53 protein-coding genes and 4 pseudogenes (1 of these 57 cut by a window edge) are annotated in these 57,671 nt (G+C 60.4%); 16 read left to right on the plus strand and 41 right to left on the minus strand.

Going from position 1 to position 57,671, the window contains the following annotated elements:
- The 3 genes in view from G9X64_RS03250 to G9X64_RS03260 are tightly spaced (at most 23 nt apart) and all read right to left on the minus strand, a layout consistent with a single transcriptional unit that may run on beyond the window.
- On the minus strand, positions 1-188 hold the 5' end (the start) of the coding sequence (locus G9X64_RS03250; protein WP_168308389.1) for a cupin domain-containing protein. 226 nt of this gene lie to the left of the window's left edge; 188 of the gene's 414 nt are visible here — the first part of the coding sequence; its start codon is at positions 186-188; its stop codon lies beyond the left edge, outside the window.
- Positions 189-211: 23 nt separating this feature from the next.
- Positions 212-1,054 (minus strand): phosphoenolpyruvate hydrolase family protein, encoded by an 843-nt coding sequence (locus G9X64_RS03255; RefSeq protein WP_168315940.1) that lies wholly within the window; start codon positions 1,052-1,054, stop codon positions 212-214.
- Positions 1,055-1,065: 11 nt separating this feature from the next.
- Positions 1,066-2,262, minus strand: coding sequence for a Tm-1-like ATP-binding domain-containing protein (locus tag G9X64_RS03260; RefSeq protein ID WP_168315939.1), 1,197 nt, complete (start codon positions 2,260-2,262; stop codon positions 1,066-1,068).
- A 99-nt stretch (positions 2,263-2,361) separates the two neighbouring features.
- On the opposite strand from G9X64_RS03260, the gene G9X64_RS03265 reads away from it, so the two are divergent.
- The 7 genes from G9X64_RS03265 to G9X64_RS03295 all read left to right on the plus strand — a co-directional run bounded on the left by G9X64_RS03265 (position 2,362) and on the right by G9X64_RS03295 (position 9,073).
- Positions 2,362-3,000, plus strand: a complete 639-nt coding sequence (locus G9X64_RS03265; protein ID WP_020047296.1) for a TetR/AcrR family transcriptional regulator — start codon at positions 2,362-2,364, stop codon at positions 2,998-3,000.
- 354 nt (positions 3,001-3,354) lie between these two features.
- The gene (locus G9X64_RS03270) at positions 3,355-4,665 is read left to right on the plus strand and encodes an ABC transporter substrate-binding protein (protein ID WP_168308392.1); all 1,311 of its coding nucleotides are present in this window, start codon (positions 3,355-3,357) and stop codon (positions 4,663-4,665) included.
- 156 nt (positions 4,666-4,821) lie between these two features.
- Positions 4,822-5,727: a carbohydrate ABC transporter permease gene (locus G9X64_RS03275; RefSeq protein ID WP_017956807.1), complete on the plus strand. Its 906-nt coding sequence runs from the start codon at positions 4,822-4,824 to the stop codon at positions 5,725-5,727.
- Between the two features lies 1 nt (position 5,728).
- Complete coding sequence (locus G9X64_RS03280) at positions 5,729-6,688, plus strand: carbohydrate ABC transporter permease (RefSeq protein WP_003549729.1); 960 nt, start codon at positions 5,729-5,731, stop codon at positions 6,686-6,688.
- The gene (locus G9X64_RS03285; RefSeq protein WP_168308393.1) at positions 6,685-6,888 is read left to right on the plus strand and encodes a hypothetical protein; all 204 of its coding nucleotides are present in this window, start codon (positions 6,685-6,687) and stop codon (positions 6,886-6,888) included. Before G9X64_RS03280 ends, G9X64_RS03285 begins: the two co-directional genes overlap by 4 nt.
- Entirely contained in the window at positions 6,885-7,994 is a 1,110-nt protein-coding gene (locus G9X64_RS03290; protein WP_168308394.1) for an ABC transporter ATP-binding protein, read from the plus strand. Before G9X64_RS03285 ends, G9X64_RS03290 begins: the two co-directional genes overlap by 4 nt.
- A complete protein-coding gene (locus G9X64_RS03295) occupies positions 7,994-9,073 on the plus strand; it encodes an ABC transporter ATP-binding protein (protein ID WP_168315938.1) in 1,080 nt (359 codons plus the stop codon). The genes G9X64_RS03290 and G9X64_RS03295 overlap by 1 nt, the downstream gene beginning before the upstream one ends.
- Positions 9,074-9,147: 74 nt before the next feature.
- On the opposite strand, the gene G9X64_RS03300 is transcribed toward G9X64_RS03295, so the two are convergent.
- Genes G9X64_RS03300 through G9X64_RS03315 form a run of 4 tightly spaced genes read right to left on the minus strand, consistent with a single transcriptional unit; the run spans position 9,148 to position 12,955 of the window.
- Positions 9,148-10,122, minus strand: a complete 975-nt coding sequence (locus tag G9X64_RS03300) for a hydroxyacid dehydrogenase (protein ID WP_168308396.1) — start codon at positions 10,120-10,122, stop codon at positions 9,148-9,150.
- A 21-nt stretch (positions 10,123-10,143) separates the two neighbouring features.
- On the minus strand, positions 10,144-10,836 hold the full coding sequence (locus tag G9X64_RS03305) for a FadR/GntR family transcriptional regulator (RefSeq protein WP_131627597.1): 693 nt from the start codon (positions 10,834-10,836) through the stop codon (positions 10,144-10,146).
- A 2-nt stretch (positions 10,837-10,838) separates the two neighbouring features.
- On the minus strand, positions 10,839-12,008 hold the full coding sequence (locus G9X64_RS03310; RefSeq protein ID WP_168308398.1) for a mandelate racemase/muconate lactonizing enzyme family protein: 1,170 nt from the start codon (positions 12,006-12,008) through the stop codon (positions 10,839-10,841).
- Positions 12,009-12,067: 59 nt separating this feature from the next.
- Entirely contained in the window at positions 12,068-12,955 is an 888-nt protein-coding gene (locus G9X64_RS03315; RefSeq protein WP_168315936.1) for a sugar phosphate isomerase/epimerase family protein, read from the minus strand.
- 344 nt (positions 12,956-13,299) lie between these two features.
- On the opposite strand from G9X64_RS03315, the gene G9X64_RS03320 reads away from it, so the two are divergent.
- Entirely contained in the window at positions 13,300-14,151 is an 852-nt protein-coding gene (locus tag G9X64_RS03320) for a sugar phosphate isomerase/epimerase family protein (RefSeq protein WP_168315935.1), read from the plus strand.
- Positions 14,152-14,322: 171 nt separating this feature from the next.
- Here G9X64_RS03320 and G9X64_RS03325 read toward each other — a convergent pair.
- Positions 14,323-15,951: pseudogene (locus tag G9X64_RS03325) on the minus strand (methyl-accepting chemotaxis protein); the annotation flags it as partial.
- 99 nt (positions 15,952-16,050) lie between these two features.
- Positions 16,051-19,326 carry a Ti-type conjugative transfer relaxase TraA gene (traA, locus tag G9X64_RS03330; protein WP_171375900.1) on the minus strand — a complete coding sequence of 1,092 codons (3,276 nt, stop codon included), beginning with the start codon at positions 19,324-19,326 and terminating at the stop codon, positions 16,051-16,053.
- Positions 19,327-19,603: 277 nt separating this feature from the next.
- Between traA and G9X64_RS03335 the strand changes: the two genes are divergently transcribed.
- The 3 genes and pseudogenes from G9X64_RS03335 (at position 19,604) to G9X64_RS03345 (ending at position 21,220) form a co-directional block, all read left to right on the plus strand.
- Entirely contained in the window at positions 19,604-19,930 is a 327-nt protein-coding gene (locus tag G9X64_RS03335) for a mobilization protein (protein WP_171375901.1), read from the plus strand.
- Positions 19,927-20,883: pseudogene (locus tag G9X64_RS03340) on the plus strand (type IV secretory system conjugative DNA transfer family protein). Before G9X64_RS03335 ends, G9X64_RS03340 begins: the two are co-directional and overlap by 4 nt.
- A gap of 91 nt (positions 20,884-20,974) precedes the next feature.
- A complete protein-coding gene (locus G9X64_RS03345; protein WP_171375902.1) occupies positions 20,975-21,220 on the plus strand; it encodes a WGR domain-containing protein in 246 nt (81 codons plus the stop codon).
- A 14-nt stretch (positions 21,221-21,234) separates the two neighbouring features.
- On the opposite strand, the pseudogene G9X64_RS03350 reads toward G9X64_RS03345, so the two are convergent.
- Positions 21,235-21,969: pseudogene (locus G9X64_RS03350) on the minus strand (ArdC family protein); the annotation flags it as partial.
- Between the two features lie 2 nt (positions 21,970-21,971).
- Here G9X64_RS03350 and G9X64_RS37065 point away from each other — a divergent pair.
- Positions 21,972-22,109: pseudogene (locus G9X64_RS37065) on the plus strand (SOS response-associated peptidase); the annotation flags it as partial.
- 204 nt (positions 22,110-22,313) lie between these two features.
- Here G9X64_RS37065 and G9X64_RS03355 read toward each other — a convergent pair.
- The 18 genes from G9X64_RS03355 to G9X64_RS03440 form a co-directional block, all read right to left on the minus strand.
- Entirely contained in the window at positions 22,314-22,619 is a 306-nt protein-coding gene (locus tag G9X64_RS03355; RefSeq protein ID WP_171375903.1) for a YciI family protein, read from the minus strand.
- A gap of 17 nt (positions 22,620-22,636) precedes the next feature.
- On the minus strand, positions 22,637-23,578 hold the full coding sequence (locus G9X64_RS03360; RefSeq protein ID WP_171375904.1) for an ABC transporter permease: 942 nt from the start codon (positions 23,576-23,578) through the stop codon (positions 22,637-22,639).
- 29 nt (positions 23,579-23,607) lie between these two features.
- Complete coding sequence (locus tag G9X64_RS03365; RefSeq protein ID WP_171375905.1) at positions 23,608-25,119, minus strand: sugar ABC transporter ATP-binding protein; 1,512 nt, start codon at positions 25,117-25,119, stop codon at positions 23,608-23,610.
- Between the two features lie 55 nt (positions 25,120-25,174).
- Entirely contained in the window at positions 25,175-26,347 is a 1,173-nt protein-coding gene (locus G9X64_RS03370; protein WP_171375906.1) for a sugar ABC transporter substrate-binding protein, read from the minus strand.
- A gap of 382 nt (positions 26,348-26,729) precedes the next feature.
- Positions 26,730-27,794 carry a maleylacetate reductase gene (locus G9X64_RS03375; RefSeq protein WP_171375907.1) on the minus strand — a complete coding sequence of 355 codons (1,065 nt, stop codon included), beginning with the start codon at positions 27,792-27,794 and terminating at the stop codon, positions 26,730-26,732.
- Between the two features lie 9 nt (positions 27,795-27,803).
- Positions 27,804-28,685, minus strand: a complete 882-nt coding sequence (locus G9X64_RS03380) for an intradiol ring-cleavage dioxygenase (RefSeq protein WP_246270874.1) — start codon at positions 28,683-28,685, stop codon at positions 27,804-27,806.
- A 17-nt stretch (positions 28,686-28,702) separates the two neighbouring features.
- Positions 28,703-29,761, minus strand: a complete 1,059-nt coding sequence (locus G9X64_RS03385; protein ID WP_171375908.1) for an SDR family oxidoreductase — start codon at positions 29,759-29,761, stop codon at positions 28,703-28,705.
- A gap of 4 nt (positions 29,762-29,765) precedes the next feature.
- Entirely contained in the window at positions 29,766-30,752 is a 987-nt protein-coding gene (locus G9X64_RS03390) for a zinc-dependent alcohol dehydrogenase (RefSeq protein ID WP_246270875.1), read from the minus strand.
- A gap of 7 nt (positions 30,753-30,759) precedes the next feature.
- Entirely contained in the window at positions 30,760-31,773 is a 1,014-nt protein-coding gene (locus G9X64_RS03395) for a Gfo/Idh/MocA family protein (RefSeq protein WP_171375910.1), read from the minus strand.
- On the minus strand, positions 31,770-32,054 hold the full coding sequence (locus tag G9X64_RS03400; RefSeq protein WP_171375911.1) for a YciI family protein: 285 nt from the start codon (positions 32,052-32,054) through the stop codon (positions 31,770-31,772). Before G9X64_RS03400 ends, G9X64_RS03395 begins: the two co-directional genes overlap by 4 nt.
- A 20-nt stretch (positions 32,055-32,074) precedes the next feature.
- On the minus strand, positions 32,075-32,842 hold the full coding sequence (locus tag G9X64_RS03405; RefSeq protein WP_171375912.1) for an SDR family NAD(P)-dependent oxidoreductase: 768 nt from the start codon (positions 32,840-32,842) through the stop codon (positions 32,075-32,077).
- A gap of 3 nt (positions 32,843-32,845) precedes the next feature.
- The gene (locus G9X64_RS03410) at positions 32,846-33,919 is read right to left on the minus strand and encodes a 2,3-butanediol dehydrogenase (RefSeq protein ID WP_138331062.1); all 1,074 of its coding nucleotides are present in this window, start codon (positions 33,917-33,919) and stop codon (positions 32,846-32,848) included.
- 16 nt (positions 33,920-33,935) lie between these two features.
- Positions 33,936-34,703: an SDR family NAD(P)-dependent oxidoreductase gene (locus G9X64_RS03415; protein WP_171375913.1), complete on the minus strand. Its 768-nt coding sequence runs from the start codon at positions 34,701-34,703 to the stop codon at positions 33,936-33,938.
- 15 nt (positions 34,704-34,718) lie between these two features.
- Positions 34,719-35,507 carry a glucose 1-dehydrogenase gene (locus G9X64_RS03420; protein WP_171375914.1) on the minus strand — a complete coding sequence of 263 codons (789 nt, stop codon included), beginning with the start codon at positions 35,505-35,507 and terminating at the stop codon, positions 34,719-34,721.
- A gap of 18 nt (positions 35,508-35,525) precedes the next feature.
- Positions 35,526-36,506 (minus strand): ABC transporter permease, encoded by a 981-nt coding sequence (locus tag G9X64_RS03425; RefSeq protein WP_240603892.1) that lies wholly within the window; start codon positions 36,504-36,506, stop codon positions 35,526-35,528.
- Entirely contained in the window at positions 36,506-37,471 is a 966-nt protein-coding gene (locus tag G9X64_RS03430; protein ID WP_171375915.1) for an ABC transporter permease, read from the minus strand. Before G9X64_RS03430 ends, G9X64_RS03425 begins: the two co-directional genes overlap by 1 nt.
- Before the next feature lie 10 nt (positions 37,472-37,481).
- On the minus strand, positions 37,482-38,969 hold the full coding sequence (locus G9X64_RS03435; protein ID WP_171375916.1) for a sugar ABC transporter ATP-binding protein: 1,488 nt from the start codon (positions 38,967-38,969) through the stop codon (positions 37,482-37,484).
- A 65-nt stretch (positions 38,970-39,034) separates the two neighbouring features.
- Positions 39,035-40,168, minus strand: coding sequence for an ABC transporter substrate-binding protein (locus G9X64_RS03440; RefSeq protein WP_171375917.1), 1,134 nt, complete (start codon positions 40,166-40,168; stop codon positions 39,035-39,037).
- A gap of 244 nt (positions 40,169-40,412) precedes the next feature.
- Between G9X64_RS03440 and G9X64_RS03445 the strand changes: the two genes are divergently transcribed.
- Both G9X64_RS03445 and G9X64_RS36335 read left to right on the plus strand, forming a co-directional pair.
- Positions 40,413-41,450 (plus strand): NAD(P)-dependent oxidoreductase, encoded by a 1,038-nt coding sequence (locus G9X64_RS03445; protein ID WP_171375918.1) that lies wholly within the window; start codon positions 40,413-40,415, stop codon positions 41,448-41,450.
- A 72-nt stretch (positions 41,451-41,522) separates the two neighbouring features.
- Positions 41,523-43,244, plus strand: a complete 1,722-nt coding sequence (locus G9X64_RS36335) for an extracellular solute-binding protein (RefSeq protein ID WP_171375919.1) — start codon at positions 41,523-41,525, stop codon at positions 43,242-43,244.
- A 188-nt stretch (positions 43,245-43,432) separates the two neighbouring features.
- Here the strand turns inward: G9X64_RS36335 and G9X64_RS03455 are convergent, their stop codons facing one another.
- From G9X64_RS03455 to G9X64_RS03485, 7 genes are all read right to left on the minus strand, one after another.
- Positions 43,433-44,206, minus strand: coding sequence for an SDR family NAD(P)-dependent oxidoreductase (locus G9X64_RS03455; protein WP_171375920.1), 774 nt, complete (start codon positions 44,204-44,206; stop codon positions 43,433-43,435).
- A 106-nt stretch (positions 44,207-44,312) separates the two neighbouring features.
- Positions 44,313-45,293: an ABC transporter permease gene (locus G9X64_RS03460; protein WP_171375921.1), complete on the minus strand. Its 981-nt coding sequence runs from the start codon at positions 45,291-45,293 to the stop codon at positions 44,313-44,315.
- A 62-nt stretch (positions 45,294-45,355) separates the two neighbouring features.
- Positions 45,356-46,867: a sugar ABC transporter ATP-binding protein gene (locus G9X64_RS03465; RefSeq protein WP_171375922.1), complete on the minus strand. Its 1,512-nt coding sequence runs from the start codon at positions 46,865-46,867 to the stop codon at positions 45,356-45,358.
- On the minus strand, positions 46,864-47,871 hold the full coding sequence (locus G9X64_RS03470) for an ABC transporter permease (RefSeq protein ID WP_171375923.1): 1,008 nt from the start codon (positions 47,869-47,871) through the stop codon (positions 46,864-46,866). Before G9X64_RS03470 ends, G9X64_RS03465 begins: the two co-directional genes overlap by 4 nt.
- 33 nt (positions 47,872-47,904) lie before the next feature.
- The gene (locus G9X64_RS03475; RefSeq protein WP_240603640.1) at positions 47,905-49,011 is read right to left on the minus strand and encodes a sugar ABC transporter substrate-binding protein; all 1,107 of its coding nucleotides are present in this window, start codon (positions 49,009-49,011) and stop codon (positions 47,905-47,907) included.
- A 52-nt stretch (positions 49,012-49,063) separates the two neighbouring features.
- A complete protein-coding gene (locus tag G9X64_RS03480; RefSeq protein ID WP_171375924.1) occupies positions 49,064-50,125 on the minus strand; it encodes a ketopantoate reductase family protein in 1,062 nt (353 codons plus the stop codon).
- A 117-nt stretch (positions 50,126-50,242) separates the two neighbouring features.
- Complete coding sequence (locus G9X64_RS03485; protein WP_171375925.1) at positions 50,243-51,277, minus strand: ketopantoate reductase family protein; 1,035 nt, start codon at positions 51,275-51,277, stop codon at positions 50,243-50,245.
- A 518-nt stretch (positions 51,278-51,795) separates the two neighbouring features.
- Here G9X64_RS03485 and G9X64_RS03490 point away from each other — a divergent pair.
- On the plus strand, positions 51,796-52,890 hold the full coding sequence (locus G9X64_RS03490) for a LacI family DNA-binding transcriptional regulator (RefSeq protein ID WP_246270876.1): 1,095 nt from the start codon (positions 51,796-51,798) through the stop codon (positions 52,888-52,890).
- A gap of 72 nt (positions 52,891-52,962) precedes the next feature.
- On the opposite strand, the gene G9X64_RS03495 is transcribed toward G9X64_RS03490, so the two are convergent.
- The 5 genes from G9X64_RS03495 to G9X64_RS03510 form a co-directional block, all read right to left on the minus strand.
- A complete protein-coding gene (locus G9X64_RS03495; RefSeq protein WP_171375926.1) occupies positions 52,963-53,268 on the minus strand; it encodes a putative quinol monooxygenase in 306 nt (101 codons plus the stop codon).
- A 533-nt stretch (positions 53,269-53,801) separates the two neighbouring features.
- A complete protein-coding gene (locus G9X64_RS03500) occupies positions 53,802-54,206 on the minus strand; it encodes a type II toxin-antitoxin system VapC family toxin (protein WP_171375927.1) in 405 nt (134 codons plus the stop codon).
- Complete coding sequence (locus G9X64_RS36340) at positions 54,203-54,379, minus strand: AbrB family transcriptional regulator (RefSeq protein ID WP_246270877.1); 177 nt, start codon at positions 54,377-54,379, stop codon at positions 54,203-54,205. The genes G9X64_RS03500 and G9X64_RS36340 overlap by 4 nt, the downstream gene beginning before the upstream one ends.
- A 387-nt stretch (positions 54,380-54,766) precedes the next feature.
- The gene (locus G9X64_RS03505; RefSeq protein WP_246270884.1) at positions 54,767-55,294 is read right to left on the minus strand and encodes a TetR/AcrR family transcriptional regulator; all 528 of its coding nucleotides are present in this window, start codon (positions 55,292-55,294) and stop codon (positions 54,767-54,769) included.
- A 143-nt stretch (positions 55,295-55,437) separates the two neighbouring features.
- Positions 55,438-55,989, minus strand: coding sequence for a TetR/AcrR family transcriptional regulator (locus tag G9X64_RS03510; protein WP_246270878.1), 552 nt, complete (start codon positions 55,987-55,989; stop codon positions 55,438-55,440).
- A gap of 217 nt (positions 55,990-56,206) precedes the next feature.
- Between G9X64_RS03510 and G9X64_RS03515 the strand changes: the two genes are divergently transcribed.
- Positions 56,207-56,869: an antibiotic biosynthesis monooxygenase family protein gene (locus tag G9X64_RS03515; protein ID WP_171375928.1), complete on the plus strand. Its 663-nt coding sequence runs from the start codon at positions 56,207-56,209 to the stop codon at positions 56,867-56,869.
- Positions 56,870-56,929: 60 nt separating this feature from the next.
- On the opposite strand, the gene G9X64_RS03520 is transcribed toward G9X64_RS03515, so the two are convergent.
- Positions 56,930-57,523, minus strand: coding sequence for a DUF7002 family protein (locus G9X64_RS03520; RefSeq protein ID WP_171375929.1), 594 nt, complete (start codon positions 57,521-57,523; stop codon positions 56,930-56,932).
- Positions 57,524-57,671: the final 148 nt, after the last annotated feature.

Here is a 57,671-nt window from a genome sequence, read left to right on the forward strand (position 1 = left end):
AAAATGATTTCCTCCGCGCCAGGGTGATTGTGGCGGGAATGGCCCTCGCCGCTTGGCAGCTCGACGACGCCGCCGGAAAAGCGGCTGGCGCCGTTGACCTCGGGCGCCACAGTCAGCGACAGCTTGCCCCAGTCGAAGCCGAAGGCGCTCACCTCCTCAGGATAGATGAAGTACTTGTCCTTTACCATGAAACCCTCCTCCACACCCTTCCTCAGACGACCGCGCCGATGGCGAGCGCCTTGAAATCTTCCGTCTGCTTTCGGATTGCCGCCTCTGCCGGCAGGCGCTCCATCGAGCTTGCGCCATAAAAGCCGTGGCAGCCAGGGCAACGCTCGAGAATGTAACGCGCATCCTCCGGCAGGGAGATCGGGCCGCCGTGGCAGAGCACGATGACGTCGTCGCGCACGGAACGTGCCGCCTTGGCGATCGCGGCGATCTCGTCGACGCAGGCATCGAGGGACTTGCCGGATGTGGCGCCGATCGTGCCGCCTGTCGTCACCCCCATATGCGCCACGACGATGTCGGCGCCAGCGGTCGTCATGGCGATAGCCTCGCTCTCGTTGAAGACATAGGGCGTCGTCAGCAGGTCGAGCCCGTGGGCGGTGGCGATCATCTCGACCTCCAGATTGTAGCTCATGCCCGTTTCCTCGAAACTCTGCCGCATCCGGCCGTCGAAGAGGCCTATTGTGGGGAAGTTCTGTACGCCTGAAAAGCCCATTGCCTTGAGGTCGGCGAGGAAGCGCGGCATCAGCACGAAAGGGTCCGTGCCGTTGACGCCGGCAAGCACCGGCGTCTTTTTCACGACCGGCAACACTTCAAGCGCCATGTCCTTGACGATTTCGTTGGCATTGCCATAGGCGAGCAGTCCGGCCGCCGAACCGCGGCCCGCCATGCGGTATCGCCCGGAATTGTAGATAATGATGAGGTCGATACCGCCTGCCTCCTCGGCCTTGGCGGAGATGCCTGTGCCGGCACCGCCGCCGACGATCGGCACGCCGGCTGCGATCATGCCGTGAAATTTTTCGAGGATGGTGCTGCGCGGTATGACTGGCATCGATTTGTCTCTCAGGGGTTGGCGATATCACGATAGGCCGCGACGGCGGCCTCGGCGAAATCTGGATCGTTGATATGGAGCGGCAGGCGAATAATACGTCGCGACGCCGTCGGCTTCACCGTCGTCTCCAGCGCGGCGAAAAGCGCGGCGTCGGCTTGCGGGTCGAAGAACGGACCGCCTTCGATGTCGAGGGCCGAAACGCCCTTTTCGGGAATGAGGAAGCGTACGGGGCCGTGGCACAGATTGAGCTTGTCGCCGATCCAGCGGCCGATCTGCGCGCATTCGGCCGAGGTCGTGCGCATCAGGGTGACGTTCGGGTTGTGCCGGTAAAACAGCCGGCCGGCATAACGCTCCGGAACGGTCTCCGGCGCCCAGAAGTTCACCATGTCGAGCGCACCGACCGAGCCGACATAGGGCAGGCCTTTGCGAGCAATGGCGCCGAAACGGTCCGAGGTGGCGGGCAAGACGCCGCCGAACAGCAGGTCGCAGACCTCGGTCGTCGTGATGTCGAGCACGCCTGAGACCAGCTCGCTGTCGACAAGCTTCTCCATCGCCCGCCCGCCCGTGCCTGTCGCGTGGAAGACCAGGCAGTCATAGTCCGATCGGAGGCGCTCGACCATGGCGGATACGGCAGGTGTCGTAACGCCGAACATGGTAAGCCCGAGGGCCGGTTTGGATGCAGTCACCTCAGCGGGCCGGCGGGCCATGGCGGTGATCGCCTGGGCGGCGTTGTGAAGAATGACACGACTCAGCCGGTTCAGGCCCGCCATGTCCGTGACCGAGGGCATCATCACGATGTCTGAAACATCGACAAAGGGAGCCACATCGCCGGATGCGAGCGTCGAGACCATGATCTTTGGCAGACCGAGCGGCAATTGGCGCATGCCTGCGGTAATGATCGAAGTGCCCCCGCCTCCACCGATACCGATGACGCCGGCGATGTCTTGGCGCTCCACCAGGAAGCGCGCGAAGGCAATGCCCATCGCCTCGACCGCCGTTCCGCGGTCGCCGCTGGCAAGAACGACCCCAGCCCCGTCCGGATGGCACGCCGCCACCGCGTCTGCCCTCACATCGACGGAGGTTTGAGGCTCGCGGATGCCGACGTCGACGCGGATAACAGCCCCACCCGCCGCTTCGATGCAAGCGGCCAGATAAGCAAGCTCCTCGCCCTTCGTGTCGGCCGTGCCGACCACGTAGATCTGCTTCATTTCCCCTCCGAGACCGGTTGGGTTTCCTCCCAGCATATCCCACGTCCGGGCAAAGCGATGGGCCCTTGCAAATTTGTGAGACGCGCGTATCATAAAGATATGGATGTCTCACGTCAACAGAACGAAACAGCCAGGACCGAGCGAGGCCCGCGTGCCCGAACGCGAAAACTGATGCTTGAAACGGCAACGCGGCTCATGCAGTCCGGCATCACTCCCTCGGTAAGTGAAGTCGCCGAGGCTGCCGAAGTCTCGCGCGCGACGGCCTACCGCTACTTTCCGAGCCAGGCCGCGCTCGTGCATGCCGTGGTGGATGAGGCTCTGGGGCCGATACTCAGTTGGTCGTCGGACAGTCCGGATGCACGCACCCGCGTTGCCGACCTCTTGGCGACCGCAATGCCGCGCATCGACGAGTTCGAAGCCACCTTCAAGGCGGCGCTGAAACTTTCGCTGGACCAGTGGGCGCAGCGTCAGGCCGGCACGCTCGGCAACGAGCCGCTATTCACGCGCGGCCACCGGGTCGACTTGCTCAAGTGCGTGACGGCTCCCCTGCAGGGCACCGTGCCGCCCGAATCCCGGGAACGCCTTGCGCAGGCGCTTTCGCTTGTCTTCGGCGTCGAGGTGCTGATCGTATTGAAGGATATCTGGGGCCTGACCTCCGAAAGCGCGCAGTCTGTTGCCGAGTGGGCCGCCAAGGCGCTTGTTGACACGGCGTTACGGCAGGCGGAGAGCAAAGCATGACGTGGGGAACCTTCAAATTAATCCAACAATTGGTTGGACCAGATGAAGCAAATGTGGTCGGGATTGGCGAGCAAGACGTGACTTCGCCTGACAAGACTGCGTGAGCGGAGTCGCAATTGCGGGAAGAGATCTAGAAATCTGGAAGACGAACCTTTGCTAAATGCTCTCCGAGGCTCACTCTTGACGATAATGGGGTTTGGTACTACCAGATTAGGGAATAACATTCAGGCTTGAGATCTGAAACGCGCCAGGGTCGGGGAGGACCCCAGCACGAAAATCACCCAGGAGGATCGGGAAGCCGGATCGGGAGGCCCGCGATGACGCGGGAAGCGTGCATAAATGGGAGGAAACGTTATGCGCAAAACTATGACCGGTCTGTTGGCCGGTGTCGGATTGATGTGGGCCTGCGGAACGTCCGCGCAGGCCCAGGAACTGACGATCTTCTGGGCCGAGTGGGACCCGGCAAACTACCTTCAGGAACTCGCCAACGAATACGAGGCTGAAACCGGCGTCAAAGTCACGGTCGAGACCACACCATGGGCCGACTTCCAGACCAAGGCCTTCACCGAGTTCAACGCCAAGGGGTCAGCCTATGACATGGTCGTCGGCGACAGCCAGTGGATCGGGGCAGCGTCAGAAGCCGGACATTACGTGGATCTGACCGAATTCTTCACCAAGCACAATCTGACCCAGGTGATGGCCCCGGCAACAGTGAAATACTACGCCGAGTATCCGGCGAACTCGAAAAAGTACTGGTCAGTTCCGGCCGAAGGCGACGCCGTCGGCTGGTCCTACCGCAAGGACTGGTTCGAAGATCCCAAGGAGATGGAGGCGTTCAAGGCCAAATACGGTTACGACCTTGCCCCGCCCAAGACATGGGCCGAGATGCGCGACATCGCCGAATTCTTCCACCGTCCGGACCAGAAGCGATACGGAATCGCCATCTACACCGACAACTCTTATGACGGTCTCGTCATGGGTGTCGAGAACGCGATCTTCTCCTTTGGCGGTGAACTCGGCGACTACCAGAGTTACAAGGTCGACGGCATCATCAATTCTGAGAAGAACGTCAAGGCGCTCGAATTGTATCGCGAGCTCTACGGCTTTACGCCTCCGGGCTGGGCCAAGTCCTTCTTCGTCGAGAACAACCAGGCGATCACCGAGAACCTGGCGGCGATGAGCATGAACTACTTCGCCTTCTTCCCGGCCCTGGTGAACGAGGCGTCCAACCCGAACGCCAAGGTTACCGGCTTCTTTGCCAATCCGGCGGGGCCGAACGGCGAGCAATTCGCAGCGCTCGGCGGCCAAGGCATATCGGTCATCTCCTACTCAAAAAACCAGGAAGAGGCGATGAAATTCCTCGAATGGTTCATCAAGGATGAGACCCAGAAGCGCTGGGCCGAACTCGGCGGCTACACGGCAAGCGCCAAGGTGCTTGAATCGCCGGAATTTCAGAACGCGACACCCTATAACAAGGCCTTCTACGAGACGATGTTCAAGGTGAAGGACTTCTGGGCAACGCCTGAATATGCCGAACTGCTGATCCAGATGAACCAGCGCATCTACCCCTTCGTCACCGCCGGGCAAGGCACGGCGAAGGAAGCGCTCGACTCTCTGGCAGCGGACTGGAACGCGACGTTCAAGAAATACGGACGCAATAAATAGCAAACGTGATCAGCGGAGGGGCTCCGTCGCCCCTCCCTTGCATTCTGCATCTCGCGCCCAAAGGCGCGGTTCGAGAGGGCGCGGCGCCCGGAATTCACTTCGCGCATCGTGATGCCTTTTCCGGCATCCGGCGCCGACTCTCGGAGGAGGAGAGGATTGGCAACCGCAGTCATGACATCGCTGGACACGAAATCACGTGCCGCATCCCGCGGCATGAGTGACATCCGCATTCGCAATCTCTTCATTATCCCGACGATCCTGTTTCTGATCATCTTCAACATCTTTCCGCTGATCTATTCGCTCGGCTATTCCTTCACGGATTTTCGCGCCTCGACGAACGCGCCGGCGAACTTTGTCGGCCTGCAGAACTACCGCGAATTGCTGAACGATCCTTTCATCTGGTCGAATTTCGCCATCACCGCGAAATATGTGATCGTCTCCGTGACGGGTCAGGTGATCGTCGGCTTCGGCACCGCGATGCTGCTCAACCGCGATATCCCGCTGAAGGGTCTTCTGACGACGCTGCTGCTGCTGCCGATGATGCTGTCGATGGCCGTGGTCGGCCTCTTCTGGAAGCTGCTCTACGACCCGTCCTTCGGCATCATCAACTACGCGCTCGGCCTCGGCTCCTTCGAGTGGCTGTCGAATCCGGACATGGCGCTCTATGCGGTCGCAATCACGGACATCTGGATGTGGTCGCCCTTCGTGATGCTGCTGTCGCTTGCCGGCCTTTCGGCCGTGCCAAAACATCTCTACGAGGCAGCGGCGATCGACCGCGCGGGACCGTTCTATACCTTCTTCCGCATCACGCTGCCGCTGGTGGCGCCGATCCTGATGATCGCAATCATCTTCCGTACGATGGAAGCCTTCAAGACCTTCGACCTCGCCTACATCCTGACCAGCCAACCGACGACCGAGGTGATCTCCATCCGGCTCTACAAGATGGCCTTCCAGGAATGGCAGACAGGACGCTCCTGCGCACTCGCCTACATCGTGCTCATCATGGTTCTTGCGATCACCAACATCTACGTCAAGTACCTCAACAAAGTGAAGGAGCGCTGAGATGGCTGCCGTCCAAACCCGCTCCGAACGCGCGCTGAACCGGGTGGCGATTGCCGCCGTATTGGTCATCACGCTGATCTTCCTGGCGCCGATCTACTGGATCACCTCGACGGCCTTCAAGCCGCGCAACCTCGCTACCACCATTCCGCCGACGGTGCTCTTCGAGCCGGAACTCTCGCCCTTCGTGAAGCTCTTCACCAAGCGCTCGCAATTGCGCGGGGCACCTACCCCTGAAGAATATGCCGCCGCCCCCTGGTGGGAGCGGATGGTGTTCGACGGCGGCGAGAAGATCGTTCGCTCCGGCCGCGGCGAGGTGCAGCCCTCCGGCTATCCGAACCGCTTCATGAACTCGCTGATCGTCGCCATCACGTCCACGGTGCTGGCCGTGGGCATGGGGACATTCACGGCCTACGGCTTCTCGCGCTTTAAAGTGAAGGGGGAGGCAGACCTTCTCTTCTTCATCCTGTCGACGCGCATGCTGCCGCCCGTCGTCGTGGCGATCCCCATGTTCCTCATGTACCGCGTCGTCGGCCTCAACGACACGCATTGGGGCCTCATCATCCTCTACACTGCCTTCAACCTTTCCTTCTCCGTTTGGCTGATGAAGGGCTTCATCGACGAGATCCCGAAGGAATACGAGGAGGCCGCACTCGTCGACGGCTACACCCGGATGGAGGCCTTTTTCAAGATCGTCATCCCGGAAGCGGCCACCGGCATTGCCGCAACCGCAGTCTTCTGCTTCATCACGGCCTGGAACGAATACGCATTTGCGCTGATCATGACGAACCGGCGCGCGCAAACGGCTCCACCCTTCATTCCGAGCCAGGTCGGCTCAGGCCTGCCGGATTGGACGGTGATTGCTGCCGGCACATTCCTGTTCCTGCTACCGGTCGCCATCTTCACCTTCCTGCTCAGGAACCATCTCCTGCGCGGCATGAGCTTCGGAGCGATCCGCAAATGACCTTTCGCGCCTTCAACCAGAAATATCTCGAACCCGGTTCGCAGTATCTCATGATCTTGGGCATCGTCGCGCTCTGCCAGCCGTGGAACCTCTTTCTGCACCGCTACGGCATGACGATGACGCTCGTCGGACTGATCGCCTTCATGGTGGCGACCAAAATCCCGCGGGACGCGCAACCAGACGAAAGCAGCCCTTCATGACGCAAATCGAACTTCGCGGGATTCAGAAATATTTCGGTGCCGTCCAGGTCATCAAAGACCTTAATCTCGCCATCGCCGACAATGAATTCATCGTGCTGCTTGGACAATCGGGCTGCGGAAAGACGACGACATTGCGCGCCATCGCGGGGCTGGAGACGATCGATGAAGGCGACATTCTGATCGACGGGCAGCCGGTGCAGCATATCAAGGCATCCGACAGGGATATCGCCATGGTATTCCAATCCTTCTCGCTCTATCCGCACATGACGGTCTACGAGAACATCGCCTTCCCGCTCCGCGCGACCCGGATGAGCCGTGCCGATGTCGATGCGTCGGTCCGCGAGATCGCCGGTGTGCTGCGTATCACTGGTCTGCTGACCCGCAAGCCTTCGGCGCTGTCAGGCGGCGACATGCAGCGGGTCGCGATCGGCCGCGCGCTGGTGCGACGGCCAAAGGCCATGCTGATGGACGAGCCGATCGGTGCGCTCGACGCGAAGCTGCGCGAAGAGATGCGGGCGGAAATCAAGCGTTTGCATATCAAGCAGGGTTCAACCACCATCTACGTGACGCACGACCAGGTGGAGGCCATGTCGCTCGCCGACCGCATCGTTATCATGCACGAGGGTATCCTCCAGCAGGTCGGCACGCCGGAAGAGGTTTACGCGCAACCCGCCAACACGTTCGTCGCCCAGTTCGTCGGAAGCCCGGTCATGAACATGGCGCCGGCGATCATCAGCGCGACGGGCAGCCATACCAGCGTGCAGGTCGGCGACGAGACGACGGGCTTCGAGTTCCCCGCCGTGCTGGCCGACCGCCTCTCCGACGCAAGGGCCGAGAACGGCAAGCTGACACTCGGGGTCCGGCCTGAGGGCGTTCTTGTTTCACGGGAGGCCCGCGAGGGCTTCATGCCGGTCGAGGCACATATCATCGAGCCTCTCGGCTCGCACGACATCGTGGACCTGAAGGTCGGTCACCAGATGATCAGGGCACGCACCAAGAGCGGTTTCGTGCCTGGTCCCGGCGAAGCCGTCTGGGCACGTATCGACCCCGCCCAGGCACATTTCTTCAACACCGCGACCGGCTCGTCGCTGGGGATCAGACTCTGATGGCGCATATCGAACTCAAGGGCATCACCAAGACCTTCGGCAACCACACGGCGCTGAAAAACTTAAACATCGACATTGCTGACGGCGAGTTCTTCGTGCTGCTCGGGCAGACCGGCGCCGGCAAGACGACGACGTTGCGCCTGATCGCCGGTCTCGAGAAGCCGACCGCAGGCCAAATCTTCATCGACGGGCAGGACGTCGCCGACTGGGGTGCCGCCGAGCGCGACGTGGCCCTGGTGCTCCAGCAATATTCGCTCTACCCGCGCTATACGGTGCGGGAGAACCTGGAATTTCCATTGAAGTCCCGTATCCGTCGCGTTGAACCTGGGGAAATCAAGGAGCGCGTCGACCGCGTTGCGAAGACACTGCGCATCGAGCATCTGCTCGACCGCAAGACGGACCGGCTGTCGGGAGGCGAGATGCAGCGCGTATCGATCGGCCGGGCCATCGTGCGCAAACCGCGGGTCTTCTTGATGGACGAACCGCTTTCGGCGCTCGACGCGAAGCTTCGCGAAGCACTTCGCACCGAGCTGAAAAACCTGCAGATGAACCTCGGCGCGACCTTCCTCTTCGTCACTCACGACCAGATAGAGGCCATGTCGATGGGCGACAAGATCGGCGTCCTGAACAATGGTCAACTGGTGCAGACGGGTACGCCGCAGGAGATCTACCAAAACCCGGTCAACACCTTCGTCGCGCGCGCGGTCGGTTCGCCGCCGATGAACCTGATTGCCGGCACGCTCGCCGGCGGTGAGGCAGTGGCCAGCGAGGGCTACCGGCTCCCCCTCGGCAACGGACACGGCATCGCGACAGACGGTCGCCCGCTCACCTTCGGCATCCGTCCCGAGGACATTTTTCTCGACAGCGGCGCCCCCGGCGAAGCACGGGTCCACGACGTGGAAAACCATGGTGTCGAAAAGATCGTGACGCTACGCACCGGCGAGAAGTTCATCCACGCGACCGTGCCGACACAGACGGCGCTTCGGATCGAGGATGAGGTTCGCTTTTCGTGGAATCCGGAAAAGGTCGTGCTGTTTGACGCCGGAAGCGGTGTAAGCCTGCGGCACGCGGGTTCCTGATTGGTCCAAACAATGGAACCGGTCTCGGCGGCACGGCAGGGGCGGCCAGCGTTTCGAGTTGTCGCGACGGGGCGTTATGCGGGAAAGCGCCGGCGGTAGTGCTCTACCACTTCGGGATTGCGCAAGTTGACGGGCAATTCGCCCTTGATGACGCGCAGGACTTCGCTCGCCGCGCCTGTTCCCATGCGCATCATGCTCTCTTCCGTCAGACCAGCCAGATGCGGCGTGACGATGACGTTGTCAAAGCCGAAATAGGGATGGTCGAGCGGCAGCGGCTGCGTTGCGAAGACGTCGAGCGCGGCTCCGCCGATGCTGCCATCGCGCAGCGCCTCGATCAATGCCGCGTCATCGATCACCGGGCCGCGCGAGACGTTGACCAAAATGGCCGCGGGCTTCATGCGCCCGATGCGACCGGCATTGAGCAAGCCGGTCGTCTCCGGAGTCAGCGGGCAGCAGAGCACCACGATGTCGGCCGTCGCAACAAGCTCATCGATCGCCATGAAACGCACGCCGTCCGGCACGCTTTCCGGCGACCGGCTCGTGGCCACCACCTCCAGGCCGAAACCGAACTTCGCGATCTTGAAGATCGCCTTGCCGACATTACCCATACCGACGATCCCTATGGTGCGGCCGGCGAGGTCGACGGCCGTATCCGACTGGGCGCGGCCCGCCACCCAGCCGCTCTGACGCAGTTCGCGGTCCATAAGGCGGAAGCGCCGAAGCAGGGCCAGTGTCACGAGGAAGACGTGCTCGGCGACAGTCGACGCATTGGCGCCCGGGACGTTGGCGACAAGCACGCCGGCGCGGGTCGCCGCATCCATCGGCACCATGTCGAGCCCTGCGCCATGGCGGATCGCCGCGCGAAGCGCCGGCGCATCCTCGAAGAAGGCCGGAGGGATCGGCGCGCGTATGACGACGATGCCCGCGCCACGGCCTTCTCGCAGCAACGTTTCAGGATCGGGCGCGGAAGCGACACGCAGATCACCCGCAGCCTCAAGCATGGCCTTGGCCGCGGGATGCAAGGGATGTGTGGAAAAGATGAAGCTCATCGGCCCTCCCGCCGGTTGCGCCTATCCGGCTGCCGTCGCTGGACCGCCGATGAGACCCTTCCAATAGCTTTCCGCACCTTGAAGATGCGCGCTCATCAGCGCCTGGGCGAGATTGCCGTCTCGGGCAAGCAGCGCCTCGTAGATGCGGATATGTTCCTCATGCGAGCGCCGGCTGCGGGCGGCGTCTGCAAAATAGATCGGCAGACGGTGCTCGCCCATGACGTAGTAGACGCTGCACACGCGATGGAAGACGCTATTCTTGGTGGCGCGGACGATCTCCAAATGAAAATCCCGGTCCTCGCGCGCCAGCCCCTCGCCGGCGGCAAGCTTCGCCTCGGACGCGGCGAGAATATCGCGCAAATGCTGGTAATTCTCCTCCGTCGCCCGATCGCAGGCGAGCTCCGCGGCCTTGATCTCATGAATCTTGCGAAGCTCCACGGTCTCGTAGATCAGGATGGGATCAAGCGGCACGCCGGCGCGGGCAAAAAGCGCCATTGCCTCCACGCTCGCCTCCGTGGTCGTCAGATAGATGCCCGACTTGGCCCGGCGCTCGACGATGCGCATTGCCTCCAGAATGGCCAGTGCCTCGCGAACCTGGCCCCGGCTGACACCAAAATGCTCCGCAAGCTCTCGCTCCGAAGGCGTACGGCCGTTGCCGCTCGAGTTCGAGAAAAGATGGGCCGCGAGATCGGAGAGGAGCGAATTTTCTTTCATTGTCACTGTCTTTGCGCGTGAGTCTCCAGGACCCGCTGATTGATCGTGAAGCCCAGGCCAGGCCTGTCCGGGATCTCTATCATACCGTCTTTGACCGACACAGTGTCCTCAACAAGATCATGGATCATCGGATTGGCGCCGAGCGAATATTCGATGATGAAGCTTGCCGGGGAAGCCGCGCACAAGTGCAGGCCGGAAAAGAAGCAGGGCGCACCGGCCCAGAGATGCGGCGCGAAACGGAGATTGAAGGCGCTGGCGAGCGAACTGATGCGCATCGCCTCCGTAATGCCGCCGCAGAAGGCAGGGTCCGGTTGGAATATGTCGGCGGCCCGAAGCATGGCAAGATCTCGGAAGGCAAAACGCGTCGCCTCGCTCTCGCCGGCAGCGATCGGCACGTTCCCGGCCGCGCGCACCTCCGCCATGCCCGGCTTGTCATCGGCAATCACCGGCTCCTCGAACCAGGCGAGGTCGCAATCGGCAACCATCTGGATGAAGCGCTTCGCATCGGCAACAGTATACGTCCCGTGCGCATCGACCATCAGGTCGACGTTGGGCCCGACCGCTTTGCGCGCCGCCCGCACGCGCGATGCCGAGACATGCGGCGCACGATCCATCGCGCCGACGCGCATCTTGACTGACTTGAAACCGCCGGCCGCGATATAGGACCGGAGTTGATCACCGATCCGCTCCGCACTCTCCCAACCGCCCGAGGCATAGGCGGGCAACCTGTCGGCCTTGCGGCCACCCAGCAGCTTCCAGACGGGAACGCCGAGCGACTTGCCGAGAATGTCCCAGAGCGCTATGTCGACCGCGCTGATCGCCGCGACGGAAAGGCCGCGCCGCGCGATCTCGGGCATGGCGTGACCCGAACGCGCCGCCGTCTCGTGGCGTACGCCGTTGTAAAGCATCTCCCATATGGCGGAGATATCGGCAGGATCGCGGCCGATGAGCTTCGGCCCCACCTCGTGGTTGATCATGTGGACCAGCGTGCCGTAGGTGCCTGCACTCCCCGCGGCATTCTTGCCCTCTCCCCAGCCCACGATGCCGTCGTCCGTTTCGATCCGCAGGATCGCGCTATCGAAGGTCGTCAGTCGGCCGAAGTCGCTGCGGTGCTGACGGCTGGCCTCGATGGGAATTTTAATCCACCAGGCGTCTACGGTCTTGATGCGCATGTCTCGGATCCCTTGCCCCTCACAGCCCGCGAGCCGCAGGGCATATGTCTTTCCGTTCGTTACTTGATCAGCGGCAGGATCGTCTCGGCAGTGATCCGCATCTGATCGTCGTAGAACTTCTCAGTGAGAAGGCTCGAGCCGTGGTCCTGGATGAATTTCAGCTGCTCCGGGGGTATGTCGACAGGGCTTCGCTCGACCATGTCCGGATATTTGGCGGCGGGCGTCCGGTCGACCGGAGCGACAAATTCGTTGGTGACGGCGCCGTCGTAACCGATCTCCTTCAGCGTGCCGATGATCTTCGGCCAGTCGAGCTGGCCGAGGCCGGCGGCAAAACGATTGTTATCGGCGACGTGGAAATCGAACAGGCGCTTTCCAGCGAGCCGGATCGCTTCATACATGTCCTCCTCCTCGATGTTCAGGTGGAAGGCATCCAGGCACACCCCGCATTCAGGGCTGACGGCATCAGCGAGCGCCAGCGCTTGGGCGGCACGGTTGAAGAAATAGGTCTCGAAACGGTTGAGCGGCTCGACGGCAATGCGCACACCCCTCTTCTGCGCATGGGCAAAACACTCCTTGGTAGCGTCCACCACCCACCTCCACTCTTCCTCTTCGGTCCCATCCGGCACCACCTTGCCGACGGTCGCCGGCACCAGGGTGACGATCTCGCCATCCAGTTCGCTGACCATGGTGATGACGCTCTTGACATAGTCCACCGACTTGGCGCGCTGGCCTTCATCCCTGGCGGCAAGATTTCGCTCGCCGAGCGTCAGCGTAACGGCGCCCCAGCAGCGGATGCCATGCTCCTTCAGCAGCGCACGCGTCTCCTTGACGTCGTACTGTGCCGGTTCGCCGGATATCTCGATGCTCTCGTAGCCATATTTCTTGATGCGCTTCAGCGTGACGGCGAGCGGTTCCGCCCGCATCCAGTTGTGTGTGGAAAGATGCATGAGGTTCCTCCTAGGCTGTTGCGGCCACGCTCGACAGCCGCTTGGCATCGAAACGTCACCTTATCGCTGGCCAATCCCGTTGCTGCGGCAATCTGGTTTGGCCAATTCTTGTTGTCTGAAAGATCTAACCCAATTCCAGAACCTCTGCAAGACGGCCTTGAAACACCAATACATTCTGCGAATTCGGCTTTTTATTGCTACATTTCACTGCTTATGCGCGGAATCTTGGCTCCAAGCGGCGAGCACCGTAGCTTGACCTGATGCGCAAATTTGGTATGACCAGATCTGAGGGTTGTTGATGGGCTTAAGCCGCCACGCAGTGGCCGCAAGGCGAAGGGGGAGAGATGAAGATCGGGATGTGCATGTTCCTCTGGACGACAGTCGTCGGCCGCAAACACGAGGCATTGTTGCGCGATATCAAGGCCACAGGGTTTGACGGCGTCGAGATCCCGATCTTTTCGGGCTCGCCCGACGATTACCGGCGGCTGGGGGCCTTGCTCGACCGGATCGGCCTGGAACGGACCGCTGTTTCGGCAATGGGCGACCCCCACATGAACCTGATCGCCCCCGACGCGGCAACCCGCAAGCGCGGCATCGACTACGTGAAATGGGCAATCGACTGCAGCGATGCGCTTGGCGCAACGATGCTGAGCGGGCCGCTGCATTCGACGCTCGGCAAATTTTCCGGAAGCGGGCCGAGCGCGGCGGAACTCAAGCGCTCAGTTTCCTCGCAACGCGCGATCGGCGATCACGCAGCAAAGCACGGCGTCACGATCGGGCTTGAGGCGCTAAACCGCTTCGAATGTTACCTGTTCAACACGATGGACGACCTTGCGGCCCATATCGACGCGATCGGACATCCGAATATCCGCGCCATGTACGACACCTTCCACAGCAATATCGAAGAGGCCGATCCCATCGGCGCCTTCACGCGAAACAGTGACCGCATCGTCCATGTCCACATTTCAGAGAACGACCGCGGCGTACCAGGCCGTGGCAACATTCCCTGGGCGGAGACGTTCAAGGCACTACGCGCGAGCGGTTACGACAGGTGGCTGACAATCGAGGCCTTCGGCCGGGCGCTCAAGGAGCTCGCCGCCGCGACAAAGGTCTGGCGCGACTTTTCCGAGACGCCGGAATCGGTCTATCGCGAAGGCTACCGCCATATCCGCGATGGATGGCACGCGGCGGCATGACCACAACCGATTTCGCCGCGGTCGATAGGGGAACCGTCGGCCTGAACGCTGCGCTGGCAGGCCACGCCTTACGCCTGAACAATCACCTTCTGCCTGCTCTCATCGAGCACCAAGGTTCCCTTGCATATCGGAGGGATTTCCGAAGGCGTCCGCTCGCTCAGGAGACATCCCTCAGGAAACCAGGGACATCGGCGGACGAGCGGCGGGCGATGCCTTGCGGATATCGGCGGTCTGAAAGTGGGAGATTCTTTCGTTCAACACTTCCACCTGATGCCGGAGCCGATGAATTTCCGCGTTTCTCCTCCACCACGGCGGCATTGTGCTGGGTGATGTGCTCGACGTCGCGAACGGCATATTGACCTCGTCGATCCCCTTGTATTGCGTGGTGAAGACGAGATGACTTGCACCAGCCCATTGATCGACGTGAAATGGTCCATGATGGATGAAAGTGCCTGCCCGGTCTCTTCGACGAGTTGGACGCCTGTGCCGACCTGCGATGCACTGGTGGAAATCAGACCCTTGATCTCGCGAGCAGCCGTGGCGCAACGCTGCGCAAGCTCATGCACCTCCTGGGCGACGACGGCAAAACCTCTGCCCGCCTCTCCTTCCCGGGCCGCTTCCAAACCCGCATTGAGCGCGAGGAGATTGGTCTGGAAAGCAATCTCGTCGATCACGTCGATGATGCTGCTGACTTTTTCGGACGACCGGTTGATGGCGCCCATGGCGTCGATCGCCTTGGCGACAACAGCCCCGAGTGCTCCGCCCGGCGGCGCGCCTCGGCGACCGAAAGCGACGTCTGACGGGCGTTTTCGGCCGTCGTTCGCACGCTGGCGGTGAGTTCACCCAGCACCCGCGAACTCTCCTCGAGGGACGCCGCCTGCTGTTCCGTGCGGCGGGCAGATCGTCGGCGGCACCGGAAAGGTTGGTGCTACCCTCGGCGATCTCGTAGGTCGTGTTGCGCACTTCGGCGAGTGTCAGGCGCAGCCCATCGATGGCGTGGTTGTAGGTTCGGGCGATGGCGACGTAATCTGCGGCGAGATCCTCGCTCATCACGGCTGCAAGGTCGCCATCGGCAAGTTTGCTGAGCATATCAGACAGGGCGGTGAGAGCCTCGCTCTGTTCGGCCTCGATACGCGCCTGCTCCGCCGCGCGGCGGGCCTGCTCCAGTTCGTCTCGCGCCCTGTTTGCTTCGGCAAGCTCTTCCAGCCTGGTCTTCTCAAGCGCATGATCGCAGAAGACGGTGACGGACCGGATCATGTCGCCGATCTCGTCGCCGCGCTTGCCGTCGCCGATCGGGACATTCAGATCGCCATCGGCCAGTCGCATCATCGTCTGGGTGATCCGCTTCAGCGATCCGCGCAGGATTTCGATCAGCATGAGACCGCCGATAATCGCAAGCACGGTGCCCGCAATCATCGCCGACCGCGACATCGTCGCCGAGCGCTGGCTGATTTCCTTGCCGCTCTCCTGCGCCGTGCTGACGAACTGCTCGAGCGTGCGACTTGCCGTCGCCACCAGCTCCGTCGCAGCCTGCTTGTTGGCCTGCCAGCGGTCGGCGATCGATATCAGAAGCGACGTGTGCTTTTCGATTGCGGCGGGCGACGGCTCGATTTTCTTGGCAAGATCCTGCAACGCGGCGTTCCGCCCGCTCAAGAGTACAAGCCCTGCAGCGTTTTCGCGCAGCGCCTTGAGATCCGCAAGAACCGCATCCCTTGCCTCGGCATCGACCCGCCTGTTCAATTCGCTCAGGTGCAAGCGCAGATCGTCAATGGATTTGAAAGCGGCAGTGACGATCGCTAGGTGAGCGGTGAAGCTCAAACCCCAACGCTCAGGACGAAAGCCCGGAGTCTCTAAGACGGTGCCTGAGCCTCCTCGAAATCCCTGGGCCGAGCCAAACCTCTACATCCCGAGCCCCAAGGACTTGCCCCGCTTCAGTGAGCGCTTCAACTCCATCTGCTGCGTGAGCTCCGCACGATGACTGCGCTCGGCAAGGCGAGCAACCTGGCGGATACGCCCGATGTCACCAGCCTGATCCGGCCCCACTCGCTTCAGCTGATCCGCGAGATCTGAGGGATCGGCGCGACCGAAGCGCGTTTCGATCGCGCTGACGATGTCCTTTGCCTCGGCAAGCGCTCGGCGGCCCTCCGGTGTCCCCGCCAGTTGCTCGACGAACTTTCCCTTGTCGGCATGGGCGAGATCGTCGAGCCGGCGCAGCAGCGCCTCGCTCCGGCGGCTCGGCCCCAGAACCTCGACCACGTCCTGCTTTTCCCGCTTCCAGCGTTCGGAGCCGCATTCGGCAGCGAGGCGACGTTGCCAGGTCTTGGCGGATTGGCGAACATGCGACGCCAGCGCATCGATCCGGCCAAGCGCGTGTTTGCGTTCGGCGTTGTCTCCGAACAGGCCGGTCTTGCCGGCGAGCGCGCCGAACGTCTCGGGCAAAGTGCTGAGTTGACTGGCGAGCGCGACCGGATCCGCGTTCTCATCCAGGATGCGGCCGCGCAACACGTCCATGGCCGCCGGCGCGTCTTTGAACACCTGCGGCGCAAGCTGCTTTGCCGCCTCCCAATCTCGTTCGAATGCCGGCATCGCCTTTGATCGTCCAACCTCTTCCACGCTCATCGCATAGGTTCTCACGGCCGCAACGAGCACGCGGCGTTCATCGCCACTGGGATCCTGGTGCGCAGGACTGTCATCGGCGATGGTGCGGGCTGCAAGCGGCTGCGGTTTCTCCGCTGGCTTGGGAACCGCCGTGTCCGGGATGGGCTGTATCCCTTTGTTGATTCCCTGAGATGCGACATCACTCTCGCCCTGCCCCCGGCGATCCTCCATGCCGCGCCGATTGGCAAAGTCATGCGTATAGTCGAGCGTCGTCTCCTTCACGCCTGACCGGCTCAGTGTCTCTGTCAGCGAGCGCAGCGTCTTGAACGCATCCAGCCCCGCATAGAGCTGCACCGCCTCGCGATGACGGGTCATCGCCACATAGGTCAGATGCCGGTCCATCGTCGTCGACGCCAGAACAAAACTCCGGTCGACCGTGGCGCCTTGCGTCTTGTGGATCGTCGTCGCGTAGCCGTGGTCAAAGGATTGGTAACGATTGACCGGTACGGTCACCTGGCGTTGCCCATCTGGCGTCTGCGCCTTGCCGTCAAGCCGAACCTGTATTGCGTCCGGCGCGACGGCGATCACCTCGCCCAACATGCCATTCTTGACGCCGAGATCGCGATCATTCTCCAGGAAGACGATGCGGTCGCCACGCGCAAAGGATCGCTTCCCATGGCTGGTCTGGTAACTCAGTTCCTCACCTTTATCACCAGACGGGTTACTGCCCTTTGCCAGCTCACCGCGATCCTGCAACCGAGCGCGAATGCCGGCATTGATGGCACGGACGTCGTCGCGTCGATGGGCCATCGCAATGCGCGTGTCGTTGGGATTGGCCGATCGGTCAGCGACGTAATCGGCAATGATCGCCTTCAGCGTTTCCGCGCGATCCGACTTCAGATGAACGCTTCCCCGTGCCACGTAGGCCGACAGTCCGGCTGCGGTCCGGTGAGAGGCAAAGTCAATCGAGGCCTGCTTTTGCCAATCGGCTTTTTGCCGGCGGACTTCCGACAGTTGCGCATGACCGACGGCTCCCGCGATCGCCCGAAACGGCGCGCCCGCTCCGATCGCCTGAAGCTGTTCATGATCACCGACCAGGACGAGCTTGGCGCCGGCCCGTTTGACCTCGTCGACGAAGCGGGCGAGCTGACGGCTGCCGACCATGCCGCCCTCGTCGATGACGAAGACGTCACGAGCATTGAGCCGACCGCGATCAGCTTGCCAGCTGTATTCCCACGATGCCAATGTGCGGCTTGCGATCCCGGACGATTGCTCCAGGCCTTCCGCGGCCTTGCCGGCCAATGCCGCGCCATGAACACGATAGCCCTGCGCTTCCCAGGCGTGCCGCGCAGCCGCCAGCATCGTGCTCTTGCCGGCACCGGCAAAGCCGATCACCACGGCGATCTGACCGGGACCCGTGACATGCTCGATCGCATGGCGCTGTTCAGCCGACAGCCCCTGCCCCGGTGAAGGATTTCCCGCCTGGATCGATCTGTCCTGTTCGGCGATCGCTGCATCGACATTGCGCTTGAAGACACCGTGGTTTTGGCGCGCCTTCATCGCCATGACATTGCTGGCGATCGCGCCCTCGATCGCCACCATCTCGACCGTCGAATAGCGGGCCTCGCCATCGCGCCCCCGAAGGCCCGTGCTTTCGGGCCTCAACTCGACCAGAGCCTTCGACGCCATGACCGCGGCAAAAGCATTCTGGAAGGTCTGCGGATCGTCATTGATGTAGCGATGCAGAGCCCTGGCAATGTCATAGCGGGTGAAGACGCTCTTCTCGTTGGTAATCAGCTTCAGGATCTCATCCGGGCGCCTCTGGATGGTCTCGGCATTTCGCTCGGCCGATTGCGGTGAGATGCGGGTGCGCGCGACTGCCCCACCCTGCCGATTGATCTCAGTCGCATGCACACCGACATGTTCGGTCGGCTCGATCGTGATCCCGGCTTCCAGATGAGAGCGGTTGTCGATACGGATATCGAGGCCTGCCCTCTCAAGGTGCGTGTTGGCCAGATGCTCCCACACCTGGCGCAGTTCCTTCAGCTGCAGTTGCGATGGCGGCAGGTGATTGGCGAGAAGCCATCTGTTCTCCCGCTCGAGCAGCGTCTTGTCGCCAAGACCGGCTTCCGTCACCTGGCGAGTCGTCATCATCAGATGCGCGTGGCTGTTTCTGATGTCGCCGCCCTCGCCTGGCCGATGGATCGCGAAGTCGACGGCAGCGCCATAACGATTGGCCAGATGCAGCGCAAACGCCCGCGTCAGCACCAGGCGTTGATCCGGCGTCAGTTCGTGTGGCAGCGCGATTTCGAATTCCCGGGCAATCCGGGCATCGCTGCGTTTCTCGGCACGCTCGGCGGCATTCCACAAGGCGGATCGCTTCATCGCCCAATAGGCGGAAGAGCGAGCCGGCAAGACGATCTCGGCATGCTCGACACCGTTCCTGTTGCTAAAGTCATGCGTCAGCCCATCGCGCTCGTTCGTCAGTCTCACGGCGGCGCGATAGGCGGCGGACGCCACGGCGCTGCGGCCACCGCTGCGGGCGATCGGCTTCATGCTGAGATGATAGATCGCCATCGCATGTCCTTCTTGGCCGATCCGCCGGCCCGCGCCTTGAGTTGCCCCGCAACTCGTAAGTGCGCCCTTGTGCCTTCGTCGCTTCGCGCCTTCGGGCACTGGTGGGAGCGCGCGGCAATCTCCCGATGACCTCGTAAGCCGTTCACCCGGTCGCTTCCACGCGCAGATTTGCGAGTAGCCGACATGCACCCATCGCTGCAGCATCCGTGCATGCGATTGGGGACAGCCATTGTCCTGATGCCGTTCGGCCGATCGCGCATCGACGAGAAGGGAGACAATGACAGTGGCACGTAAATCCATCGGCGAACGGCTGGCGCAGCTGGAAGCGCAACGCAAGACATTGCAGATCCGTCTCAGCAAGCAGGAGCGCGCCATCGATACGCGCCGCAAGGTGTTGATCGGCGCACTTGTGCTGCATCGGCTGGAGAATGATCGCGATGTTCACATCGGCGGCGGACTGGCAACCTGGCTCAGATCGGAACTGCCGAAGTTCCTCACGCGCGATGGCGATCGGGATCTGTTCGACGATCTGCTGAAGCCGCAGGCAAATGAGCCGTCGCTCGGCAACGTCGGCAATATCGGCAACCGGAGTGCGGCATCATGATCCATGCCAACCAGATCAGAATCGCTCTCCGCAACATGATGCGCATGGCGGCCCGCGATCCGCTCTGGGCCATCGTCGCGTTCATCACGTTTCCGTTGCGATATGCCAGGTCGTTTGTCATGGGTGCATTTGGCTATTTGCTTGTCGTGTTCACCGTCTACTTCGGGATCGACTACCTCAGACGCGTGATCCTCGGCGGCCACAGGGGTGACGTCATCTGGCATATCGGAGATTGGGTGGTGATGGCCTTTGCCATCGTGCTGCTCATTCGGCTGTTGTCGGTTCCGCTGATCACGCATTTTGGATCGGCGGTGGACGACACCCATGGGGTCTGCGCGCTTTGCCGGCCGAAGAGAGATAGTGCCGCTCACCAAGGCCGGCAGCGGCCTGCTGATCGGCCGTGCGCAAGGTTCGGCTCACTTGCTGCGCTATGACGGACCGGCTCATCTTCTGACCATGGCGCCGACGCGCAGCGGCAAGGGTGTCGGCACCATCATCCCGACGAGTTCGCCGCCCTTGGTCATCTGGCGCCGATCGAACGGGCCATGGGATTGATGGCAGGTTACGGTGTGCAACTCTGGCCGATCGTCCAGGACATCCATCAGCTGCGCGCCACCTATGGCCAGCGTGCCGGCACGTTTCTGTCCAACGCCGGCGTGCTGCAAGTGTTCGGCGTCAATGATCACGACAGCGCCCGTCTGGTCTCCGATCTGCTTGGCCAGGAGACCGTGGTGTTCAACACGGCGGCGCGCGCGCTCGACTCGGAAAGGATCGGCCTCTCTTTCGCCGAGCAGCATGTCGCCCGCCCTCTGCTGACGCCCGACGAAGTCCGCAACCTGCATGCCAAGACCGAGCTGCTGTTCATCGCCGGGCAGCGGCCGATCGTTGCGACAAAGTTGCGCTATTATTCCGATCCGGAATTCGTCGGATTGTTCACTGCGTCAAAGATCTGACGAGGCGATATCACCAACGTGAATCGATCGGGCCTCATCGATTCACAAATGTCGTTGGACGCGAGCAACTGGTGTTTGCGATTCTGCCCGCATGACAGTTCAGCCCTATCGTCTCTACATCGAACGCATCGATCCATCGAAGAACATGGCTCGTTTTTACGCGCTGTCGATCGAGCCGAACCTCTTCGGTGGGACCTCGCTGGTGCGCAGCTGGGGACGGATCGGCAGCCGCGGGCAGCAGAAGATCCATGTCTTCGATAGCGAGGCAAATGCCGTCGATCTCCTGCTCACGCTTTTGCGCAAAAAGCGGTCGCGAGGCTATCTTCCGTTGCGGTGATCGGCATCCGCGTCTCACATGCCTGAGTGAAGGAAGAGACAGTTGAGTGAAGGAAGAGACGGCTCACGCCGCTCCTCCTCGTCGAGCTCCGGCTGCAGGGAATGCAGGTAGTCGACGGCGCGCTGCGCATGTGCTGCGGCCGAGAAGATGGCACGCTTGTCGTCGCCCAGAACCTTGAGCCAGCCATCGAGGTAGCTTGCGTGGTCGGGGCGTGGTTCGAGCTCTGGGACGATGCCGAGATCGGCGCAGAGAAACGCGCTGCCGAGTTCGGCAATCAGCTCTTCGCGGGCGCGTTCGCTCCTGTCTTTCGCGTAGCGGCTGAGATCGCGATCCAGCCGTCGCGGTGCGGCGGTCCAGTGCGTCATCTCGTGGCTGAGGACGGCGACATAGGAAGCATCGTCCCGGAAGGCATCCAGGCATGGCATCTGGATGTAATCACGCTGAGCGGCATAATAGGCAGCCGATCCTCCGTGCCGGATCAGCGCGCCGGTATTGGCAAGGAAGCGGCCGGCATCGCCGATGCGGCTCATCGGATCCTCACCAGGTGCAGTGTCGTCAAAGCGGCCATTAAGACCGGCGATCTGATCGATGTTGAACACCGTGTAGGCCTTGAGGAACGGAACATCCTGTTCGATCTCGGTGCCCGTCTCGGTCGTCTCGGTGCGGATGAACGAACTGGCGAAGACGACGGTCGTGCCGGTTTCGCCCTTGCGAACGGCGCCGCCGAGTTCGATTGCCTGGCGAAACGTCGCGGGCGCCCGGGGAAGAGGCCAAGGAACTGGCCCGCCCATTACCGAATGATGCGCTGATCATCTCGTCCCGCGAACCGTACGGATCCACGATTGTTTCGAAGTCCGGAGGGCTGGTGGAACAGGGCAGTCTGCGTTGACGCCTGAACTCAGAGCTTGGATTATCGGAAACGAAAAAGCCTGCCGCGGGAGGAGGTGCGGCAGGCTTTTCGAAAATTGAACAATTGAGCACGAATTCGATCACCTTTGCGGAGGGCATTTCGCACGGCTTCAGCATCGATCCAGGTCCAGACAATCGATGGAGCGCTCCCAGATGCCCTTTGTATGTCCGAGCCCGGCTGATCTTATTTCAAGTCAATTCGATGTAAAGTATCCTTTCCGATGGTCACCCGCCATTCGAAGATTTCTACCTGCCGATAAACACCGTGGACGACGAACGGATCCCGCGCACTAAATGCAGTAAGTTCCGCCAGATCCTCAACCTCCGCAACGATTAGGGCGCCGATCTGCGGTCCGTCTCCGTTGAAGAGCGGGCCTGATTGGCGGATTTTCAAGCCCGTGGAACGAAGGTATAGCTTGTGATCCTCGAAGTATCGAGCGCGCACCTCCGCGTGCCCTTCGCTTGAATATGCAATTCGTGCCGCCAGCATTTGCCGCTCCATCGGTGCTATTTGACGATCTGATCTAGCCGGCCGCGTTTTGTGGTGATCAACACGGCAAGAATGACCACAGCGCCGCGAATGCCGACCTGAAAGAAGGGATCCACCTGCAGAAGCGTCATCCCGTTTGCCAGGATGACGATCGTCAGGACGCCGAGAACGGTGCGCATTGGACCGCCGACACCGCCGGTCAGGAGAGTTCCACCAAGGACGACGGCCGCGATCGTATCCAGCAGGAAGGGGTCTCCCATGCCGGGAGATGCGGAAAATGTGCGAATGCCGAGCAATATCCCCGCAAGGCCGGAGATGACGCCTGCCACCACGAACACGGCAATCTTAAGATGCGTGGTGGATATGCCGGACATGCGGGTCGTCCGCTCGTTGTCGCCGATCGCGTACATATATTGCCCGAACCTGGTATAACGAGCCACGAAGGCGCAGACCAGAAGGACCGCGATCGCCCAGAGGCCGATCTTCGGGAAGGATCCGAACACGACGCCGCCGGCCATCATGCTGGAGATCGGCGTCGTCCAGGGCAGTGGTCGGCCGCCGGATATGATCAGGCCGATGCTCTGAAAGATGAAGAGCGAACCGAGTGTCACCAGAAAGCTCGGCAGTTTCAGCGTAGCATTGAGGAGGCCGTTGAACGCGCCGCAGAGGCCACCGACGATCAATCCCACAAGAATTCCGGCCTCGCCGATCGCTGGCACCAGCGTGATTGCGCACACCGCCGACAACGTCATGATCGCGCCGACGGAAAGATCGATGGAGCCGATCAGGATGACGAAGGTCACTCCCATCGAGGCGACCAGCAGGACCGAGGACTGGCGGATGATATTCCACACATTGGCCCAGGTGAGGAAGGCATCCTGCATGAGGGAGAAGAACAGTACCAGTATGATGGCGGCAAGCAACGGCGTAAATCGCCCCAGAGTGGCAAGCTTGATCATTGTATTTCCTTTGGAATTGACGCCTGACGTCAGAACATCATCGCGATGACATCGTGTTCCTTTGGCTTGCTATCGGGAGGTGCCGGAACGCTGTTCGACAGAGTACCGCTCGACAGGAAGAACAGCGTGCTCGACAACTCGATCAGCTCGACCAGGTCATCCGAAATGAGCAGTACAGCGCATCCGGCTTCCGTCACGTCGCGAAGCAGGCGGTAGATCTCCTCCTTGGCGCCGGCATCAACGCCACGTGTGGGATTGTCAACGACCAGCAGCCGTGGCTTTCTCGACAGCCATTTGGCGAGCACCACCTTCTGCTGGGTCCCACCGCTCAGCGCGCCGACCAGCGTGGCATCGCCGGGAGCCTTGATCCGCAGCTCCTGCATCCGCTCCGACGCAAAGCGTGACGCCTTCGAGAACGACAGGATGCCCCAGCGCTCGAACTTGTCGAGCGACGGCAATATGATGTTGTCGCGGATAGACCTACCCAGCATCACTCCGTCAAGATGGCGGTGCAGCGGCACATAACCAATATCGAGTTCGATGCGGGCGGAAGGGGCGAGAGTGGTCACGTCGCGTCCGAGAATCCTGATCGTGCCTCTGCTCGGCTCGACACCCAGGATCGCACGCCCAAGTTCGGTCTTGCCGGACTGGACCAGACCACCGATGCCGACGATTTCTCCCTCCCGTACCGAAAGCGTGACGTCTCGAAAGTGCTTCGTCGTCAGCTGCGCCAGTTCTAGGACCGGCGCCCCGAAATCTCGCCTCTGCCGGTTCGTGGCGTAGAAATCTGTCAGTCGCTCGCGTCCCACCATCAGGCTATGAAGCTCCGCCTCGGTCGGCTCGGCGACATCGGAATCGACGACCTGTCCGTCCTTCAGGACGAGAACCTGATCGCAAAGATGCAATACCTCGTCCAGGCGATGCGATATGAAGACGATGGAGGCGCGGAACCGCTCCTTCAGGACGCCGACCGTCCTGTAGAAAAGCTCGAGTTCGGAACCTGAAAGCGATGCCGTCGGCTCGTCGAGCAGCACAAGGGGGCGATCGATCTTCAGTATCTCGGACTGGGCGACGACACGGGCGATTTCGACCAACTGCCGGGTCCCGAAATTCAGGTCTCCGGTGATTTCCGATGCATCGAGATCGATGCCGAGTTCGCGCAATATGGTCTGCGCCCGCGTCTGCATTTCCTTGAACTGCACAATGCCGAAGCGACAGAAATGCTCCTCGAGGCCGAAGAACAGGTTCTGGAACACCGGGTAGACCAGGATCAGGGCCTGTTCCTGATGGACCCGAAAGATGCCGGCGCGGGTCGCCTCGCCGGGCTGGTCGAAGAAGGCGTTCCGGCCATGAAGGACAAGTTCCCCTTCGTCGGGCCGCTGAAGGCCGCACAATATATCCAGGAGAGTGCTCTTGCCGGCGCCGTTCTCACCGACGAGCCCCAGGCTCTCGCCATATTCGATGCGAAACGAAACATCTCGCAGGGCGGTCACGCCGGGATAGCGCTTGGTGATGGAGCGGAGTTCGAGATGCTGCGACATTGATTGATATCCAGTTCGCCGAGAAGGGAGCGCCGGGTCGGCGCTCCCCGGTGCCTCAGAATCCGAGGACCGTCTTCTTCGAGCGCGTCATACCGGCAACGTCGCTCAGCGGCCCCGGAACGAAGTGATCCCGGTACATCTTGTTGAGCTTGTCCGCATTGCCGGCCTTGAGGGAGGCCTCGACGCTTTCCGGCAAAGCCCAGCCGCTCGGCTTCAGAGACTGCATGGACTCGATCTGGCCCCAGAAATTGGACGGATCGATCACCTCCATGCCCCACTGGATCTTCCAGTTATCGCCGTTGAGATGACGCGACATCCCCTTGAAGTCGAAATCGATCCGGCCGCCCTGGTCCATAGCGCTGAGATACTTCTCAGCAGCTTCCGGTGAATCGAGGAAGATCGAGTCGAAGTAACGCATCTTCTCAAGCGGATCATAGGCGATCCCTTCAAGCGCGTCGTAGAGCGTCACGACCGAATATCCCGTCATGAACGGGGCGTTGATCGAGACCGTGCCGAGAGCGCTCTTGTCTTCCCTGACGCGGTTGAGCATCTCGCGCGTCGCATCGATTCCTGCGGTGACGATGGAGCCGCTCAGGCCTCGTTCGCGCAGCACATCGAGTACGGCGATGGCAGTATCGTCGTTGTAGGAGACGATCGCCGCGACGTCGGGATGGGCGGTCAGCAGATTTTCGACGACGGGCCGCGCCGCGACGCGGTTCTCGCCACCCGGCTGCTCGGCGACCAGCTCGATCTTCGGATTGTTCTTCAGCGCCAGCTTGACGCCTGCCGCACGGGAATCGGCAGAGAAATTGCCCGGCAGTCCGCCGACATAGAGGACCTTGCCCTCGTTGCCGATCTTGTCGAACAGGGCCTGCGCCATCGCCGCCGTTCCGCGAATATTATCGGGCTGGCTGTAAAGCAGATAGGAACCGGCATACGCCGGGTCGTCGGCGTCGAGCCAGGCGGCCGTGGAATGCGCATTGGCAAGCTTGATGCCGACCTGGCTGGCGGTTGCCGCAAGCGCCTTCATGACCTCGGCATTCTGCGCGAACGTCACAACGGCATTCACCCCAAGCGACGGCGCCTGCTCGATCTGGGAGATTTGCTTGTCGACGGAATCCTCGAAGGTCTGCGCGATGTATTTCAGGCCTAGCTGCTCGGTCGCGAGCTTGCAGCCCGCATCCCAGCCTTGCCAGTATTCATTGGCAAGAGTTGGGAATGTGTTCAATACAGTTATAGAATCGCCGGAAGCCCTTGCAGTTTTTTTCATTACAAACGGCGCTGCAAGCGATGATGCTGCAGCAATGGCAGAATATTTCAGCACAGATCGGCGGCTTAAGCCGCGAGTGTCGTGGCTAGGCATATTATCATCCTCCCATGATCGCTCTCCATCCGAGCGATTAATGCAGTTTCATCTTAAAAACTTGGCGTAGAATGGAAACGGCATATTTATCCATTTTGGATGTCTGTTCCTCCGTTGCCGTTGTGTTCGTGAGATCTCTCGCACGACAACGCCATGAGCTTGCGATGCAACCCCGATGAACTGCCGAGCGGAGTAGCTTCGGCTATCGTCGCATTCGAAGCCCAGGAGCATAAGGTTCCGTCGAGGATCACCGGAATGCTGGCGCCTCGCCGCGATAGGCGCCGGCAAGCAGACTGGTGAGGGCATCCCTTTCCAGCGGCCGCGGGTTCCAGTAAGGGTTTGCCATTGCTTGTTCGGCGGCTGCTTCGACACCGTCCTCGGGCATGCCGAGGGATTGCAGCGACATGGTCGCACCAAGCCCTGATGCGAGATCGTAGAGGCCGCCAGCGGCATCTTCCGAGCCGAGCGCCCTGCTTATCCGCTTCATCGCATCCGGCGTCGCCGCGCTGTTATAGGCCACCGCGTGCGGCAGGACGGCGGTATGCATCGGAGCGTGCGGCAGGTTGAACATGCCACCCAATGTGTGGCAAAGCTTATGATGCAGCGCCATGCCGACGGAACCGAGGCAGACACCACACAACCACGCACCGTACAGAGCGTCGGCGCGGGCGCTTCTGTCTTGGGGATCGTTTCGAATGAGCGGCAGAGCGCGCGCAAGGGCGGCGATGCCCGCTTCCGCCATCATCGAGATGATCGGGTTGGCCTCCCGTGCATAAAGCGCTTCCACGGCATGGGCCACGGCATTGATGCCGCTCGTCACCGACAGCGAAACCGGCAGCGTCAGGGTCAGGTCGACGTCGTAGATGATCACTTCGGGAAGAATGCGCGGATCCGATTTCGTGACCTTGCGGCCATTCTCGGTCTCACCAAGGATCGGCGTCGCCTCTGACCCGGCATAGGTTGTGGGAATCACGATCTGCGGCAGGTCGGTGCGGAAGGCGATCGCCTTGCCGAGGCCGGTCGTCGAGCCGCCGCCAATCGAAATCACGGCGTCGGCTTGCAGCTTTTCGACGACCTGCATTGCCTCGGCGGTGACTTCAATGGGCGTATGCATCGTCGCTTTCGGATAAAGTCCGGCAACGCGAGAGCCCAGATGCCGCGCAATATCGTCGACCTGCGCGGCTTGTTCCGGCGTAGAGAGAACCAATGTGCGACGGGCGCCCAGCCTGTCGGCCTCCTCTGCAAGGCGAGAAATCGTTCCACTGCCGAAGATGACGCGACCGGGATTGGCATTATAGACGAAATTATCCAATTCGCCCTCCTATCGTGTCTGTGCTGACGCTACGAGCACGAAATCGAACTCCGAACGCCAGAGCGTGTTCCCATGCTCGACGCGCTCGAACGGTGCCACAAGCGTCCTTTTGACCCCGAAGACAGTGTCCGATTCAAGGTAGGGGTCGCCGCCGACGAAAGTGTGTGTCACCAGCTTTTGAAAGCCGTCGGCGCGGACCATGTAGTGCATGTGCGCCGGTCGGAACGGATGACGCCCAAGGGCCGCGAGCATATTGCCGACCGGTCCGTCATCGGGAATCGGATAGGATACCGGTTTAATACCGACGAAGCTGTAGCGTCCGTCCGGCCCGGTGACGAAGACGCCGCGATTGTTCCATTTCGGTTGGAGATCGGGCTGCTGAACGTCGTAATAGCCTTCGGCATTGTCGGACCAGACATCGATGCGCGCTCCCTCGACGGGATTGCCGTCGAGATCAAGGATGCGCCCGATGAAGAGACAGCTTTCGCCCTTGCCATCTAGGCAGATCTGGTCGCCCATCTGGCGCACCGGGGCGCCCACCACATGAAAGGGTCCGAACACGGTGTTTTCGGTCGCCCCCTCCGGCCGCCTGTTGTTGACGGCATCAACCAGCATCGAAAGGCCGAGCGTATCCGATAGCAGGATGAATTCCTGCCGCTCCTGCGTACAGATCTGGCCTGTACGGGTCAGGAAATCGACACCGAATTCCCACTCCTCCTGGGTGAGTTCAATCTCACGCGCAAAATTGTGGAGATGTTTGACGAGACAGGCCATCACTGCGGCAAGGCGCGGGTTGATATCCTTTCCAATTCTGGCGTTGACGGTCTCGATCGAGTTTTCTTCCGTGAAATAGCCGGTCGAAGATATCGTTTTGCGCATGGTCTCGGTCATCAAGTCCTCCTTCTGCTTCACGGGATGATCCGATCCGCCCGCAGGCGGTCGAAGGCATCGGTGAAGGATTGGGTCGTGTCCTGGTACTCCATGAAGCCGAGTTTCCGGCTCCGGCCCATGTCGTTGAAAGTCTCGACCTGCCGTCCGAGGTCGGCGTCCGAATGCCAGAACGACGCGACGCGCGAGAGCGCGTTGGGCTGGAGGCCGTACTTCCTGACCATCTCGTCCCAGGTCGCCTCCGCATCCGCCATCTGGCTTTCGAGGGGATTGAGCACACCGGGATATGCCGCTGCCTCGATATCGAAATAGGCGGCAATTCGCGGCCAGAGCCACTTCCAGCGAAAGACCTCGCCGTTGACGACGTTGAAGGCCAGATTGGCGGCCGCTTTTGTCGTCGCGGCCCATTGCAGGTGTCTCGCAAGCAGGCGTGCATCGGTGACATCGGTCGCGGCTTGCCATTGTTGTGGCGAGCCGGGGAAAATGAAAGGCCGGCCGGTCTCCCTGCAGATCGATGCATAGACGGCGAGTGTCGCGGCCATGTTCATCGCATTGCCGACAGCATAGCCGATGAGTGTATGCGGCCGATGGATGGACCAGGTGAAGCCGTCGCGCGCCGCAGCGGCGAAGACCTCGTCTTCCTGTACATAATAGAAATTCTCGCCGGGCAGACGTTCCTGCTCCTCGCGGAACGGCGTTTCCGGCTGCGTCTTCGCATAGGATTCAAATGGCCCGAGATAGTGCTTGGTGCCGGTGGCCAGGGCGACATGCTCGACGCTGCCGCCTTGCAAACCGTCAAGCACGTTGCGGACGATCGCACCGTTCACCCTGCAATTTTCCACCTCCGTTTCCTGGCGTGACCAGGCCGTGATGAACACGTGGCTTGGCCTTGCGCCCACCAGCGCGCCACGGACGGAATCCGGATCGACCAGATCGCATTTCAGCGTTTCGACACCGGCAATCGGGCTGACGGATCGGGAGAGGCCGGAAACGCTCCAGCCATCTTGGGCCAGCAGATGCTGCGCGAGGTTGCTTCCGGTAATGCCAGTGGCGCCGACGATCAGGGCGTGCTTGCTCATGTACTCAACCATTCAACAGGGTAATCTTGATGCTTTTCGTCGGATCCTGGCCGAAGGCGAAAGCCTGGACCGCCTCGGTCAGCGCAAAGTCATGCGTCTGGATCGGCGACAGGTCGAGACCTGTCCTTTCCAGGAAGCGTATGGCCGCCGGCCAGACGCCAGGAGATCCGATACAGCCGCGCACCGTCAGGTTCTTCATCTGGATCTGGCCGAGCTCGACAGGAACCTTCCGGCCGATATTGATGCCCACCATCGACATTCTCCCATCCTCGCGGGCGTAGTCGAAGACTGCGGCCAGCGATGCGTCGTGGCCAGACGCCTCGACCACGAGGTCGGCACCCTTGCCGTCTGTCAGCTCCCGGATCTTCTCAGCCGCTCCTCCGTCGGACGGATCGATGGCGGCGTCGGCGCCGAGCCGTATTGCCACGTCACGGCGCGACGCCAGCGGATCGACAACGATCACCCGCGCACCCATGCCGATCGCAGCGGCGGCCGAGACCAACCCTATGGTTCCACCGCCTGACACCACGACAGTTTCACTTGCGTTCGTGCCGCCGGAGCGGAGCACGGCATAGAAGCCACAGGTGAAGGGCTCGATCAGCGCCGCCTTCTTGTCGTCAACCGCCTCCGGAAGCTTGTGCAGCCACTCGGGATTGACCGCGAAAAACTCGCGGTCGGCGCCGCTCATCGAGAAGCCGAAATGGTGCAGCCGTTCGGGCGTCCGTACGACGCATTCGCCAACGACGCGATCTCCCTTTCTGAAGCCGGTGACGTTGCGACCGACCTCGACGATCTCGCCGCTCCATTCGTGACCCGGGGTAACGGGATAGGAGATCGGGATGATGTAGCGGCCGGCAAGCAACTCGTAATCGGAATGGCAGATGCCGACAGCCCGTGTCTGGACCAGCACCTCATTCGGCGAGATTTCAGGCACGGCCGTTTTGACGATGACCGGCTTTTCCGGGGCCTCGAAAACAAGAGCCTTCATCATGTCCTCCTCAGACTGTTTCGACGGCACCCGTTCCGGCAGAGCGGACGATTGCCTCGAGCAAAGCGATATTGTTGATCATGTCTTCGCCGGTGATCGGATAATCCGACTTGCCGCGGACGGCGCGCGCGAAGGCGCGAAGATTGTCGCGGACAGGCTCGGCCGGAGCGACCTCGCGCACCGTAATCGGCTTGTCCTTCCAGCCTTCGGTAACGATCCAGCCATCCGGGGCCTCGACATGCGCCTTGTCGCGCACCTCGATCCAGCCGAGCGTACCGTAGATGGCGAAACGGGAGACGAAAGGTGTCGCCAGCGTTGCCGATATATAGGCCGACCCACCATTCACGAAGCCGATATGGGCGCTCATCGTATCGCCCTGCGGGATCTTGGAAGCCAGGTTCTCGCAGATCACCCGGACGTCCCTTGCCGGCCCCATCAGCTTGACGGACAGATCCGTCAGATGGATGCCGGTCGCCGTCATCCCGCCTGCCGGCGCCTGATCGGCATTGAGGCGCCAGTTCGACGGATCGAGGCCGAGGAACTTGTCGTGGCTGAAATTGGCTTCGATCTGCAGCAGCCTGCCGAGCTTCCCGGCAGCAGCGAACTGAAGGATTTCCGCGATCGGGGGCTCGAAGCGGCGTTCGTGACCCATGCCGAGAACCAGGCCGGCGTTCCGGCACAGGCCGACCGACTTTTCAGCACCCTGCCGGGTCAAGGCGAGTGGCTTTTCGCAGAAGACGTGCTTGCCTGCTGCAACGACCTGCTCGATCTGTTCCTGGTGCAGCGAGTGCGGTGTCGCAAGAACGACGGCCTCGATCGTGTCGTCGGCCAGCGTTTCTAAGAGATCATGCGAAAACTGCAGTCCGAGTTCGGCCGCGAGGGCCTTCGCCTCCGGGTTCGGATCGACCGCGCGGACGAAATTCATTTCGGCGCCGCCGGCATTGACAAGGCTCGCCATCTTCTTGCCCCACCAGCCGAGGCCGACGATGGCGGCAATGACCGGCTTTTCTTCGACGATGGTCATCGATTATCCACCCGCTTGCTGAAGGGATGGATATTCACGGTCTTCCAGACGCCTGCCTTGGTGAAAGGGTCTGCGCTGTTGAAGGCGACGATCTCTTCCTTGCTGTCGGCTTCGAACAGGAAAAGCGAGCCGATCATCGTTTCGTTGTCATCGGCGAGCAACGGACCTGAAATGACCGTTTTCGTCTTTGCGCTCGACAGATAGGCTTTGTGTGCGTCGTAGTTCGCAAGGCGCTTGTCGACCGCGCCCTCGTGGTCGAGGCAATGAACGATGTAATGCATTGTAATGTCCTTTCATAAAATCAGGCGATCGAGTAGCCGCCGTCGACCATCAGCACATGGCCGGTGATACCGCTGGCAGCGTCGGAGAGAAGGAAGGCGACGGCGGAGGCAATTTCCTCCGGCTTGATGAGCCGGCCCACAGGCGTGTCGTCCATCCATTGCTTCATCACCGCCGGCTGGGTGCGTCCGACCTCCGCCAGCATGACGGTGTCGGTATAGCCGGGGCCGACAGCATTGACGCGAACGCCCGAGCGCGCCCATTCCGCCGCAAGAACCTTGCACATATGGGCCACACCGGCTTTCGACACGTCGTAGCCGACATGCAATTCGGGACGAACGGCCTTCATGCCGGCAATCGAAGCCGTCATCACCACCGCCCCCTGCCCGCTGGCAATCATGGCGCGTCCGAAGGCCTGGACCGTCCAGAAAACGCCGTCGAGATTGACGGACATGACCGTCCGCCAGTCGGCCTCGCTGTGCTCCAGCGCCGGCCGCTCGTAGGACATGCCCGCATTTGCGAAGATCCCGTCGAGCTTGCCGAATTTATCGGCGACGGCCGCAGCCGCCGCCTCCACGGAATTCTTGTCGGCGACGTTGAACGTGATGCATTCCGCCTTGCCGCCCGCCGCGCGAACCGCATCGCGGGTCTTCTCGACCGAGGCGTCACGATCGGCGGCAATGACCGTCGCGCCGAGAGACGCGAGGTAGAGGCACGTGGCGCTGCCTATTCCGCCTGCGGCCCCGGTGACCAGGATAGTCCGGCCGCTGATGTCCATGGGGTTTTTCATGGGTCAGGCCTTCATGTTGACGAGAATTTTCATATGCGAAGCAGCCGGATCGAGAAGTGCCTCGAATCCCTTCTCGACGACGTCTTCGGGGCGGATCTGTGCGGTGACGATCTTCTCGACCGGGAAAATTCCAGAGCCGATCATTGCCGCAATTCGCGGCCAGATCTGTACCGGATAGCACCACGTTGCCTCGACGGTGATGTCCTTGAGGGCCCAGAGCATGGCGTCGATCGCCGCCGGCTTGACGTGCAAGCCTACCTGAACGACCGTTCCCTGCCGCCGCACTGCCTTTGCGCAGAGGTTGAGCGAGGCTTCGGCACCGACGCATTCGAGTGCCACGTCGACGCCGACGCCTTCGTCGGTGTGTTCGCGGAAGAGCTTCTCGGTGTCCGTTTCGCGCGGATCGAAAACGATCGCCTCAGGGACCAGCTGCTTGGCGAGAGCCCGGCGGTTCGGATTGAGTTCCGAGACGAAAATGGTGGTCGCACCGGCCGCCTTGGTGGCGAGCAGGACGAGCGCACCGATCGGTCCGACGCCGGAGACGAGTACCGTGCTTCCGGCCTCCACGCCGCCGCGGTCGACGCCGTAGAGCGCGACGGCGGCAGGTTCGATCATCGCAGCCTGGACATCGGAAACGCTGTCGGGAACGGGGAATACATTGTAGCCGTTGACGACGGCGCGTTCGCCCATACCGCCCCAATCCCAGGAGAGGCCGACGCAGGCCATCTTTTCGCTAAGATGAAAGAGACCGCGGCGACCGTAATAATCGTCACGCGGGGAGATCAGCGGCTGGATCGAGACACGTGAACCGGGCGACACATGCGTGACGTTCTTGCCCACCTCGATGACACGTGCGGAAAACTCATGCCCGAGGATCTGCGGCAGCGTCGCGCCGGAATAGACATGCGGCGTTGCCGGGGTAACGATCGGACCGGCGATATACTCGTGCAGATCCGTTCCGCAGATGCCGCAGACCAGCGGCTCGATGAGGACCATGTCGTCCCCCAGCGGCCCGCTCGGCGCCGGAACGTCCTCGACGCGAATGTCCTTCTTTGTGTAGTAGCGTACGGCCTTCATGGGTATGTCCTTCTGATTATTGCGCGGTGTAACCGCCGTCGCAGACAAGGCTGCTGCCGGTCACGAAACGGGCTTCGTCTGATGCTAGGAAAAGTACGCAATTGGCGACGTCGACAGGCTCGCCAAGCGTGAGAGGATGCTTCGATTTCATCATGTCGAGGTAGTGATCGAGACCGCCCGGATAGGTCTCACCCGCCTTCATGAACAACGGCGTCTTGGTGGAACCGGGATGAACGGCATTGATGCGGATGCCGAAGGACGCGTAGCAGATGGCATCCGTCTTGGTCATTGCCAGCACCGCACCCTTCGTGGCGTGATAGGGCGGCAGGTCGTCGTTTCCGATCAGTGCGTAGATCGACGAGAAATTCACGATGGAACCTCCCTTTGCCGCCATCATCGGCTTGACCGCATGCTTGGTGCAGAGAAAAACGCCGCGCACATTGATGGCGAAGATCCGGTCCCATTCATCGACGGTCACGTCATGCGCGAGTTTGTTGACGCCTGTCACGGCGGCATTGTTGACCAGAATGTCAAGCTTCCCCCAGGCATTGACGACCTGCTCGATTGCCGGCGCCACCTCATCCTCTTTCGAGACGTCGACCTTGTAGAAGGCTGCATCTCCGCCTGCTTCCCGGATGGATTCCGCGACGCGTGCTCCCTGCTCCGCGACAACGTCGAAGATGGCGACTTTGGCGCCTTCCTCGGCAAACCGGTGGCAGGTTGCCTCACCGATCCCGGTGCTTCCACCGGTGACGATAGCGATCTTATTCCTCAAACGGGACATCGGCTATCCTCCCCCTCAGGTCAGAACCATACCGCCATCGACCATGACGGTCTGGCCGGTAATGTAGTCCGAGGCATCGGACGCCAGGAACGTCGTAACGCCGGTGATATCCTTCGGCACGGAAACACGTCCGAGCAGGATCGACTGCGAGAACTCGTTGATCGCCTGCTCCGGCTTGGACGTCAGACCGTGCTCCATGAACTCCCGGTCGAGCTGCTCCCAGAGTTCGGTCGCGACCACGCCAGGGCCGAAGCAGTTGACGGTAATCCGGTGCTCGGCAAGTGCACGCGCTGCCGCCTGCGTAATGGCGACGACGGCGAATTTCGATGCGCAATAATGTGCAAAGAGCGGGTAGCCCTGCTTGCCGGCGATCGACGCGGTGTTGATGATCTTGCCGCCGCCGCCCTGGGCAATCATCTGCTTTGCAGCCTCCTGTGTGCCGATCAGCACACCCAGGCCGTTGATCTTCATGATCCTGTTGAAGTCATCTTCCGTGACGTCCAGGAACGGGCAGGTTTGGCTGATGCCGGCATTGTTGAACATGACGTCCAGATGGCCGTAATGGCGAACCGTTTCCGCGATGAGTGCCTTGACGCTCGCGCGCTCGGAGACGTCCACGCTGCTGGCGAACGCTTCGCCGCCGGCGTCCTTGATCCTGGCGGCAACGGCCACCGCAGCATCCTTATTGATATCCGCGATCACGACGCTTGCGCCCTTTGCTGCCAGGTCCGCAGCAATGCCGGCGCCGATTCCGCGGCCGGAGCCGGTGACGATGACAACCTTCTTTACTTCCGACTGGCTCACGAAATTCTCCCTTTTGTTTCAGCGAACGGTGCGAACGTAGAGGCTCGCGGCGACGATGATCACGACGCCCTTGACGATGATCTGCAATTGAACCGGCATGCCGACCATCACGACGGCGTTCGACAACACCACAAGGATCGCGGCGCCGGCGAGTGCGCCCAGAACAGAGCCCCGTCCACCGGAGAGCGCGACGCCGCCCATCACGGCAGCAACGATCGAGTCCAGTTCGAACCCCTTGCCGACGAAATTGTCGACGACGCCGACGAAGCCCGAAAGCGCGAGCCCAGCGACGGCCGCCAGGATGCCGCAGATGACGTAGCAGAGAATGATGATGCGATCGGCGGAGATGCCGACGAGGCGTGCAGCGATGGGATTGCCGCCCGTGATATAGACGCGCCGGCCGAAGGCGGCGCGATGCAAAAGGACTGCAAAGACCGCGGCGACCGTCAGCATGACAATCAGATTGTACGGAATGCCCCATACCGTGCCAGCGCCGAGTGCCCGGAAGACAGGCGGCACGTTGCCGGACGGGGCACCCTGCGTCCAGGCGAAGCGCAATCCCTGCAGGACGATCATGGTTGCGAGCGTAGCCAGAAAGGGCGACACATTGCGCTTCGTCACCAGGAGGCCATTGGCCAGTCCCGTTGCTGCTCCCATGAGCACGCAGGCCGCGACGATCATCGGCGCGTCGCCGTTCTGCCCGTTGAAACTCGTGGCAATGACCGCGGCCGTTGCCATCACCGAGGCGACGGACAGGTCGAGGCCGCGCACCAGGATCACAAAGGCCTGGCCGATGACCACGATCCCGAGCGGAGCAAGCTGCATCAGCATGTTGGAAACGTTGGCGCCGCTGATGAAGGCGGGGCTCGCTATCGTCGCTGCAGCGATCGCAAGAACGAGGAAAATGAAGATGCCGTACGACTTCGCGGCGGCAAGAAAAGTGAAGCTTGGAGCAGAGCGCGTCATAGCAACACCCTTGTTGGCATTGGCGACATTCATCACGCGACCCTCCGTTTTTCAACGTAGACAGATACCGCCGCGATAATCACCAGGCCTTGGGCGACCAGCTGGTAGTGCGTGGAGACATCGAGGAAATTGAGCAGATTGTTGAGCAGCGAGACCAGATAGACGCCCAGAAGCGTGCCCATGACGCCCCCTCGCCCACCCGCCAGCATGGTGCCGCCGACCACCACGGGCGTAATCGATGCAAGCGTGTAGTTTGCACCTGTATAGGGCTGCCCCACCCCGAAGCGGCTGACGAGATAGACGGCGGTCAAGGCGGCAAACAGTCCAGACAGCGTATAGACGCCGATAATCACGCCCGTCTTCGGCAGGCCCATCAGGACCGACGCGTGGGGATCGTCACCGACCGCGTAGACATAGCGCCCGCTTCTGGTGTTGCGCAGCAGAAGTGCAGTGACGATAAACAGAAAGAGGACGAACGTGGCTCCGACCGACAGGCCGCCCGCAAGCCGCCCATAGGCAAAGTAATCGAAATTCAAAGGCACCTTGCCGATCGGGCCAAGGCCGTAGAGAAGCGCGATCCCCTGAAGCACCGCACCGGTCCCGAGAGTGACGATCAGCGGGTGCACGCCGGTCAGGACGATGACGCCACCGTTCACTGCGCCGATGACCGCGCCGAGCACGAGGACGCCAGCGACGACAGGAATGACCATGTTCGGGTCACCGTTGATCAGGCCCGAGGTCAGCATCGATGACAGGCTGATGATCGAGCCGACGGAAAGATCGATGCCACCGGTCAGCACCGTCAGAGTCTGGCCGAGGCTCACTAGGGCGAGCCCGGTCGATTGCTCGTAGATGTTGAGAATGTTGTTCGAGGTCGCAAAGCGATCGGAAACCGTCAGGCCTATCAGGAACAGCAGGACAAGCAGGCCGACGACGACGGCGAGGCCGGCGCGCGAACCGCTGAAAAATCGGGATGTGGTGGAAGCGATGGCGCTCATGACAATATCCTCAAGCCGCCGCGTGATGGGTCGCGAGGCCGATGACGGCCTCTTCGTTGATCTCGTGGGCGAGGAGCTCGCCGGTGATTGTCCCCTCGCGCATGACGATGACGCGATCAGACATGCCGACGATCTCGGGAAGTTCCGAGGAGATCATCAGGATCGCTATCCCGCGATTGGCGAGATCGTGCATGATCCGGTAGATTTCGGCCTTTGCGCCGACATCGACGCCACGGGTCGGTTCGTCGAGGATCAGCACTTTCGTGCTGGTTCGGGCCCAGCGGGCGACGATGACCTTCTGCTGATTGCCGCCGGACATCAGAGACACGGCCGTCGAGGGACCGCGACAGGCAATCTGGTAGTTCTCGATTTCCGCGCGGGCGATATCGTTCTCGAGCTTGCTATCGATCAGGCCCAAGCGCGTCACGCTCGGCAATGTCGAGGCGGTGACGTTCGCCGCAATGTCGAGAAGCATCGCCAGCCCCTGTCCCTTCCGGTCCTCGGTCACTAGGCCGATGCCTGCAGCGATCGCCCGTGCCGGCGTCATGGAAGCGATCTCCCGACCCTCGATGAGAATCCGGCCTTCCGATTTCTGCAAGGCGCCAAATATCCCGAAGGCGAGTTCGGACCGTCCCGAACCGACCATGCCAGCAAGCCCGGTGATCTCTCCGGCCCTGAGCGCGATCGATGCGGCCCTGACGCGGCCGGGAATGCTAAGGTCCTGCGTTTCCAGCACCACCGGGCGTTCGGCAGCCGGTCGGCGCGACGGAAAGAGTTCGGAAAGGGACCGTCCAACCATGAGAGCAATCAGTTGGTCGCGATTGACCGCTGCGACATCGCGTGTTCCCACATATTTGCCGTCCTTAAGAATCGTCACCCGGTCACAAAGCGCGAAGATTTCCTCGAGGCGATGGGAGATGTAGATGATGGCAACGCCGGCATCGCGAAGTCCTCGAAGACGCCCGAACAAGACCTCGACCTCATGTCCGGATATGACAGCAGTCGGCTCGTCCAGAATGAGCAGCTTGACGTCATGAACGAGCGCCTTGGCAATCTCAACCATCTGCTGGTCGGCCACCGAAAGGTCCTTGACCAGAGCCTTCGGGTCGATTTGAAGCCCGAACCGTGCAAGGAGCTCCAATGCGTCATTGGCCGTCCTGCGGTGGTCGATCAGACCAAACCGGTTTCTGCGCTCGTGGCCGATAAAAATGTTCTCGGCGACCGTCAGATGCGGGAAGAGCACGAATTCCTGGTAGATGACGTGAATGCCTCGTTCTTTCGCGTCACGCGGCTTTGCCCAGCGCACATCATTTCCGTCAAACCGGATCACGCCGCTGTCGGGCTGGTGAACACCGGCGATGATACGCGTGAGCGTCGATTTTCCCGCACCATTCTCCCCGACAAGCGCATGGATCTCTCCTGCACGAACGTCGAGCCGCATATCCGTCAGCGCGTGAACGCCTGGGAACGATTTGGATATTCCGTCGAGTGACAACATTGCCTGATCCTCGCGAGTCTCTAAAAAACGGTGGGGCATTCGCGCCCCGCCGAGTTCCTGGGAGGTTATTGCGGGTAGTCGATCTTGAATGTCGTCGGGTTGTAGTCGGGACCCATTCCGCCGGTGACCAGCATGTCGGCCGGCGCGTTCGGAAGCACCATGTCCTTGATGTGAAGGTCGGGATGGATCGAGGGGGTCTCATCGCCATCGGTCGTGGCGATCTGTGCATTGATCTCGTAGGTGCAGGGAACCTGAGCGCCGGCAAGCACCTTAAGCGCAACATCGATCGCGGTGCCGCCCATGGCCGGGGGATAGCCCACTTCGAGCATCGGAACCTTGTATTTCAAAGCCATCTGCAGCGGTCCGTTGACATCAGATGTGGTGTGCGGCGGGATATCGCCCGGCTTGAAGCCTGCCTCGAGGAAGGCCTCGATGGAGCCTGGCGTCTGCAGGCCATGGGTAGAAAGCACCGCGTTGATGTCCTTGCCGTATTTCGAGATGACGGCCTGCATGACCTGCTTGCCCTTTACGGGGCTCCAGTCGGAGTAGACAGTGTCAAGTATCTTGATGTCCGGATACTGGTTCAGAACCTGCATGGCCGCCTTGACGCGCAGTTCGTTGGGGCTCGATCCCGCCTGGCCGCCAAGGATGACGATGTTACCCTTGCCATGCAGTTTTTCGACGATCCATTGCGCGAAGAGACGGCCCATCATCGCATCCGATGCGGTGACGAAGGTGACGAAATTGTCGGAAGACACACGACGGTCGACCATCACGACGGGAATTCCGCGCTCCATGGCGCGGGACACAGCCGGATCGACCGCCTGTTCGGTATTGGCGCTGACGACAAGAAGATCGACGCCGCGCGAAATGAGGTCCTGGATATCGGAAACCTGTTTTGCGTCGTCATGACCCGCATCGGTGATCAGCAGTTGCTTAATCTGGTCCTTGTGTTCAAAAGCGGCCTTTTCCATGGAATGCAGCATGACAACGCGCCAGCTGTCGCCAAGCCCGGCATTCGAAAAGCCGATCACATAGGGACCGTCCTTCTTGTATTGTGAAGTATCCTTGAAGCAGACATCAAGCGACGGGTTGAAAAGGAAGGTTCGCGGAACCCCGGCATAGGTGTCTGCGAGTGTCGGGGCCGCGCCGGACAGCAAAGCCAGTGAAGTAAACATACCGATAATTTTGGTTTTCATGATCGATCCTCCTCATGTAACTTAGTCAAACCGCATGACAACAAAGTATTGCTCCCGGAAGGGCGAGCGCCTCGGGGTATGTCTCTCTGTTGACGGCCTATATTCCTCCCATAGGAACCGCCGTGCGATCCGATGTGAAAGTTAAGGGATGAACCACATCTTTCACAAACCTATAATTATCCGAAATGGATATTTTAAGTCGCGCATTCTATTTTTGCCTCGCCATACTAAACCTGTGGGAGGAGTGACACGCGTTCTGCATCTGCGGAAAACGGCATGTTCGCACGAACCTCTCCGACAACAGCAGCATTGGTTACTTCACGCCGGGGCAATTTCCGGCAAGGAAGGGAGGTTTAAGATGGGTGAAACATTAAGGGTTGGATGGGCAGGCATCGGCAAGATGGGGGCCCCCATGAGCCGACGCGTGCTGGAAGCCGGCTACGCGCTATCGGTATTCGAACCATTACCGGAAAATCGCGCAACGATTGTCGCGGAAGGCGCCAATGTCGCTCATTCGCTGGAGGACCTGGCAGCCGCATCCGACGTCGTGGTGCTGACAATTCCGAACGATGCCATTCTTCGCGATCTGGTGCTATCCAGGGGCGCTCTCGCGGATGCTCTGAACCCCGGTCAGATCCTGATGGAGATGAGCACCGTCTCTCCCGAAATTTCCGCAGAGGTGAGCGCAGCACTTAGCGAACGCGGTGTTGCCTATCTCCGCGCACCGGTATCGGGCAGCACGATCACAGCATCTTCCGGGAACCTTTCGGTGATGGTCTCAGGGCCAGATGATGCTTACCGGAAGGTCGAACCGATGCTGGCATGTTTTTCCTCCCGGCAATTTTATCTCGGCAAGGGAGAAGAGGCCCGTTATTTGAAGCTCGTTCTCAATGCGTTGGTCGGCGCAACCGCCGCCCTGCTGGGCGAAGCGTTGACGCTCGGCCTGAAAGGCAACCTTTCCGTCGAGACGATGCTGAGCGTCATTTGCGAAAGTGCCGTAGCGTCGCCTCTGATAGCTTACAAGCGTGACCTGTTGGTCAGCCGCAACTTCGATCCGGCCTTCTCGGTCTCGCAAATGATGAAGGATTTCGACCTCATCCTGGGTGCGGCGAAGTCGGACCATGTTCCGATGTACCTGGCGTCCATGATCCGGCAGCAGTACGAAGCCGCTTATGCGGACGGGCTCGCTGAAAAGGACTTCTTCGTGTTGTTCGAACAATCCGAGAGGCTGGCTGGTCTTTCGCCACGCGAAGACAAACCGCAAAACCTCACAGCAGTCTGAGTGCACTCGTCAATCTTGCGTTTTCCTGTTTAAACTCTTTCTGAATGGATGCGCGACGGTGGGGAGGCCGACGTGAACGAATACGAGATGCTGCGCGTGATCGACTTTCTCGAAAAAACGCGACGTCCCTTTAGAGAGGTGGTGGAGATCTCCGACGACGATGCGGTCTGGAGAATCGTCACCTATCTCATCAAGTCGCATATACTCAGTCAAACCGTTTCCATCTCGACGCTCGGTCAGGAATCGGGCCTGCCCTATGCTACCTCAATGCGGCTGATAAACCGGCTGATCGAGGCGGGTTATATCCAACGCATCGCCAAGGGATCGACGGGCAAAAGCTTCGCGCTGCAGCCGAGCGACGGTCTACTGCGCTCCTTCCAGACCTATGCGCGCAAGACGAAGTCGCTGCTTGCGCAAACGCTTGGCCTGCGCGTGGGTGAAGAGGAAGATGAGTATTATTTCGGGGGAACGCCGCTCGGATCCCAGATCATTCCCCCGATGCGCCTGGTCCAGAAGAGGGCGGAGTCGCAGATCGAATTGCGGTTTCTGCTGAACGACGACAACTACTTCTCGGCGATGCGCAACATGTGGGCGGATTTCCGCAACAACCTTGCATCCCGCAAGAACTTCGATCTTCTGCCTCTGCCGGAACTGTACCGGCGTGCGCGCGAGAATGGCAGCAAGCCGGTCTCCGACTACGATGTCATCGCCATAAACATGCCATGGCTCGGTGAATTTGCCGAGAGCGGCATCGTCCGCCCCATCGATACTTACATTCAAAAGACGGGCATCAATCCCCTCGACTTTCACCCGTCCATCTGGTCCACCGCCACCTGGGAAGGAAAAGACTACGGTGTGCCCGGCTACTGTACCATCGAAATCCTGGCAGCCCGCAGGGATCTCTTCAGCGATGCCGACCTGCCGTTTCCAAAGACGTTCGACGAGGTGATTGCCGCCGGTCGGCGGTTTCACGCACCTGAGAATGGAATGTTCGGGGCCGTCTGGGACGGTGCGCGGGGCATGCCGATCGCGTCGAGCTTTCTCTTCTTCCTTGGGGCATGCGGTCAACCGGCAATCTCGCTCAGGAAGACCAGGTCGGGCTTCACGCTGGATGGCGTCGATCCGGACGAACTGAGCTGTACGATCGTATCGGACGCAGGTTTTGCCGCTCTGGAGTTCATGCGGCGGCTGCTGGACATATCGCCGCCCAACATACTCGAAATGGCCTGGGACCAGACACTCGAGATATTCTTCAAAGGGCGCGCCAGCCTCGGCTATTTCTGGACGATGCGCACTGCCCGCTTCGAATACGACGTTCAATCTGTCGTAAAGCGCCGCGTCGAGTACCTGCCCCAGCCGTCGGGGCCGGGCGGGACAAGGGTTTCGCCAATAGGGGGCTTTCTGTTCTGTATTCCGACAAACCTGCCCGAAGAACGCGTTGAGCTTGCCGCCGACGCCATCGCCTGGATGGCCTCGCGCGAGGCGATGAAGGCGCATGTGAAGAACGGATTCCCGGTAGCGCCACGCTTTTCGGTCAGCGCCGATCCGGAAGCGGCGGCAAGCTCGCCGATTGTGCGGTTTGTCGACCAACTGGCCAAGAAAAACCTGCTGCATACCTGGCAGCGTCCCAATATCCCCCAATACACCACAATCGAGAAGGTTCTTGGTACGGAGATCCATGACGCTCTGCTTGGGAAAAAATCCCCACGAGCCGCTCTTGAGAGTGCGGCCGCGCTGGTGGAGTCCAGCTTGAAATCCAGGCACAAAAAGTGGGCCAGGCACCAGGCACTTTAGACAAACCCTGGATTCCTGATTTCACACATGTAGCAAGGCGGATGGATTAGGGTGCGCCTGCTGCCGCCCACCCATAGCAGTATAATTGCCATTGAAGGACGATCGGAGCCTGAGTAGACGCGGCTAGGCACTTTTGGCGTGGCCCTCGGTAAGGGTTCATGCCGTCAAGCCAAGCAGCGCCCGTATGGTTACGTCAACCGGCACCCGCCGTTGACGTCGAGAGTTGCGCCGATGAAGTAACTCGCGTCATCCGTTGATAGGAAATGGATGGCAGCTGCAATTTCTGCGGTTTCGGCTGGCCGACCCATAGGTATCTTGCTCCACTCTGTCGCACGCATCTCCTCTGCCGAAATACCTCGCTTCTCGGCTTCGACAGCAAGCGCATTAAAATGCATCGGCGTGTTGATGTTGCCGGGTGCGACGCAGTTGACCCTGATATCGGGAGCGAGTTCTGCTGCCACACTCTGCGTCAGTGAAATCAATGCCGCCTTTGACGCGCAGTAGGGGCTGAAGAATGCATGGCCCTCCCTCCCCCAGAAACTCGAGACGGTGACAATGGATGCGTTGCCGGCCTTGCGCAGTAGTGGCACGCAGACGCTGATGAACTTCACGTTTGCCCGCAGATTCACATTATGGACTTTGTCCCAAACCGACATGTCCATGTGTTCGATGCTGACGGCATCGTGGTTGATTGCGGCGATGAGCCCGAGGAAACGCAAGGGGATGGCGGTTTGGGCAGCCAGTCTGGCGACGGAATCGATTTCTTCATCGTTTGTGAGGTCCATCTGGACGCCAAAATATTCGCCTATGAACTCTCTCGACAACGTATCGGCCAGAGCCTTTACGTCGTCGGTCCGATCGCAGAGCACGATCGACCAGCCGGATTCGGCAAATCGTCGGGCCGTGGCGCGGCCGACTTCCCCTGCTGCGCCCGTTAGAATGCAAAGTTTTCCGTCCTTCATGATGCTCTCCCTTGAATTTGCGGCCGCCATCCTTGCGTCCCGCCGAACCCGGCTATGAGCTCACCGATAGCAATGTTGAACGGCCGAACTGCCTGTCGCCCAATCGCTACTTGATGATCCCGAGTTTGCTGCGATCAGTTGTCAGTGCGACGGCAAACAGAGCCGTCAGACCGAAGACGATATTCTGCGCGGTCGGCGCCACGCCGATGATGACGGTCAGGATCCGCAGCCAGGATGTGATCAGGCCGCCCACGACAGCCGGCATCAGGCCGCCCACGCCACCCGATATGGCGGTGCCGCCAAGCACGACGCCGACGATCGACAGCAGCAGCAGATTGCCTGCCAGCGTCGGTGAACTGAACGTTGTAATCGAGACCAGGAATAGACCGGCGATTGCCGCACATCCCGCCGATATGGCGAAGATGATCGTTCGCACCGCAACTGCATTGACGGCCGACATCATCGCCGTCTTTTCACCGGTGCCCAGCGCATAGATATCACGCCCCAGGCGGAGGTAACGCAGCATGAGCCCTAACACCACGACGATGAGGATCAGCGCAATGACGCTATTCGGGATGCCGCCGGTGCTGTCTGCAAGATAGGTCACAAGGATGTCGCTGTCCGGCACCGGCTCGGCGGTCGCGTTCGACAGGAGAAGCGACAGGCCGGAGAGCATGCTGAGCGTGCCGAGCGTGACGATGAATGACGGCAGTTGCAGCCAGGCATGGATAAAGCCCTGTATCGCGCCGAACACCATCGCAATGACAACGACGAGAACGGATGTCCACGGACCCAGGATCGGATTGAGCGCGACGACCAGAACGCCGGTCAGCGAGGCTACGCCGGCAACGGAAAGATCAATACTCCCGGCCAATATCGGCAAAGTGCCGCCGATGACGAGGGCGACGATCGGAGCTGCATCCGAAAGGAATCCGATCAGGGAATCCGGTTCCAGGACGCCGGGCGCTATGATGGCACTGATAGCCACCAGTGCGATCAGCACGCCCAACGGTCCCAAAGTTCTCCAGACCGTCGATCGATCGGCCCCCAGGGTGCGGATAATGGAATTGTCTAGCGCTGTTCCCATGTTCCTGCCGTCCGTATAGCTATTGTTCGAGTTGCTCGGGTGATCGCCTTCCAAAAAGGCGGTCAGACCATGGCTGCGACGATTTCCTCTTCCCTCGGCATCTCTTCAGCGGCCAGATCGAAGCGGGCCGTGATTTCGCCATCGCGCATGACGACGACGCGATCGGAGAGTTCCAGAAGCTCGGAGATCGTGTCTCCGACAAAGATGATCGCAAGGCCCTTACGCGCCTGCTCGCGGATCACGTCAAACAGGTCGTCTCTGGCGCCGGGATCGAGCCCTCTGCTCGGATGATCAAGGAGTAAGACCTTCAGCTCCTTGGCCATCAACCATTTTGCCAACACGGTCTTTTGCTGATTGCCGCCGCTCAGGCTGGAGATCGGCGCGAAGGGTGTGTCCATCTTGACCTTCAGGCGCTGCATCCAGTGGAGTGCGGCCGGCCGCTCCTTGGAGCGACGCAGGACCAGAGAACGCAGGCCATACTCAAGACCGAAGGTGAGGACAGCGTTTTCCATGATCGACCGGCTGGGCAACATGCCCTCGCTTCGCCGATCCGCTGGGAGATATCCGATGCCGGAGCGGACAGCTGCCCGCGGCGAAGTGGGCGTCAGTGCCTTGCCATCGAGCTCGATCTCACCGGTTTCGATACTCTCGGCGCCGAACAGAGCTCGGCATACTTCTTCGGCACCGGATCCGAGAACGCCGGCAATGCCGAGGATCTCGCCGGGGCGAAGGTCGAAACTGACATTACGGAAATGTGACCCACAGCCGAGACGGTCGATCTTCAGGACCGGCGGGGAATCGATCGGCTTGCGATCGGTTCTGACGTCGACCACTCGCCGCCGGCCGATCATCAATTCATAGAGTTCGCTACGGTCAACGGCGTCGCTCTTGCGTTCCGCAACCTTGCGGCCGTCGGTCATGACGATGATGCGGTCGCTGATCTCCAGAACCTCTTCGAGGCGGTGCGAGACGAAAACTATCGTGGCATTGCCGCGAAGTCGGTTGATCTGCTTGAAGAGGAGCTTGATTTCATCCGGCGTCAGCACCGATGTCGGCTCGTCGAACAGGATGATCGGCGGCCGATCGACCAGTTCCTCGATGGCCAGCACCTTGGCAAACTCCACCTGCTGGCGTTCGGCAAAGCGCAGATCCTCGACCAGAACGTGCGTCGGCAGGTCGACCGAAATTTTGTGAAGCTGCGCGCGGGCAGCCTTGGTCAGGGCCGACCAACGATAGAGGCCGTTTCGCTTGGCCGGGTGCGGCTTGTCGAGGAAAATGTTTTCCGCGACGGTCAGGTTGGGGATCAGCGACTGCTCCTGATGCACCATCCCAATGCCGTAACTGCCGGCTCTCTGCGCTGAATCCAACACAATCGGTTTACCATCGAGGATCAGCTGTCCCTGATCGGGTGTGGTCAGGCCCGCTAATATCTTCAGGAGGGTCGATTTCCCAGAGCCGTTCTGGCCGATCAGACCGAGAACCTGCCCATTGGGGATTTCCAGATCCAGGCCCTCGAGCGCCACGACATTGCCGTAGGTCTTGCGAATGCCTTTGAGAACGAGCGAGCCGGTCATTTCACCACCCTCATTTTCCGGCGGCGATGCCAGCCGCCTGCGGCAACCGCGACGACGATGACGGCGCCGCTGATGATGTTACGCGTGTATGGACCTGCCCCGATCTGGATGAGGCCGTTATTGAGCACTTCGAGGATCACAGCTCCAAGTGCGGACTGCACGGCGCCGCCGCGCCCGCCCGTCAACACAGTTCCACCTAGAACGGCGGCGCTGATGGCGGGGAACAACAGGCCGCTGCCGATATTCGCATTGCCGGTGCTCAGCTGCGCCGAGAGCAGTACCCCACACATGCCGGCCAGCAGGCCGCAAATGGCAAAAGCAATGACCTTGAAGCGCCGGACGCGCAGGCCGGAGGCCAGAAGCAGTCCCTCGTCGCCGCCGATCGCGTAAATCATGCGGCCGAAGGTCGTGAAATTCAGGATGAGTTCGCTGACCGCGATGACCGCCAGGGCGATATAGACCACCAGGCTGATATCGAAGATCCGGAACCTGGCCAGATCGAGAATGAACGGATCGTTGATCTGCGGCACGCGGGCGGGGAAAAGCAAAGCTGCAATGCCCAAGCCGATAAACCAGGTGCCCAACGTCACGATCAACGACGGCATCTTCAGGACTGCATTCAGCACGGCATTGAAGAGACCAAACCCCAGGCCGGCCGCAAGCGCGATGAGCAATCCCATGATGCCGTAGTCATTGCCGTTGACGCCATTGGCGACGAGCAGGGCAACGATCATGCTGGTCGCCGCCATGATACCTTCCAACGAAAGATCGATGGAGCCCATGATGACGACGAAGCTGATGGCAGCGGCGAGTATTGCGGGTACCGCCGCTGCCTCCACAACAGATTTGAGGTTGTCGATGGTGAAGAAGCTACCGCAGATCAACTGAAAGCCCACGGACAGCACGATGAGCGCCGCGATCGGTGCAGCGATCTGGGCCAGTGGCAACTTGGTTTTAAGTTCGCCAAGAAGCGTCAACGACTGGCTGCCCGTTCTGGAGCTCATTCTGGTAGCGGCCTCCATCGACCTATCCTCCAATTACTTGTTGTCGTTTGCGCCTTCTGGAATCTGCCCTGCCGAGTCCTTCCAGAAGTCCTTCTTGATGTCGGCGTAAGTGTATTTCGGCGCGTTCTTCTTCATCTCCAGGTACTTGTCGACGTTGTCCTTGGTGACAACATCCTGTTTGATGTAGAAGTCGCGCTGGGCATGCGTCAGCTTTTCCGGATCGATGTCACCGATGGCGGCGGCATAGGCGAGCGATATTGAAACGGCGCCCTGCAGAACCGGATCGTTCCAGACGGTGGCAAGCATGTCACCGCTCTTGACCATTTCAAGGCCGATATTCGAACCGTCGGAACCGGTCACCAGAACCTTGCCGTTCAGTCCCTTTTCCTTGAGCGCAGCGACGGCGCCGCGGCCCATCGCATCGTTGGAGGCGAAGATGCCCTGCAACTGGTCGCCATAGCGAGCCATCCAGGTGCGGGTGATGTTCTGCGCCTTGGTCTCCTGCCACTCACCCACTTGCGTGTCGACGAGCTCGAGCCCCGGGCATTCCTTGAGGGCCTTCTTTAATCCGGCGATGCGCTGAAACGCCGGCGGCGTCGACGGAACGCCCTGGATGGCGGCGATCTTGCCTTTGCCGTTCAACGCCCTGCAGAGCGCCATGCCCTGATAGTAACCCGACATGACGCCGTCGAAGGACGTGTGTGCGACCCAGTATTTCGGATCGGTATCCCAGGGGTGGATGTTCTCCGGCCGGTTCCAGATGGTGACGACATGGACCTTTGCCTTGGCGGAGCGGTTGACGACCGCCTTGACGAAGGCGTTTGAAGAAGGGTCGGTCGCGAGCGCGCACTGGTTGCAGCCTGTAGCGTAGGTAGCACCGAGCTGGGCGAGCAGCTGGTCTCCCTGGTAGTTGCTGGTCAGAACGACGGGCTCCTTGCCGAGGGAGTCACCAATATCCTTCACGCCCTGCATGTATTCGGACCAGTATTCGGAAGCGGTCTCGTCGATGCCGATGATAAGCTTGCCGCCCTTGGCCTCTTCAGCGCCGGCGTGGCCGAGCGAAAGTGCCACCATTGCGCAGGCGCCGACTGTCGTCAGAAGCCAGCGCGCGGATATGCGAGCTTTTTGATGCGATCTCATGTCATTCTCCTCCTCTTGTTAAACTCTGTCCAACCGACCGGTGGCTGCGTCCTCAGCGGTGATCGGCCACGGCCTCGTAGGCTTCGATAAGAAGCTTCGAATTGTCCGGGTGCGCCTCGAGTTTGCCGGCCTCAATGTCGAACGCGACGTCCATGACGCGTTGATTGATCGGTGATGTGCGCCCATGGGCGCGCAGGATGTCGACCACCCAGCCATTGACCTCCTGAACCTCGGCCTTGCGGCCCTTGCGCCAGTCCTGCAGAGACGTGGTCAGCGTGTCCTCGCGAGAAAATGTCTTCAAAACCTCCTCGAAGATCTGGTCGACATAGCGCTCGGGATGGTTGGTCGTGACCGGCGGCATGCCGATGATCGGTACGATCTTCGAGCCATCGGCCAGAGCTGCTTGCATCGCCTCATATCCGGCGGCGCGCATGACTTCGAGCATGCCTGGCGCGCGGGCGGCGTCGGCCAGTGGCAGGTTGATGATCGCCGAGGGGATCAGCTCGGCAGCGTTGACCACGAGTTTCATCCACTTGGCGGAGCGAATATCGTCGGTAACCTCGACGGTGCCCGAGTTGCGCAGCAGTTCGGCTACCGCTTCGACGCGCAGCTGCGTCTTCGGATCAAGCGCGCCAAGGGCAAACCAGGATTCGTCGTGATCGTTCTGGCGGTTGGTGACACCGGGTACGAACATGTTCGAGGCGATCTCGATGACGGCGCCAATGGTGCGCTCGCGACCGACGATGCCGGCAATGTCCTCATGGGTCATGCCGTTCTGAAGGCCGACGACCAGACCATCGGGCGCCAGGACCGGCTCGATCAGTTGGCAAGCCCACTTGGTATCGTAGGCCTTGACCACCAAAAAGACGATGTCGAAGGGCTCTTTGACTTCGGCGACCTGGCACAGATGCAGTGCCGGAACCTTGGCGTTGATCGTCCGGGTCGGCAGGTTGACGGTAATGCCATTCTCGCGAATAGCATTCACATGATCGGGCCATTGCTCGATGAAGGTGACATCAAGGCCAGCCAGAGCAAAATCGGCTCCAATGGACGCACCTTGTGCGCCTGTTCCGAGAAAAGCGATCCTCGGGCCGCCCTTTCTATCCCAACTCATATGGCATCTCCTTCTGACATTGGCATGCGCGATGACAGGCGCATGATTTGAGAACATCTCTGCCGGCCGGCGGACCGCCAGGTTGCGCATCGGCGAACCGACGCAAAACTTCAGAGCTCACGCGACGAGCAGCGAACTGTTCGAAAGCTGGGGCGGCAGTTTCCCTGCCTCGATTGCGCGGCCAGCTTCCACAACCCGCTTGTTGACGGGAGCCGTCTGACCCGCTTTTTCGAGGGTCCGCACGACGTGCCCGTTGAGATCCAGAACCTCGCCGCGACGGCCCTTGCGCCAGTCCTGCAGGACTGTCGTCAGCGTGTCGGCCATCATGAAAGTCTTCTGGACCTCGTCGAATATCTGGTCGACATAGCGCTCGGGGTCGTTGACCTTTGTCGGCTGCATGCCGAGGATCGGTACAATCTTCGCACCATCGGCAATCGCGGCGCGCATCGCTTCGTATCCGGCAGCCCGCATGACCTCGGTCATGCCTGGAACCTTCATCGCCTCGGCGAATGGTAGGTTGAGGATCGCCGAAGGCACCAATTGGGCGGCATTGACGATCAGCTTCATCCATTTGGCCGAGCGGATGTCCTCTGTGACCTCGACCCTGCCGCTGTGGCGTAGCAATTCCGCAATCTTCTCCACGCGACCCTGATTTGCCGGATCGAGCGCGCCAAGCGCGAACCAGGAGGTATCGTGGTCGTTCTGGCGATTGGTCATGCCGGGCACGAACATGTTGGAGGCCATGTCGAAGACAGCACCAACGCTGCGCTCCACGCCGACGACGGAAGCGATATCGTCCTGCGTCATCCCGTTCTGAACACCGACGACGAGCCCATCAGATGCCAATACGGGCTCGATCAATTGGCTCGTCCACTTGGTGTCGTATGCCTTGACCACAAGGAAGACTATATCGAAGTGCTCGCGCAATTCCGCCACCTGACAAAGATGAAGTGCGCGAACGTTTGCAGTGATCGAGCGGTCAGGCATGTTGACCGTTATTCCGGCTGCCCGCATCGCGGCGACGTGCTCCGGCCACTGCTCGATAAAGGTGACATCCAGGCCCGCCAATGCGAAATCAGCGCCAATCGAGGCGCCCTGGGCGCCCGTGCCAACGACGGCAATCCTCAAATTCCGCGCTTCATCCCAAGCCACAGCGCCTCTCCTCCGCGTCCCATTCGGCGGATTTCGGTCCGCCGGATCTTGGAGCACCGATATCGTCTCGGAATACCGGTGTCAAGAACAAACGTTTGCACAATGGAAAAGTCATCCGGAATGAAACGAGCTCAATATATCAATGAAAGCCCTTAGATGCGGGAGCATTGGCGCCTACAGCTAAGGCAACCGTTTGCATTTTCTCTATGGCGGATATGGCTTTAACCGTCACGATCAAAGCAACCAACGAAAACGGTGCACAGAAATGGCGACACGGTTTCGCCGTGCAGTCAGTTGAATGGCTATGGGCATTTCTACGGATGCAAGCCGAGATGGCGCACTTGGCTACCCGCGGGGCGAAGTCGAGATAAACGCAGGGAGCCGGCTGTTGGCGCGCGCCATTGTGAAATCGATGCACAACGGCTAAGGGACGTCTCGGTGCACGCCTTGTGCGCAAAGGTTTGATCAACTACCTTTCGCGCTCATGACGCGCCATTTGCACGTGACTGGACGGGAATATGACTGGTACATCTGACAATGATCAGAAGAAGCGCTCTCGCGTCACCATCGTCGACGTTGCGAACAGTGCCGGCGTGCATATTTCGACTGCCTCGCGTGCGTTGAACCCGACGTCCCGTCATCGAATTTCGAGCAAGGTCGTCAAGAAAATCGAGAAGGTCGCCCAGCAGCTCGGCTACAAGCCCAATACGCTGGCCTCAAGTCTGCGCACCCAGAAATCCGGAACGATCGGTCTTGTCGTTCCCAGTCTCAGCGACCCTTTGTTCGGGCCGATCATTGCATCAATCGAAGAGCGTGTCGCGAAAGACGGGTATATAACCTTTGTCGCAAGCTCGGACTATAAAGCGGACAAATTGGTCTCGATCATCGAGCGTATGGGCGGCCAATACGTTGCCGGTCTCATCGTGGCGAGTTTTGAGCTGAACGACCCGTCGGTCGAGCTGTGCCTGAAATCGGGTATACCGACCGTGGCGGTCCTTCGCGATCCGCGGCACAGCCTTATTTCGTCGGTGGCGATGGACGATATCGCAGGTGTCCAGGCGTTGGTGGAGCACGTGCTAGAGCTCGGTCACAGGGATATCGTGTACATTACCCCGCCATTGGCGGCATCAACGGCTCAGAACAGGCTTGCCGGCTTCAAAGCCGGCGCCCAACTGGAAAAAGCCGCCGGTTGCCGATTTGATGTGATCGAAGCGCGAGCCTATGACGTCGCGGAAGGTGAGCGCATCATGCGGCAGATGCTGGCCGCGGGGCTGAAAAGCACCGCTGTCCTGGCCTTTAACGACCTTCTCGCCGTCGGGTGCCTGATCGCTCTGAAGTCTGCAGGGATCGCCTGCCCGAAACAGATTTCACTTACCGGCATCAATGATCTTCGGTTCATGGATTTGCTGTCACCGCCGTTGACGAGCCTGCATACGGCTGGCCGCGATCTTGGCTTTGAAAGCGCCGAGCTGCTCATGAGCCTGATAAGCAATCATAGTCAGCCGGTGAAACGCGTTCTACTCACGCCGCATATAATCGTACGCGGCACGACGGGCCCGGCGCCAGCACCGGACAAAGCCGATCGTCTCACGCCGGTTCGAGCGGATCCATGATGCCGTCGAATTAGCTGATCCCCAGAACGCGATCGCTAAGCTATTGCGTCTTCCCACATTTGAGGTTGCGAATTAACTCCTGCCGGAAATCATTGTCATGAAACGAATTTTGGGCTCGATCTCGAAGAACTCGTCTCCACGGGCGACGAATTCTCTCAGGTAAGACATCTCCATGTGCTCTTCCCACGCCTGGCGATTTTTCCAGATTTCGTAGAATGTAAATTTCATGGGATTGTCGTTGTCCTGATGCAGATCGTAGTCGAGACACCCATCTTCTGAGCGGGTCTTCTCGATCAACGACAGCATGGCCATCTTTGCCTCGTCGATCTTCTCGGGCCGGGTGACTAGATGCGCTATCACCGTAAGCTGCTGCGACATAGTTGCCCTTTCATGGCTTATGCGCACCCCACCGCTACGTCGCCGTACGGCGGCGATCGCGTTGCAGGTAAGAGTGTCGGAATTGCGGATGATATCAGCGTGAGGCCTAGCTGCGTCTGCTGAGGAGCGTTTTCTTGTCAGCGGACGACTTAGCCGTGGGACGTATTTCGCTCGCATCGTAAATGCAGTGGACAGCACCGCATTCCGCGAGCCACGCCCAGAGTTTCTTCCAATCGAATGTGCCCATTTTCTCCTCCGAACTTGATGGATAAGGCGGATGATCCCCTATTCAATGGCATCCTCCATGCCAGCTCTCAGTCGATAGGATTTTGATTGCGCTGAAGGAGTTTTTCGAGAACAATTTTATCCGGTTCGGATATTTTTTCGCATGACGGCATCACACCCGATGATTGGCTGATCAGACAGTTCTCATTTGGTCGCCTTGATGATATTCGAACTGACCCCGTTCTTAAAAATTCAAGGGCAGGCCAGGCATGCCATGGGCTGCGGACTTGCCTCTCCCCGCGGTGAAATCACTGAGCCGGCGAGATCAACGCGACAGTTGGGAAGTATGACCGGTACCGACCAACGTCTCGCGTTAACAGCGCAAGCTGCTGAACCGCAGCATGCGCGCCGATGAAGAAATCCGGCAAGACACCCGTCCGAGAGCCGCCGGCCCGGCGATACCGCGTGAAGGCCTTTTCGGCAAGAAACAGTGCCGCCCGCGGAAACGGCGCGACGACCAGTCCGCCCTCGTCGATGAACGCGTCCAGTTCCTCGATGCGCTCATAGCGGACCGCAAGTTCGGCATAAACGACATCGTTGATCAGCAGCGGGCCGGCGAGATTGGCCGCTTCGAGTTGCTCAATCGACCAGTCAGCCCAAGTTCCGTGATTGGTCACGAGATCGAGCAGGACATTCGTGTCGATGAGCGTCACGCGTCACCACGGGTGAGCGCCATAATCGCGTCTGTATCAAGCCCCTCTCCGGCGTGTCCTCGAAGCTTTTGAAAGCGGCTGGTGGGCTGCTTCCTGTCGGCTCTTGTCAGTATCACGCTACCATCTGCGGTCCGATGAAAATCGACCTCGCTGCCGGGAACAATCCCGAGCAATTCTCGAACCGCTTAGGGGATGGTGACCTGCCCTTTTGCTGTGACTGTCGTCGTCATGCCGAAACCTCGTAATACCGCTTTGGTATTAGGTATTACTATCCGGTTTCGATTTCAACATTTCCATGTGAACCTTCTTATCGTCGCATACGGAGACCAAGCCCTCCGACTAGGCCAATATGTGTGCTCAACAAACGAGACGATTTACCGGATCCTTCTCGCTTTGACATCGTGACCGCTGTTTGCGCCACCCAGCTTATCGCGCGCCGATCGAAGGTGCTTCGAGATCGCCGTTTGCGTGATGCCGATTATCGTGAGGAAATCTCATGCGGCGCTGCTTGACACGCAACGAAAGCGTTGCTCGGAAAAAAAAGAGGGTTCGTGGGTTCATCAGGTCTGCTGCGTTGTCGACGGGCTCAACGCGGACGTCGCCTGGTCGAAGGCGCCGATATCGCCGTAGGCGCGGGCGAGAATCATTGCGCCTTCGAGCGCGGCAATGATGTGGTGAGCCCGTGCCATCGCGTCGGCACCTCCGACGCGGTTCGCCAGATCTTCGATGCAGCGACGGAAGAACGATTGCACCTCAGCCGTCACTTCCGGGGCCAGAGCACCTGCCTCTGCGCCGAGAATGCCGCAGAGGCACATGCGCCCGTCGTGTTCGATCGTCTTTCTGACTGCTGCCCGATATGTGTTGATCGCATCCTCAGGGCTCTCGTCAGGCTTTGCTTCAACAGCCGCGAGGAATCGCTTCGCATAGCGGTGAGCCACAGCCGCCGCTAACTTCGCCTTCGTAGGAAAGTGGTGATGGACGCTTGCGCTCCTGATACCGGCTTCGGCTGCAAGATCGCGGAAACTAAACCCTGCATAGCCCTTATCGCGGATGCGCGCTTCTGCCAGATCCATCAGACGCTCGGCCATTCCAATCACGATATCCTCCTGTCTATCGATAGATAGACTAATTTGGCGTGATTGGCCAGCGAAATTTATGCCGCCGCGCTAATGGAAGCGAATCACCCGGGTCTCGGTTCGGGAAGCTTCCGCGTTTCAGTAGATCGACAAGTCTACTTGGCGCGCCCCGCTGCGGCCTTCACCGGAGCAGGTTTCCTGTTCTTGGCGAATTCGCGCGTTGCGTTGTCGTAGACGCTGAAGTCGTTCACCGCGTTAGCGACCACCAACGCGCCCGTGATTGTGGAAAGCAATTGCGATGCCTCGTCCGGCGACAGTCCATGCTCGACAATCTTTTCGTGACACATTTTGAAGAAGCGCTTGACCTCCGCCGCTACCTCCGGAGGCAAGTCTTCCGACGACGCACCAAGGACGGCGCACGGGCACATCCGGTCCGGGGAGTGCAGCGTCCCGCGAAACGCCTTCACCCATACTTTGACTGGATTGTCTTCTTTGGCGAGTTCGCGCTCGAACATCTCCGCGCTCTCGGCGGTATAGCGCTTGATGACCGCTGCAGCGAGGTCTCCCTTGGTTGGGAAGTGGTAGTGCACGCTCGAACTCTTCACGCCGACGTCGACGGCGATCTCGCGAAAACTGAAACCGTTGAAGCCGCCTCTCCGCATCCGCCGCTCCGCGGCGTCCATGATGGCGGCAGCGAGATCACTCATAAGGTCTGCTCCGTTGACTATCTCTCGATAGGTAGGGTTTTGCCATACAAAAAACAACAACTTTAATCTATCTATCGATAGGACACTATGCTAAGCGAATCGGTCGGCTATTTCGAATAGCGAGCGCCTCTGTCTGATCACAGAATGGCCGAGCGCGATCCGCCAGCACAGCGACGTCTGTTCCCAACTGAAGCTCAAAGCAAATGGGTCGAGCAAAATGTTCTCCGTCATCTTCGAGGTCCATCCTAAACCGAGCGAATTCGAGCTCTACCTTGCGCTTGCCAAAAATCTGAAGCCGATCCTTGAGGCGATCGACGGTTTCATCGACAACGAACGGTTTGAGAGCAGGTCCAGACCGGGCTGGATCCTCTCGCATTCGACCTGGCGCGACGAGAAGTCCGTTGTGCGATGGCGTACGGTCGCAAAGCATCATGAAACGCAGCGGCGCGGTCGTGACGAGGTTTTCAAGGACTATCATCTTCGTGTGGGCGAGATCGTGTCCGATTCAACGCCTCCGGAGGGATTGAAGCTGGTCGAGCAGCGACTGGATGAGACGGAGATCGGCGACGCCAAGTTCGCTGCATTTACCGAGATCTCGCCCAACGGCGACCCTGTCCCCGGAAACCTAGTGGACATCCTGGCGCTCGATCGACACGGCCCCGCATTGCTCGACCATGATATCTTCGCCAGCATCTATAATGAGGGGAAACTGGCGCTCCTCACCTCTTGGCGTGACCGTGGGTCGGCAGAGGCGTTCGACGTCGATCCTCTCGCGAGCATTGGCTCGCTCAGGCATCGCATCGTCCGCATCGTGCGCGACTACGGCATGTTCGACCGACGCGAGAGCCCGCAATACTATGCCGATGTCACGCACGCCTGACCGCGCGCAGAGGTTTACCACAGTCGGCGATCCTCCGTCGGCGCAAGCATCTATCCAACTTTACACGTCGCGCATTTCCACGAGGTAAGGCGCCTGGACGGGGATCGCGCTTCGGAACAGGAGCTCTGCCGGGAGGCGGTGTCGCGTTCCGGCAGGCCATCCGTTGGCAAGCCACGTGCCGTATGGCATCAACGTGCTCAGTCCACGTCGCGCCGGTTTTCGGCGGGCATTGCCGCTGTTGATGGGGGACACAAAAGCGTCAGTGCCATACTTTTCGAGCAGCGTAGGTGCGTCGAACGTCAGCAGAACCTGCGGGCGGTCACCACATGCGTGGCGCTGGCGCTCCATCCGGCTTTCATCGAGCCAGAAGAAAACGAAATCGTTAAGAAGCGCATACCAGTCTCCCGGTGTCAGACCGTCTTCGAGCGCCCGCTCGAGAGCGGAGGGAGGCATCGGCTTCTGATCCCTGATCAGGATCGATTGCGATAGTTGCTGATTTTCTTTTCTGTGCCCCCGGAGCCGCTCGGTTCGCTCCTTTTCTGAAATGCAAGCTAGGTCGAATAGGCGCCTGGTACTCAACAAGCCGTGCTCAAGTATGGACGGAAGATTGGAAGCCTCCGCCAGATGAAAGACTTTCCTGATGGTTGTGCTCATTGAGTTTGAATTTCCTCTTCACGTGATCGCGAACCGAAATTTCCGGCGGTCTCACGGGATCGCCAGCGGATCCATGTAAACTATCGATCGATAGATATACCGGTTATGCGCGTTGTGACGAAACGGAATGCCCTTTCTGCACAATGAA

Origin of the sequence: Rhizobium sophorae, assembly GCF_013087515.1 — a bacterium.
GTDB classification, from domain to species: Bacteria; Pseudomonadota; Alphaproteobacteria; order Rhizobiales; family Rhizobiaceae; genus Rhizobium; species Rhizobium sophorae.

Bases quoted from the DNA above. Each gene is read 5' to 3' on its own strand.
- G9X64_RS03255 (WP_168315940.1), bottom strand. From the start codon at position 1,054: ATGCCAGTCATACCGCGCAGCACCATCCTCGAAAAATTTCACGGCATG.
- G9X64_RS03260 (WP_168315939.1), bottom strand. From the start codon at position 2,262: ATGAAGCAGATCTACGTGGTCGGCACGGCCGACACGAAGGGCGAGGAG.
- G9X64_RS03265 (WP_020047296.1), top strand. From the start codon at position 2,362: ATGGATGTCTCACGTCAACAGAACGAAACAGCCAGGACCGAGCGAGGC.
- G9X64_RS03270 (WP_168308392.1), top strand. From the start codon at position 3,355: ATGCGCAAAACTATGACCGGTCTGTTGGCCGGTGTCGGATTGATGTGG.
- G9X64_RS03280 (WP_003549729.1), top strand. From the start codon at position 5,729: ATGGCTGCCGTCCAAACCCGCTCCGAACGCGCGCTGAACCGGGTGGCG.
- G9X64_RS03285 (WP_168308393.1), top strand. From the start codon at position 6,685: ATGACCTTTCGCGCCTTCAACCAGAAATATCTCGAACCCGGTTCGCAG.
- G9X64_RS03290 (WP_168308394.1), top strand. From the start codon at position 6,885: ATGACGCAAATCGAACTTCGCGGGATTCAGAAATATTTCGGTGCCGTC.
- G9X64_RS03295 (WP_168315938.1), top strand. From the start codon at position 7,994: ATGGCGCATATCGAACTCAAGGGCATCACCAAGACCTTCGGCAACCAC.
- G9X64_RS03300 (WP_168308396.1), bottom strand. From the start codon at position 10,122: ATGAGCTTCATCTTTTCCACACATCCCTTGCATCCCGCGGCCAAGGCC.
- G9X64_RS03305 (WP_131627597.1), bottom strand. From the start codon at position 10,836: ATGAAAGAAAATTCGCTCCTCTCCGATCTCGCGGCCCATCTTTTCTCG.
- G9X64_RS03310 (WP_168308398.1), bottom strand. From the start codon at position 12,008: ATGCGCATCAAGACCGTAGACGCCTGGTGGATTAAAATTCCCATCGAG.
- G9X64_RS03315 (WP_168315936.1), bottom strand. From the start codon at position 12,955: ATGCATCTTTCCACACACAACTGGATGCGGGCGGAACCGCTCGCCGTC.
- G9X64_RS03320 (WP_168315935.1), top strand. From the start codon at position 13,300: ATGAAGATCGGGATGTGCATGTTCCTCTGGACGACAGTCGTCGGCCGC.
- traA (WP_171375900.1), bottom strand. From the start codon at position 19,326: ATGGCGATCTATCATCTCAGCATGAAGCCGATCGCCCGCAGCGGTGGC.
- G9X64_RS03335 (WP_171375901.1), top strand. From the start codon at position 19,604: ATGACAGTGGCACGTAAATCCATCGGCGAACGGCTGGCGCAGCTGGAA.
- G9X64_RS03345 (WP_171375902.1), top strand. From the start codon at position 20,975: ATGACAGTTCAGCCCTATCGTCTCTACATCGAACGCATCGATCCATCG.
- G9X64_RS03355 (WP_171375903.1), bottom strand. From the start codon at position 22,619: ATGCTGGCGGCACGAATTGCATATTCAAGCGAAGGGCACGCGGAGGTG.
- G9X64_RS03360 (WP_171375904.1), bottom strand. From the start codon at position 23,578: ATGATCAAGCTTGCCACTCTGGGGCGATTTACGCCGTTGCTTGCCGCC.
- G9X64_RS03365 (WP_171375905.1), bottom strand. From the start codon at position 25,119: ATGTCGCAGCATCTCGAACTCCGCTCCATCACCAAGCGCTATCCCGGC.
- G9X64_RS03380 (WP_246270874.1), bottom strand. From the start codon at position 28,685: ATGACCGAGACCATGCGCAAAACGATATCTTCGACCGGCTATTTCACG.
- G9X64_RS03385 (WP_171375908.1), bottom strand. From the start codon at position 29,761: ATGAGCAAGCACGCCCTGATCGTCGGCGCCACTGGCATTACCGGAAGC.
- G9X64_RS03390 (WP_246270875.1), bottom strand. From the start codon at position 30,752: ATGATGAAGGCTCTTGTTTTCGAGGCCCCGGAAAAGCCGGTCATCGTC.
- G9X64_RS03395 (WP_171375910.1), bottom strand. From the start codon at position 31,773: ATGACCATCGTCGAAGAAAAGCCGGTCATTGCCGCCATCGTCGGCCTC.
- G9X64_RS03400 (WP_171375911.1), bottom strand. From the start codon at position 32,054: ATGCATTACATCGTTCATTGCCTCGACCACGAGGGCGCGGTCGACAAG.
- G9X64_RS03405 (WP_171375912.1), bottom strand. From the start codon at position 32,842: ATGAAAAACCCCATGGACATCAGCGGCCGGACTATCCTGGTCACCGGG.
- G9X64_RS03410 (WP_138331062.1), bottom strand. From the start codon at position 33,919: ATGAAGGCCGTACGCTACTACACAAAGAAGGACATTCGCGTCGAGGAC.
- G9X64_RS03415 (WP_171375913.1), bottom strand. From the start codon at position 34,703: ATGTCCCGTTTGAGGAATAAGATCGCTATCGTCACCGGTGGAAGCACC.
- G9X64_RS03425 (WP_240603892.1), bottom strand. From the start codon at position 36,506: ATGAATGTCGCCAATGCCAACAAGGGTGTTGCTATGACGCGCTCTGCT.
- G9X64_RS03430 (WP_171375915.1), bottom strand. From the start codon at position 37,471: ATGAGCGCCATCGCTTCCACCACATCCCGATTTTTCAGCGGTTCGCGC.
- G9X64_RS03435 (WP_171375916.1), bottom strand. From the start codon at position 38,969: ATGTTGTCACTCGACGGAATATCCAAATCGTTCCCAGGCGTTCACGCG.
- G9X64_RS03440 (WP_171375917.1), bottom strand. From the start codon at position 40,168: ATGAAAACCAAAATTATCGGTATGTTTACTTCACTGGCTTTGCTGTCC.
- G9X64_RS03455 (WP_171375920.1), bottom strand. From the start codon at position 44,206: ATGAAGGACGGAAAACTTTGCATTCTAACGGGCGCAGCAGGGGAAGTC.
- G9X64_RS03460 (WP_171375921.1), bottom strand. From the start codon at position 45,293: ATGGGAACAGCGCTAGACAATTCCATTATCCGCACCCTGGGGGCCGAT.
- G9X64_RS03465 (WP_171375922.1), bottom strand. From the start codon at position 46,867: ATGACCGGCTCGCTCGTTCTCAAAGGCATTCGCAAGACCTACGGCAAT.
- G9X64_RS03470 (WP_171375923.1), bottom strand. From the start codon at position 47,871: ATGAGCTCCAGAACGGGCAGCCAGTCGTTGACGCTTCTTGGCGAACTT.
- G9X64_RS03475 (WP_240603640.1), bottom strand. From the start codon at position 49,011: ATGAGATCGCATCAAAAAGCTCGCATATCCGCGCGCTGGCTTCTGACG.
- G9X64_RS03480 (WP_171375924.1), bottom strand. From the start codon at position 50,125: ATGAGTTGGGATAGAAAGGGCGGCCCGAGGATCGCTTTTCTCGGAACA.
- G9X64_RS03490 (WP_246270876.1), top strand. From the start codon at position 51,796: ATGACTGGTACATCTGACAATGATCAGAAGAAGCGCTCTCGCGTCACC.
- G9X64_RS03495 (WP_171375926.1), bottom strand. From the start codon at position 53,268: ATGTCGCAGCAGCTTACGGTGATAGCGCATCTAGTCACCCGGCCCGAG.
- G9X64_RS03505 (WP_246270884.1), bottom strand. From the start codon at position 55,294: ATGGCCGAGCGTCTGATGGATCTGGCAGAAGCGCGCATCCGCGATAAG.
- G9X64_RS03510 (WP_246270878.1), bottom strand. From the start codon at position 55,989: ATGAGTGATCTCGCTGCCGCCATCATGGACGCCGCGGAGCGGCGGATG.
- G9X64_RS03515 (WP_171375928.1), top strand. From the start codon at position 56,207: ATGTTCTCCGTCATCTTCGAGGTCCATCCTAAACCGAGCGAATTCGAG.
- G9X64_RS03520 (WP_171375929.1), bottom strand. From the start codon at position 57,523: ATGAGCACAACCATCAGGAAAGTCTTTCATCTGGCGGAGGCTTCCAAT.